This is a genomic window from Halanaerobium salsuginis (assembly GCF_900114545.1).
Taxonomy (GTDB): Bacteria; Bacillota; Halanaerobiia; order Halanaerobiales; family Halanaerobiaceae; genus Halanaerobium; species Halanaerobium salsuginis.
The window spans coordinates 115,344-166,833 of the sequence record NZ_FOTI01000001.1; the positions used below are offsets into that span (position 1 = coordinate 115,344).

74 protein-coding genes (1 of these 74 running past the window's edge) are annotated in these 51,490 nt (G+C 32.3%); 69 read left to right on the forward strand and 5 right to left on the reverse strand.

Going from position 1 to position 51,490, the window contains the following annotated elements:
• The 4 genes in view from BMZ74_RS00590 to BMZ74_RS00605 are tightly spaced (at most 31 nt apart) and all read left to right on the forward strand, a layout consistent with a single transcriptional unit that may run on beyond the window.
• Window positions 1–278 carry the 3' portion of a PilN domain-containing protein gene (locus tag BMZ74_RS00590; protein WP_089858052.1) on the forward strand. 247 nt of this gene lie to the left of the window's left edge, so only the last 278 of its 525 coding nucleotides appear in the window; its start codon lies off the left edge, out of view; its stop codon occupies window positions 276–278.
• Window positions 278–817, forward strand: coding sequence for a type II secretion system protein GspM (gspM, locus tag BMZ74_RS00595; protein WP_089858055.1), 540 nt, complete (start codon window positions 278–280; stop codon window positions 815–817). The genes BMZ74_RS00590 and gspM overlap by 1 nt, the downstream gene beginning before the upstream one ends.
• A gap of 4 nt (window positions 818–821) precedes the next feature.
• The gene (locus BMZ74_RS00600; RefSeq protein ID WP_089858057.1) at window positions 822–1,259 is read left to right on the forward strand and encodes a hypothetical protein; all 438 of its coding nucleotides are present in this window, start codon (window positions 822–824) and stop codon (window positions 1,257–1,259) included.
• Between the two features lie 31 nt (window positions 1,260–1,290).
• On the forward strand, window positions 1,291–3,228 hold the full coding sequence (locus tag BMZ74_RS00605) for a type II secretion system protein GspD (protein WP_089858059.1): 1,938 nt from the start codon (window positions 1,291–1,293) through the stop codon (window positions 3,226–3,228).
• A gap of 118 nt (window positions 3,229–3,346) precedes the next feature.
• Here BMZ74_RS00605 and BMZ74_RS14735 read toward each other — a convergent pair whose 3' ends face one another.
• Window positions 3,347–4,135: a helix-turn-helix domain-containing protein gene (locus BMZ74_RS14735; RefSeq protein ID WP_089858062.1), complete on the reverse strand. Its 789-nt coding sequence runs from the start codon at window positions 4,133–4,135 to the stop codon at window positions 3,347–3,349.
• Between the two features lie 164 nt (window positions 4,136–4,299).
• Here BMZ74_RS14735 and BMZ74_RS00615 point away from each other — a divergent pair, with 164 nt between their 5' ends.
• From BMZ74_RS00615 to BMZ74_RS00775, 33 genes are all read left to right on the forward strand, one after another.
• Window positions 4,300–4,896 (forward strand): hypothetical protein, encoded by a 597-nt coding sequence (locus BMZ74_RS00615; RefSeq protein WP_089858064.1) that lies wholly within the window; start codon window positions 4,300–4,302, stop codon window positions 4,894–4,896.
• A gap of 194 nt (window positions 4,897–5,090) precedes the next feature.
• Window positions 5,091–5,972 (forward strand): branched-chain-amino-acid transaminase, encoded by an 882-nt coding sequence (gene ilvE, locus BMZ74_RS00620; protein ID WP_089858067.1) that lies wholly within the window; start codon window positions 5,091–5,093, stop codon window positions 5,970–5,972.
• Window positions 5,973–6,053: 81 nt separating this feature from the next.
• Complete coding sequence (ilvD, locus tag BMZ74_RS00625) at window positions 6,054–7,709, forward strand: dihydroxy-acid dehydratase (protein WP_089858068.1); 1,656 nt, start codon at window positions 6,054–6,056, stop codon at window positions 7,707–7,709.
• A gap of 372 nt (window positions 7,710–8,081) precedes the next feature.
• Window positions 8,082–9,752, forward strand: coding sequence for a biosynthetic-type acetolactate synthase large subunit (ilvB, locus tag BMZ74_RS00630; protein WP_089858070.1), 1,671 nt, complete (start codon window positions 8,082–8,084; stop codon window positions 9,750–9,752).
• Between the two features lie 4 nt (window positions 9,753–9,756).
• Complete coding sequence (gene ilvN, locus BMZ74_RS00635; RefSeq protein ID WP_089858072.1) at window positions 9,757–10,248, forward strand: acetolactate synthase small subunit; 492 nt, start codon at window positions 9,757–9,759, stop codon at window positions 10,246–10,248.
• 51 nt (window positions 10,249–10,299) lie between these two features.
• Entirely contained in the window at window positions 10,300–11,286 is a 987-nt protein-coding gene (gene ilvC / locus BMZ74_RS00640) for a ketol-acid reductoisomerase (protein WP_089858073.1), read from the forward strand.
• Window positions 11,287–11,311: 25 nt separating this feature from the next.
• The gene (locus tag BMZ74_RS00645) at window positions 11,312–12,829 is read left to right on the forward strand and encodes a 2-isopropylmalate synthase (protein WP_177181323.1); all 1,518 of its coding nucleotides are present in this window, start codon (window positions 11,312–11,314) and stop codon (window positions 12,827–12,829) included.
• A 22-nt stretch (window positions 12,830–12,851) separates the two neighbouring features.
• Window positions 12,852–14,117 (forward strand): 3-isopropylmalate dehydratase large subunit, encoded by a 1,266-nt coding sequence (gene leuC / locus BMZ74_RS00650; protein WP_089858078.1) that lies wholly within the window; start codon window positions 12,852–12,854, stop codon window positions 14,115–14,117.
• Window positions 14,117–14,608: a 3-isopropylmalate dehydratase small subunit gene (gene leuD / locus BMZ74_RS00655; protein WP_089858080.1), complete on the forward strand. Its 492-nt coding sequence runs from the start codon at window positions 14,117–14,119 to the stop codon at window positions 14,606–14,608. The genes leuC and leuD overlap by 1 nt, the downstream gene beginning before the upstream one ends.
• Window positions 14,608–15,675, forward strand: coding sequence for a 3-isopropylmalate dehydrogenase (locus BMZ74_RS00660; RefSeq protein ID WP_089858083.1), 1,068 nt, complete (start codon window positions 14,608–14,610; stop codon window positions 15,673–15,675). The genes leuD and BMZ74_RS00660 overlap by 1 nt, the downstream gene beginning before the upstream one ends.
• Before the next feature lie 9 nt (window positions 15,676–15,684).
• Window positions 15,685–17,256: a citramalate synthase gene (gene cimA / locus BMZ74_RS00665; RefSeq protein ID WP_089858086.1), complete on the forward strand. Its 1,572-nt coding sequence runs from the start codon at window positions 15,685–15,687 to the stop codon at window positions 17,254–17,256.
• A 320-nt stretch (window positions 17,257–17,576) separates the two neighbouring features.
• Window positions 17,577–19,265 carry a GspE/PulE family protein gene (locus BMZ74_RS00670; protein ID WP_089858089.1) on the forward strand — a complete coding sequence of 563 codons (1,689 nt, stop codon included), beginning with the start codon at window positions 17,577–17,579 and terminating at the stop codon, window positions 19,263–19,265.
• A gap of 22 nt (window positions 19,266–19,287) precedes the next feature.
• A complete protein-coding gene (locus BMZ74_RS00675; RefSeq protein ID WP_089858092.1) occupies window positions 19,288–20,319 on the forward strand; it encodes a type II secretion system F family protein in 1,032 nt (343 codons plus the stop codon).
• Window positions 20,320–20,340: 21 nt separating this feature from the next.
• Window positions 20,341–20,772, forward strand: coding sequence for a type IV pilin protein (locus tag BMZ74_RS00680; RefSeq protein ID WP_089858095.1), 432 nt, complete (start codon window positions 20,341–20,343; stop codon window positions 20,770–20,772).
• Window positions 20,773–20,778: 6 nt separating this feature from the next.
• Window positions 20,779–21,273: a GspH/FimT family pseudopilin gene (locus BMZ74_RS00685; protein WP_089858098.1), complete on the forward strand. Its 495-nt coding sequence runs from the start codon at window positions 20,779–20,781 to the stop codon at window positions 21,271–21,273.
• Window positions 21,263–21,679 carry a pilus assembly FimT family protein gene (locus tag BMZ74_RS00690; RefSeq protein WP_089858100.1) on the forward strand — a complete coding sequence of 139 codons (417 nt, stop codon included), beginning with the start codon at window positions 21,263–21,265 and terminating at the stop codon, window positions 21,677–21,679. The genes BMZ74_RS00685 and BMZ74_RS00690 overlap by 11 nt, the downstream gene beginning before the upstream one ends.
• Window positions 21,648–22,166, forward strand: a complete 519-nt coding sequence (locus BMZ74_RS00695; RefSeq protein ID WP_089858104.1) for a PilW family protein — start codon at window positions 21,648–21,650, stop codon at window positions 22,164–22,166. The genes BMZ74_RS00690 and BMZ74_RS00695 overlap by 32 nt, the downstream gene beginning before the upstream one ends.
• 47 nt (window positions 22,167–22,213) lie before the next feature.
• Entirely contained in the window at window positions 22,214–22,591 is a 378-nt protein-coding gene (locus tag BMZ74_RS00700) for a hypothetical protein (RefSeq protein WP_089858107.1), read from the forward strand.
• Window positions 22,592–22,596: 5 nt separating this feature from the next.
• The gene (locus BMZ74_RS00705; protein ID WP_089858110.1) at window positions 22,597–23,340 is read left to right on the forward strand and encodes a hypothetical protein; all 744 of its coding nucleotides are present in this window, start codon (window positions 22,597–22,599) and stop codon (window positions 23,338–23,340) included.
• Complete coding sequence (locus BMZ74_RS00710; RefSeq protein ID WP_089858113.1) at window positions 23,334–23,786, forward strand: hypothetical protein; 453 nt, start codon at window positions 23,334–23,336, stop codon at window positions 23,784–23,786. The genes BMZ74_RS00705 and BMZ74_RS00710 overlap by 7 nt, the downstream gene beginning before the upstream one ends.
• Before the next feature lie 25 nt (window positions 23,787–23,811).
• Window positions 23,812–24,279 carry a hypothetical protein gene (locus BMZ74_RS00715; RefSeq protein WP_089858116.1) on the forward strand — a complete coding sequence of 156 codons (468 nt, stop codon included), beginning with the start codon at window positions 23,812–23,814 and terminating at the stop codon, window positions 24,277–24,279.
• Complete coding sequence (locus BMZ74_RS00720; RefSeq protein WP_089858118.1) at window positions 24,269–25,006, forward strand: hypothetical protein; 738 nt, start codon at window positions 24,269–24,271, stop codon at window positions 25,004–25,006. The genes BMZ74_RS00715 and BMZ74_RS00720 overlap by 11 nt, the downstream gene beginning before the upstream one ends.
• Window positions 24,993–26,345, forward strand: a complete 1,353-nt coding sequence (locus BMZ74_RS00725; protein WP_089858121.1) for a type II secretion system protein GspD — start codon at window positions 24,993–24,995, stop codon at window positions 26,343–26,345. The genes BMZ74_RS00720 and BMZ74_RS00725 overlap by 14 nt, the downstream gene beginning before the upstream one ends.
• A gap of 87 nt (window positions 26,346–26,432) precedes the next feature.
• Window positions 26,433–28,034, forward strand: coding sequence for a 3-dehydroquinate synthase (gene aroB, locus BMZ74_RS00730; RefSeq protein WP_089858124.1), 1,602 nt, complete (start codon window positions 26,433–26,435; stop codon window positions 28,032–28,034).
• Entirely contained in the window at window positions 28,016–28,462 is a 447-nt protein-coding gene (aroQ, locus tag BMZ74_RS00735; protein WP_089858126.1) for a type II 3-dehydroquinate dehydratase, read from the forward strand. Before aroB ends, aroQ begins: the two co-directional genes overlap by 19 nt.
• The gene (locus BMZ74_RS00740) at window positions 28,462–29,529 is read left to right on the forward strand and encodes a M24 family metallopeptidase (RefSeq protein ID WP_089858129.1); all 1,068 of its coding nucleotides are present in this window, start codon (window positions 28,462–28,464) and stop codon (window positions 29,527–29,529) included. The genes aroQ and BMZ74_RS00740 overlap by 1 nt, the downstream gene beginning before the upstream one ends.
• A 74-nt stretch (window positions 29,530–29,603) precedes the next feature.
• Window positions 29,604–30,167 carry an elongation factor P gene (gene efp / locus BMZ74_RS00745; protein ID WP_089858132.1) on the forward strand — a complete coding sequence of 188 codons (564 nt, stop codon included), beginning with the start codon at window positions 29,604–29,606 and terminating at the stop codon, window positions 30,165–30,167.
• A gap of 27 nt (window positions 30,168–30,194) precedes the next feature.
• Window positions 30,195–31,322, forward strand: a complete 1,128-nt coding sequence (locus BMZ74_RS00750; protein ID WP_089858137.1) for an NAD(P)/FAD-dependent oxidoreductase — start codon at window positions 30,195–30,197, stop codon at window positions 31,320–31,322.
• A 35-nt stretch (window positions 31,323–31,357) separates the two neighbouring features.
• Window positions 31,358–31,792 (forward strand): Asp23/Gls24 family envelope stress response protein, encoded by a 435-nt coding sequence (locus BMZ74_RS00755; protein ID WP_089858138.1) that lies wholly within the window; start codon window positions 31,358–31,360, stop codon window positions 31,790–31,792.
• 36 nt (window positions 31,793–31,828) lie between these two features.
• Window positions 31,829–32,368: an alkaline shock response membrane anchor protein AmaP gene (amaP, locus tag BMZ74_RS00760; protein WP_089858141.1), complete on the forward strand. Its 540-nt coding sequence runs from the start codon at window positions 31,829–31,831 to the stop codon at window positions 32,366–32,368.
• A 12-nt stretch (window positions 32,369–32,380) separates the two neighbouring features.
• The gene (locus BMZ74_RS00765; protein ID WP_089858145.1) at window positions 32,381–32,617 is read left to right on the forward strand and encodes a DUF2273 domain-containing protein; all 237 of its coding nucleotides are present in this window, start codon (window positions 32,381–32,383) and stop codon (window positions 32,615–32,617) included.
• A gap of 39 nt (window positions 32,618–32,656) precedes the next feature.
• Window positions 32,657–33,067, forward strand: coding sequence for a transcription antitermination factor NusB (nusB, locus tag BMZ74_RS00770; RefSeq protein ID WP_089858148.1), 411 nt, complete (start codon window positions 32,657–32,659; stop codon window positions 33,065–33,067).
• Window positions 33,068–33,185: 118 nt separating this feature from the next.
• Complete coding sequence (locus tag BMZ74_RS00775; protein ID WP_089858151.1) at window positions 33,186–34,388, forward strand: pyridoxal phosphate-dependent aminotransferase; 1,203 nt, start codon at window positions 33,186–33,188, stop codon at window positions 34,386–34,388.
• Window positions 34,389–35,081: 693 nt separating this feature from the next.
• Here BMZ74_RS00775 and BMZ74_RS00780 read toward each other — a convergent pair.
• The 4 genes from BMZ74_RS00780 to BMZ74_RS00795 form a co-directional block, all read right to left on the reverse strand.
• Window positions 35,082–36,215: a tyrosine-type recombinase/integrase gene (locus BMZ74_RS00780; protein WP_089858154.1), complete on the reverse strand. Its 1,134-nt coding sequence runs from the start codon at window positions 36,213–36,215 to the stop codon at window positions 35,082–35,084.
• A 112-nt stretch (window positions 36,216–36,327) separates the two neighbouring features.
• Complete coding sequence (locus BMZ74_RS00785; RefSeq protein WP_089858157.1) at window positions 36,328–36,660, reverse strand: M78 family metallopeptidase domain-containing protein; 333 nt, start codon at window positions 36,658–36,660, stop codon at window positions 36,328–36,330.
• A gap of 27 nt (window positions 36,661–36,687) precedes the next feature.
• The gene (locus tag BMZ74_RS00790; protein WP_089858161.1) at window positions 36,688–37,566 is read right to left on the reverse strand and encodes a hypothetical protein; all 879 of its coding nucleotides are present in this window, start codon (window positions 37,564–37,566) and stop codon (window positions 36,688–36,690) included.
• 27 nt (window positions 37,567–37,593) lie between these two features.
• Complete coding sequence (locus tag BMZ74_RS00795) at window positions 37,594–37,986, reverse strand: helix-turn-helix domain-containing protein (RefSeq protein ID WP_089858165.1); 393 nt, start codon at window positions 37,984–37,986, stop codon at window positions 37,594–37,596.
• 159 nt (window positions 37,987–38,145) lie between these two features.
• Here BMZ74_RS00795 and BMZ74_RS00800 point away from each other — a divergent pair, with 159 nt between their 5' ends.
• The 32 genes from BMZ74_RS00800 to BMZ74_RS00945 all read left to right on the forward strand — a co-directional run bounded on the left by BMZ74_RS00800 (window position 38,146) and on the right by BMZ74_RS00945 (window position 51,118).
• On the forward strand, window positions 38,146–38,349 hold the full coding sequence (locus BMZ74_RS00800) for a helix-turn-helix transcriptional regulator (RefSeq protein WP_089858168.1): 204 nt from the start codon (window positions 38,146–38,148) through the stop codon (window positions 38,347–38,349).
• A gap of 30 nt (window positions 38,350–38,379) precedes the next feature.
• The gene (locus BMZ74_RS00805; protein WP_089858171.1) at window positions 38,380–39,165 is read left to right on the forward strand and encodes an antA/AntB antirepressor family protein; all 786 of its coding nucleotides are present in this window, start codon (window positions 38,380–38,382) and stop codon (window positions 39,163–39,165) included.
• Window positions 39,166–39,486: a hypothetical protein gene (locus BMZ74_RS00810; RefSeq protein WP_089858174.1), complete on the forward strand. Its 321-nt coding sequence runs from the start codon at window positions 39,166–39,168 to the stop codon at window positions 39,484–39,486.
• A 15-nt stretch (window positions 39,487–39,501) separates the two neighbouring features.
• Window positions 39,502–39,816 carry a hypothetical protein gene (locus BMZ74_RS00815; protein WP_089858175.1) on the forward strand — a complete coding sequence of 105 codons (315 nt, stop codon included), beginning with the start codon at window positions 39,502–39,504 and terminating at the stop codon, window positions 39,814–39,816.
• A complete protein-coding gene (locus BMZ74_RS00820; protein WP_089858178.1) occupies window positions 39,817–40,038 on the forward strand; it encodes a hypothetical protein in 222 nt (73 codons plus the stop codon). It abuts the gene before it with no gap.
• Between the two features lie 12 nt (window positions 40,039–40,050).
• Window positions 40,051–40,380 carry a helix-turn-helix domain-containing protein gene (locus tag BMZ74_RS00825; protein WP_089858182.1) on the forward strand — a complete coding sequence of 110 codons (330 nt, stop codon included), beginning with the start codon at window positions 40,051–40,053 and terminating at the stop codon, window positions 40,378–40,380.
• 71 nt (window positions 40,381–40,451) lie between these two features.
• Window positions 40,452–41,054 carry a helix-turn-helix domain-containing protein gene (locus BMZ74_RS00830; RefSeq protein WP_089858184.1) on the forward strand — a complete coding sequence of 201 codons (603 nt, stop codon included), beginning with the start codon at window positions 40,452–40,454 and terminating at the stop codon, window positions 41,052–41,054.
• Entirely contained in the window at window positions 41,054–41,215 is a 162-nt protein-coding gene (locus tag BMZ74_RS14430; protein WP_177181324.1) for a hypothetical protein, read from the forward strand. The genes BMZ74_RS00830 and BMZ74_RS14430 overlap by 1 nt, the downstream gene beginning before the upstream one ends.
• 100 nt (window positions 41,216–41,315) lie before the next feature.
• Window positions 41,316–41,465, forward strand: a complete 150-nt coding sequence (locus BMZ74_RS14435; RefSeq protein WP_177181325.1) for a hypothetical protein — start codon at window positions 41,316–41,318, stop codon at window positions 41,463–41,465.
• Window positions 41,452–41,808: a hypothetical protein gene (locus tag BMZ74_RS00840; RefSeq protein ID WP_089858188.1), complete on the forward strand. Its 357-nt coding sequence runs from the start codon at window positions 41,452–41,454 to the stop codon at window positions 41,806–41,808. Before BMZ74_RS14435 ends, BMZ74_RS00840 begins: the two co-directional genes overlap by 14 nt.
• Complete coding sequence (locus BMZ74_RS00845) at window positions 41,809–41,988, forward strand: hypothetical protein (RefSeq protein WP_089858190.1); 180 nt, start codon at window positions 41,809–41,811, stop codon at window positions 41,986–41,988. It begins immediately after the preceding gene.
• Window positions 41,989–42,477, forward strand: coding sequence for a hypothetical protein (locus tag BMZ74_RS00850; RefSeq protein ID WP_089858192.1), 489 nt, complete (start codon window positions 41,989–41,991; stop codon window positions 42,475–42,477).
• Window positions 42,467–43,018, forward strand: a complete 552-nt coding sequence (locus tag BMZ74_RS00855) for a hypothetical protein (RefSeq protein ID WP_089858194.1) — start codon at window positions 42,467–42,469, stop codon at window positions 43,016–43,018. The genes BMZ74_RS00850 and BMZ74_RS00855 overlap by 11 nt, the downstream gene beginning before the upstream one ends.
• A 4-nt stretch (window positions 43,019–43,022) precedes the next feature.
• A complete protein-coding gene (locus BMZ74_RS00860) occupies window positions 43,023–43,772 on the forward strand; it encodes a DnaD domain protein (RefSeq protein WP_089858196.1) in 750 nt (249 codons plus the stop codon).
• Between the two features lie 4 nt (window positions 43,773–43,776).
• Window positions 43,777–43,917 (forward strand): hypothetical protein, encoded by a 141-nt coding sequence (locus tag BMZ74_RS14440; RefSeq protein ID WP_177181326.1) that lies wholly within the window; start codon window positions 43,777–43,779, stop codon window positions 43,915–43,917.
• 13 nt (window positions 43,918–43,930) lie between these two features.
• Window positions 43,931–44,143: a hypothetical protein gene (locus tag BMZ74_RS00865; protein WP_089858198.1), complete on the forward strand. Its 213-nt coding sequence runs from the start codon at window positions 43,931–43,933 to the stop codon at window positions 44,141–44,143.
• Window positions 44,144–44,153: 10 nt separating this feature from the next.
• The gene (locus BMZ74_RS00870) at window positions 44,154–44,480 is read left to right on the forward strand and encodes a hypothetical protein (RefSeq protein ID WP_089858200.1); all 327 of its coding nucleotides are present in this window, start codon (window positions 44,154–44,156) and stop codon (window positions 44,478–44,480) included.
• Between the two features lie 2 nt (window positions 44,481–44,482).
• A complete protein-coding gene (locus BMZ74_RS00875) occupies window positions 44,483–44,701 on the forward strand; it encodes a DUF7736 domain-containing protein (protein WP_089858202.1) in 219 nt (72 codons plus the stop codon).
• A gap of 64 nt (window positions 44,702–44,765) precedes the next feature.
• The gene (locus BMZ74_RS00880; protein WP_089858205.1) at window positions 44,766–45,014 is read left to right on the forward strand and encodes a hypothetical protein; all 249 of its coding nucleotides are present in this window, start codon (window positions 44,766–44,768) and stop codon (window positions 45,012–45,014) included.
• 2 nt (window positions 45,015–45,016) lie between these two features.
• Complete coding sequence (locus BMZ74_RS00885) at window positions 45,017–45,718, forward strand: hypothetical protein (protein ID WP_089858208.1); 702 nt, start codon at window positions 45,017–45,019, stop codon at window positions 45,716–45,718.
• Window positions 45,719–45,743: 25 nt separating this feature from the next.
• Window positions 45,744–46,028, forward strand: a complete 285-nt coding sequence (locus BMZ74_RS00890) for a hypothetical protein (RefSeq protein WP_089858211.1) — start codon at window positions 45,744–45,746, stop codon at window positions 46,026–46,028.
• 20 nt (window positions 46,029–46,048) lie between these two features.
• Window positions 46,049–46,522, forward strand: a complete 474-nt coding sequence (locus BMZ74_RS00895; RefSeq protein ID WP_089858247.1) for a single-stranded DNA-binding protein — start codon at window positions 46,049–46,051, stop codon at window positions 46,520–46,522.
• A 137-nt stretch (window positions 46,523–46,659) separates the two neighbouring features.
• Window positions 46,660–47,169 (forward strand): DUF5651 domain-containing protein, encoded by a 510-nt coding sequence (locus BMZ74_RS00900; RefSeq protein WP_089858214.1) that lies wholly within the window; start codon window positions 46,660–46,662, stop codon window positions 47,167–47,169.
• A 304-nt stretch (window positions 47,170–47,473) separates the two neighbouring features.
• Complete coding sequence (locus BMZ74_RS00910) at window positions 47,474–47,824, forward strand: hypothetical protein (protein WP_089858219.1); 351 nt, start codon at window positions 47,474–47,476, stop codon at window positions 47,822–47,824.
• Entirely contained in the window at window positions 47,821–47,976 is a 156-nt protein-coding gene (locus BMZ74_RS14445) for a hypothetical protein (RefSeq protein ID WP_177181327.1), read from the forward strand. The genes BMZ74_RS00910 and BMZ74_RS14445 overlap by 4 nt, the downstream gene beginning before the upstream one ends.
• Before the next feature lie 101 nt (window positions 47,977–48,077).
• A complete protein-coding gene (locus BMZ74_RS00915) occupies window positions 48,078–48,911 on the forward strand; it encodes a putative HNHc nuclease (protein WP_089858223.1) in 834 nt (277 codons plus the stop codon).
• A 27-nt stretch (window positions 48,912–48,938) separates the two neighbouring features.
• Complete coding sequence (locus BMZ74_RS00920) at window positions 48,939–49,178, forward strand: hypothetical protein (protein ID WP_089858225.1); 240 nt, start codon at window positions 48,939–48,941, stop codon at window positions 49,176–49,178.
• 5 nt (window positions 49,179–49,183) lie between these two features.
• Entirely contained in the window at window positions 49,184–49,537 is a 354-nt protein-coding gene (locus tag BMZ74_RS00925) for a RusA family crossover junction endodeoxyribonuclease (protein ID WP_177181328.1), read from the forward strand.
• Window positions 49,538–49,570: 33 nt separating this feature from the next.
• Window positions 49,571–49,891, forward strand: a complete 321-nt coding sequence (locus BMZ74_RS00930) for a hypothetical protein (protein WP_089858231.1) — start codon at window positions 49,571–49,573, stop codon at window positions 49,889–49,891.
• A gap of 38 nt (window positions 49,892–49,929) precedes the next feature.
• The gene (locus tag BMZ74_RS00935; RefSeq protein ID WP_089858234.1) at window positions 49,930–50,223 is read left to right on the forward strand and encodes a nucleoside triphosphate pyrophosphohydrolase family protein; all 294 of its coding nucleotides are present in this window, start codon (window positions 49,930–49,932) and stop codon (window positions 50,221–50,223) included.
• Window positions 50,224–50,439: 216 nt separating this feature from the next.
• A complete protein-coding gene (locus BMZ74_RS00940) occupies window positions 50,440–50,676 on the forward strand; it encodes a hypothetical protein (protein WP_089858237.1) in 237 nt (78 codons plus the stop codon).
• Window positions 50,677–50,680: 4 nt separating this feature from the next.
• A complete protein-coding gene (locus tag BMZ74_RS00945) occupies window positions 50,681–51,118 on the forward strand; it encodes an ArpU family phage packaging/lysis transcriptional regulator (protein ID WP_089858240.1) in 438 nt (145 codons plus the stop codon).
• The last annotated feature ends 372 nt before the right edge of the window (window positions 51,119–51,490 follow it).

Here is a 51,490-nt window from a genome sequence, read left to right on the forward strand (position 1 = left end):
TGGAAATGGAATCCTATCAGCTGTCGCCAGCGCTGCGAGAGTTTTCAAATTTAGTACCAGCAGCTATTTATTTTGATTCACTAAATTATCAGACAGGTAACTTAGTGATTACAGGTAATGCAACTACTGTAAGATCATTATTAGATTTTTTAGCTAATATTTATGATTCTACTATTTTTTCAGTAGTTTCACTAGAACGTTTTCAGCAAGAGTCAGAACTTAATTTTAAGCTAACAGTTAAAATAGATACTCCTAGCAAGAAAGGAGGCATTAATTGATGAGTAAACTTTCCCGGCGTGAAATAATATTACTTTTAGTTTTATTTGTAGTAGTAGTTTTTGCAGCTTATTATTATTTTATCTATCAGCCAATGCTGACCAGGCAGGCTGATCTAAGAAATGATCTAACTAATATTCAGACTGATTTTACTGAAGTTTTAACTAAAGTAAATCAAATAGATAGTCTGGAAAAGCAGCTGGCTGATTTAAAAAAGGAAAGACAGGAACGGCTTGATTTTGAAGTGCGTCAGCCAGAAGAAGTTTTAACCGCTCTTGATTTTTTTGCTAGACAGAACCAAATTATTATCAGTCAGTACGAAAAAGCTAAGATTGCAGATGGTTATAGTTTTAAATTAAATTTAAGTGGTGATTATTTTCAATTGTTAAACTTTTTTAGACTAATCGATAATTGGGATTATCGCCTGGTAGTAGAAAACTTTACTTTGCAAAATTATGACAGTCAATTAGAATTAGATTTAAACCTATTTTTTTATCAGCCAGATAGCCTGGTTAGATTTTCTCAGGAAATTAAGGGGTGAGAGTATGAAACATTTGAGTATGGTTATTTTAACTATCTGTTTAGTTCTTTTAGCACCAAAAGTAATGGCATTAAACCTTGCAGTGGATCAGGATTTAATGGATTTTACTTTACAAAATGAATTAGATGAGAATGAAATTAGTGATTTAAATAATCCTTTTCTTAATCAGCTGCAACCGCTTGTAGAAGATGAGCAGCAGGTAGATCAGCTATTAGTTGAGCAGAATAATAATTTTAACCCTGAAGCAGCTGCAGAGGAACTCGAAGTTAAAGGGATCCTGGTAACTGGAGGAGAAAAAATTATTTTAATTAAGGATTTAATTAATAATACAAGTGAATTACTTAGACCAGGTGAAATGATTGCTGGTTATACTTTATTGTCTTATAGAGATAGCCAGGTTTTTCTTACTAAAAATGGAAATGAATTTACAATTAACTATTAAACTATTTCAATAACTGATTGGAGGACGAGCAATGTTTTTAAAAAAGAAAACTTTATTATTAGTTTTATTTTTACTTTGTATTTTTTCACTAACTGTACTTGCCGGGCCAGCTCAGCAAATTGACCAGCTGGAATTTAAAAATGCTGATTTAGCAGATGTGCTGCGCACTGTAGCAACCGCAGCAGATGTTAACTTAATTACTGACAGCTCAGTCGATGGGAAAATTACTGTTACTTTAAAGGGAATTAGCTTTGCCAAGGCTCTAGACTTAATTACTCAAACTAAAGGTCTGGCCTATAAATGGGATGATAATACAGTTGTAGTGGCAGCTCCCGAAAAAATCAACAGTATTTATGCTAATATTACTACAGAATTTGTTAAAGCTAATCAGAATGAGTTGGAGAATATCGGAACAATTATTAGACAGCTTTTTCCAGAAACTCAAATTACTCTAGATCCAGTGCGCGGCCAGTTTATTCTAAAAGGAGAGGCTGAACAGTTAAATGAAATTAAAACTATGATAGCTGAGCTGAGTTCAGAGACACCTGTAAGCCAGCCTCAAACTGAGTCAAAGCAGCTTAATGAATCAAACATAGAATTATATTCAGCTAATTATCAAGTTTTAAATGCAGAATTGGAAGACTTACAGAGTAAATTATTAGTTGTCAATCCTGCTCTGCAAATTAAAATTAATCCTTTGACTAACCAGATTACAATTAGTGGTAGACAGCCAGAAGTTAATACTGCTTTAGCAATGGCTAAAACTTATGATGAGAGTCTGGAGCCGACAACAGAAAATATTAGGGTGGATTATGTTGATACAGAGCAGATTAATGAAATCTTAACTGCTTTTTATCCTGAAATAAAAGTTCATGTTAATCAAAAAAGAAAAGAAGTAATTATTAATGGTCCTCGTAATCAGCTAGCTAATGTTGAATCATTAATTAAGAGTATTAATAAGCCAAGGTATCAGGTTGTTATAGAAACAAGGGTTGAAGAAATATCAACAGATTTTTCACGCGAGATTGGAATGGATTATGCAAGTGATGGCGGCATTGGTACCATCAATATTGAACGTAACTCTGATGGTGATAAAATTAATAAGTTGTCTTATACCTGGGCAGAAATATTTAAGCTGCTTGATAATTCTTCTGATGCCAAAACACTGGCTAAACCAAGTTTAATGACTTTAAACGGAGAAGAAGCCAATATGGAAATCTTAAATAAAGAGCCCTATGAGGTTACAGAAGATGATGATGAAGGAGATACCACTACTTCCTGGGAATATGCAGAGGCCGGAGTTAAGCTTAAATTTACCCCCTGGATTACTGAAAACAATGAGATTGAAATGAAAATTGCACCTGAAGTAAGTAACTTTACTGAAAATAATGCAGAAACTGCTAGTTCTGATAAAACACCACCTCCAGCAACCCAGACTAGAAAAGTTGAAACATCACTGCGCCTAAAAAATAATGAGACATTTGCGATTAGTGGTTTAATCCAGACAGATAAAGAAGGTGGTATAGCCAAAATACCATTCTTTGGTGATATACCATTATTAGGTAAACTATTTACTCACCAGACAAAAGGTAATAAAACAAATGAGATCATTATTTTTGTGACTCCCAAAATAATTAAATATGGAGATGAAGTTAGTTCGAAGAATGTTATCAAGAGCAGTAATTTTAACCTTGAACTTGGTAATAGCTCAAATAGCTCAGAACCAAAGGCACAGGTAGAACAGGAAGTACAGCTAGATAATCCCTCTCAACCTAAAACAGCCGCCACTGAAACAGTTGAGTCTGTTGAACCACCAGCTCCACCAGTTAAAGAAGATATTATAGCTGATTATCTGGCTGAAAAGGCACAGAGTAGAGAAGAAATCCTGGCTCAATTGAGTCAAAATAAAGCAAAACAGCAATATCAGGATTTAACAGCTGCTGAATTAGAAGCTATTTTAAATAAATAAACTTATTGTTAACTGAAATTTTCTGCAGTTATAAAGCAGAGTTTGATTTTAACTCCTGTTAGTAGAAAGCTAGTTTTGTTCTACTAATAGGAGTTTTTATTTTGATTATTTGAATAAACTAGCTATTATTAATTTTACTTTTAAAAACAAGGGCAGTTAATTCTGTTCTGCTTTTAACTTTTGCTTTTTGATAAATATTTGATAAGTGTTTTTTGACGGTATTAATTGAAATAAAAAGTTCTTTAGCAATTTTCTGATTGCTCTGACCGGCTAATAATAAATTCAATACTTCCTTTTCACGTTCAGTTAATTCAAATTCTTGAGAGATTTTTTTCATTATTAATTTTGTTTTAAGTTCTTTTTTTTGCTTAATATTATTTAAGAGAAATAATTTATAGACCTGATTGGCTGCATGTTTAGCTATTAATTCTAAATAAATTAAATCTTTGAGACTAAAATCAGGCTCAGATCTTTCTCTGAATAAACTAATTGTTCCTAATAATCTATTTTGATAATGAATGTCTATGCCAGCTGAATAATAAAGATTATTTTTAGCTAAAAAGTCAGTAAAATATTCACTTTTGCTCCAGGTTGTATAATCTAGTAGATCAGTACTTTTAGTTGCACCAGGTTGATTAAAAACAAGCTGACGTATATTATCTAATTTATAATAATAATTACTATAAAGAGTTAATTGTTTTTGATTAATATTAAAGCAGATTGGTTCTCCCATGATTTTTTCCTGTTCATCAAAGAGAAAAAAATTAGCAGCAAAAAAGGGGATTAAATTATTTAACTTTTTTAGAAAATAATAGGAATAATTATTCAAACTGTTTATTTGACCCGTTTCACAGATAAAATTAAAGATTTTTTCCCATTCAATTAGAGTATTTTCCAGATTTTTCAATTTGCTGACCCCTAACTAAACATATTATTTTGCAAGCACTACTAAAAATACTACTTTCGGGTAATATTAAAAAATATTATGCAGTGATAGACTAAATATAGACAAGATTATTATTTAAATTCAGGATTTTAACTAAAAATCCTGCAAAACAAGGGGGAAAAACAATGAGAAAGAGTATTTTTGTAGTGGGAATAATTTTTTTAACAATATTTTTAGTTAGTGGTGGAGTTTCAGCTCAATCTTATTTAAATAGTATGTTGGGAAATGTTATCCTGGGAGATACTTTAATGTCAGATTGGCAGTTAGATTATCTTAGACCACTTAAACCAGGTGACTTACAGCCAGGTGAATTTAGAATTAGTCCTCTAGTTGGTAGAGTAAACTATGGTCGTGAAAGAGATCTGATCAACAGTCCTACAAATGACTATGATTATGATAATAGCACAATGATTTACATGCTGGTAATGGATACAGCAGTTAGCGAAAAGTTAACTCTACATGGCAAGTACCTTTATCAGCCCTGGGAAAAATATACCTATGATAACTATGATCCAGATGATGAAAATAGATCTAGTCTGGTAAATTTGTTTGCTAATTATAACTTTACTCCTGATAGAAAAATGTATTTTGGCTATAATAGAGTTATAGAAAAAGAGAAAAATTATGACAGTAGTGGTGATTTAGATAGAGAATATGAATATGCAAATGATATTTACTATTTAGGCTTTGAAATTAGAGGTTCATTTTTCGGTAAAAAATAATAATTAGTTTTGCTTAATCAGCTCCCTTTTTGGGAGCTTTTTTTATTGCTTAAATCCTTGACATTTTAAGTTATTAGCTATATAATTTATAACCAATAAATACTTAAGTGTAATAACATTTCCTTAGTAAAATGCTATTATTTAAGTTGAATTTATTCAATAAATTAGAGGGTTAATTTTAAGGAGGAAAAGCAGTGAGTAGAAATATTTATTTGAATGGAGAAATTGTGCCTGAAGACCAGGCAAAAGTGTCAGTTTTTGACCATGGCTATCTTTATGGCGATGGAATTTTTGAAGGAATTCGAGCTTACAGTGGGCGAGTATTTATGTTAGATGAACATATTAAAAGGTTATATGAGTCGGCTAAAACAATTATGCTGGAGATTCCTTTAACTAAAGCAGAGATGGAAGCAGCAATTATTGAAACTATTAAAGCAAATGATTTAAAAGATGCTTACATAAGAGTAGTTGTCTCTAGAGGAATTGGAGATTTAGGATTAGATCCTCGTAAATGTCCAGAAGCAACAGTTGTTATTATTGCAAGTGGGATTCAGCTTTATCCAGAAGAACTTTATCAAACAGGTTTAAAACTGGTTACTGTACCTACCAGAAGAAATGCAGCAGAAATGGTTAATCCCCGTATTAAGTCACTTAATTATTTAAATAACATTATGGCCAGAATTGAGGCTAATTTGCAGGATGCTCCTGAAGCTATTATTTTAAATAATGATGGTTATGTAGCTGAATGTACTGGTGATAACATATTTATTGTTGCTGATAATACTCTCTATACACCACCTATTTATGCTGGTATTTTAAAAGGAACTAAGCGTGAAGTAGTACTTAAAATTGCTGCAGAAATGGGTTTAGAAGTTAGGGAAGATCTCTTTACCAGACATGATTTATATAATGCAGAAGAATGTTTTTTAAGCGGTACTGCAGCTGAAGTTATTCCTGTTGTTGAAGTTGATGGTCGAACAATTGGTGATGGCAAAGTTGGCAGTAAAACCACTGATTTGATTAGTCGTTTTAGAGAAATAGCTAATTCAAGTGGACGCGAGATTTATTCAGAATAAGCAAGTAGCTAGATTTTTATCTAGCTACCTATTTAACTTTTCACTAAAAAGAAGCTAGTAGATGTTTAAAGGAGGAAAAGGATGAGAAGTGATAAGATAAAAAAGGGAGTTGAGCGGGCTCCACATAGATCTCTGCTTTACGCCCTGGGTCTTGATGATGATGACTTAAATAAACCTTTAATTGGAATTGCAAATTCGGCCAGTGATATTATCCCTGGACACAAGCATCTTGACCGGATTAAAGATGCAGTAGAGCTGGGAATTACTGCTGCTGGTGGTACAGCTCTATCTTTTTCTACAATTGGAGTTTGTGATGGAATTGCAATGGGTCATCAGGGAATGCATTACTCTTTAGCAAGTAGAGAAATAATTGCTGATTCTGTAGAAACAGTAGTTAATGGTCATCAGCTTGATGGTTTAGTTTTAATACCAAATTGTGATAAAATTGTACCAGGAATGATGATGGCTGCAGCTAGACTAGATATTCCGGCTATTGTAATTAGTGGTGGTCCTATGGAACCAGGCAGCTATTGCGGCCAGTCAATTGATTTGCATAATGTTTTTGAAGCAGTTGGTTCGGTTGTGTCAGGTAAAATGGAGGAAGCAGAATTAGAAAAAATTTCTCGCAGTGCCTGTCCTGGAGTTGGATCTTGTGCTGGTATGTTTACTGCTAACTCTATGAATTCGTTAGCTGAAGTTTTAGGATTTGCTTTACCAGGTAATGGTACTATACCTGCAGTAAAGGCTGATCGAATTAGATTGGCTAAAGCAGCTGGGAAAGCAATTATGAAATTAGTTGCAGCTGATATTAAACCTTCTGATATTTTAACAGAAGCAGCTTTTTTAAATGCAATTACTGTTGATATGTCACTTGGCTGTTCAACTAATACTGCTTTACACCTACCAGCTATTGCCCATGAAGCAGGGGTAGAACTTCCCTTAGCCAAGTTTAATGAAATTAGTGATCAGGTACCTCATATTTGCAGTTTAACACCTGCTGGTAAAAATCATATGCAGGATTTAAATGATGCTGGCGGAATTTATGCTGTAATTAATGAATTAGCTAAAGGTGATCTGATTGAAGAAGATGTAATGACAGTTACTGCGGCAACTCTCAAAGAAAATTTGGCTAAGAGTACTTTTGTTGATCATAATATAATTCGTTCCCTGGATAATCCTTATCACAAAAGAGGTGGTCTGGCTATTTTAAGTGGAAATATTGCTCCTGAAGGTTCGGTAGTTAAACGAGCAGCTGTAGCGCCTCAGATGATGGAACATAGAGGACCAGCTCGCATCTATTCGGGCGAAGAAGCTGCTATTAAGGCTATAAATGCTGGGCAGATTAAAGCTGGTGATGTTGTAGTTATTAAGGATGAAGGACCAAAAGGTGGTCCGGGTATGCGTGAAATGCTGGCTCCCACATCTGCTCTGGCTGGTATGGGGCTTGATGATCAGGTTGCTTTAATCACAGATGGACGTTTTTCGGGAGCAACTAGAGGTGCTGCTATAGGTCATGTTTCTCCAGAGGCTGCTGCAGGAGGTCCAATTGCTGCTCTGCAAGAAGGCGATATCATTCATATTGATATGGATAATTTTATTTTAGAAGTAGAGTTGTCACAAGCAGAACTTGCTGAACGAATGAATAAACTAGAACCGTATACTCCAGATGTAACTGGTTATTTAAAAAGGTATGCTGCTCTGGTTGGATCTGCTGCTAGAGGAGCTGTTTTAAGCTAAATTTATTTAAATCCAGAATTATTTTAGAGTATTTTAAAAAAAAGATTGATTATAGTGTGATTATCTAGTATAGTAAAAATATAAAACATAATAGAAATGAAGTTACAAGATTAGATAGTAGTAGAGAAGGGTTACTTCATTTAAGAATAAAAATTAATTAGCATATATTTGTTATTTATTGCTTCAAAATAGGCTATTTTTAATTAAGCTATTAAGAAAGATAATTTCTGTCGGCTGAAATTAAAAAGGGTAAATTTTCTGACAAATATTATGTTATAATTAAATATTCTTAGATTAATTTTTGCCCTGAATACAAGTATTCAGGGCTATTTTTTTACTTACTATCTTGCAATTCACAGCGGAGGTGAATCTATGCCAAAATTAAATGGTGGAGAAATAATAATTGAGTCATTAAAGAAAGAAAATGTGGAAGTGATATTTGGCTATCCTGGAGGTGCAGTTTTAAATCTTTATGATGCTTTGTATAATTCATCTTTAACACATTATTTGGGTAGACATGAGCAGGGAGTAGTACATGCAGCAGATGGTTATGCCAGAAGCACCGGGAAAGTAGGTGTTTGTATTGCCACTTCTGGCCCGGGAGGTACAAATTTGGTTACTGGTTTAGCTAATGCTCAGATGGACTCGATTCCTCTAGTTGCTTTTACAGGTCAGGTAGCAAGTTCTTTAATTGGTAAAGATGCTTTTCAGGAAGCTGATATTACTGGTATTTCATTACCAATCACTAAACATAATTTTTTAGTGACTGACATTAAAGAGCTGGCCCAGACGATTAAAGAAGCTTTTTATATTGCCAGAAGTGGCAGACCAGGGCCTGTATTAATTGACCTTGCCAAAGATGTTACTCAGGCTGTGGCAGAATTTAACTATCCAGATAAAGTTAATTTACCTGGTTATAAACCTACTTTTGAAGGCCATAAGCTTCAAATTAATAAAGCTGCTCAGGCAATTAATCAGGCTAGTCGTCCTCTTTTATATGTAGGTGGAGGTGCAATTATTTCTGGAGCACAAAAAGAGATTAAGCAATTAGTTAATAAAAGTAAAATTCCAATTACAACTACTTTAATGGCACTTGGTATTTATCCGGAAGATGAGGATTTAGCACTTGAAATGTTAGGGATGCATGGAACTAGATATGCAAATATGGCAACAATTGAAACTGATCTTTTAATTGCAGTTGGGGCTAGATTTGATGATCGAGTGACAGGTAAGCTGGATGAATTTGCTGCTCAGGCAAAAATTATTCAGATAGATATTGACCCGGCTGAAATAGGTAAAAATGTCGAAGTTGATATTCCAATAGTTGGTGATATTAAGCGAGTTTTGCAGGAATTAATTCCTCATCTTAATCCAAGAGAATTTGGCAGTTGGCAGCAGAGAATTGCAGAATTGAAGCAGAAGTATCCCCTGACTTATCAATCTGAGGAGCAAGAAATAATTAAGCCTCAGTTTATTATGGAGGAGATTGATAAATATACTACTGGTGATGCTACTATAGTTACTGAAGTAGGTCAGCACCAAATGTGGGCAGCTCAATTCCATAAATATCGAAAGCCGCGTCAATTTATCACTTCAGGTGGTCTAGGGACAATGGGTTATGGTTTACCAGCTGCAATTGGGGCTCAAATTGGTCAGCCAGATGAGAAAGTATTCTTAATTGCTGGAGATGGCAGTATTCAGATGAATATTCAGGAATTGGGTACTGCACAAACTTATAATATACCAATTAAAATTATTATTTTTAATAATAAATATCTGGGTATGGTGCGCCAGTGGCAGGAAATTTTTTATGAAAAAAGATATTCTGCAACTAAAATTCCTGCTCCTGACTTTGTTAAGTTGGGTGAAGCCTATGGAATTTGGTCGCGTAGTGTACAGAAAAAGTCTGAATTTGATACAGCTTTAAAAGAAGCAATAGAACACCAAGGGCCAGCAATTCTGGATATTCATATTCCAGAAGATGAAAATGTCTATCCGATGGTTCCAGCTGGAGCAGGACTAAAAGATATGATAGGAGGTTAAATTTATGACACATATTTTATCTGTCTCTGTTTTAAATAAACCTGGTGTCCTGACGAGAATTGCCGGATTGTTTAGCCGGAGAAATTTTAATATTGAAAGCTTAAATGTAGGCAAAACAGAAAACCCAGAGATTTCCCGGATGACTATTGTAGTTAATGGAGATGAAAAAACTTTAGAGCAGGTAACAAAACAGCTCCATAAGTTAATTAATGTGCTTAAAATTACTGAGCTTGATAAAAATTCAATTGTTGAACGTGATTTAATTTTGATCAGGGTAAAATGTAGTCGTAAACAGCGCTCAGAAATTATTCAGATTGCTGATACATTCAGAGCTCAAATAGTTGATGTAGCACCTGATAGTTTAATGATAGAGGCAACAGGAACTGAAGATAAATTAGAAGCTTTAACAGAATTACTGAGGGATTTTGGCATAGCAGAATTTGTTAGAACCGGGACTGTAGCTTTAAGCAGAGGCCAGGCCCAGAATCAAAAATAATTATTAAACTTAATCTAAAATTTAAAACGAACATAAAAGGAGTAGATAAGAATGGAAATTTATTATGATAAAGATGCAGACTTAAAATATTTAGAAGGAAAAAAAGTAGCGGTAATTGGTTATGGGAGTCAGGGACATGCTCAGGCTCAAAACCTTAAAGATAGTGGAGTAGATGTAATAGTTGGTCTGCGTAAGGAAAGTTCAAGTTGGCAGGTAGCAGAAGAAGATGGCCTTGATGTTTATACAACAGCAGAAGCAGCAGCTCAGGCAGATATAATTCAGATTTTAATTCCTGATATTAAACAAGGTTCCGTTTTTAAAAATGATATTGCCCCTAATTTAGAAGCAGGAAATTCTTTAATGTTTTCCCATGGATTTAACATCCATTATGATCAGATTGTACCACCTGAAAATGTTGATGTTTATATGGTTGCTCCTAAGTCACCAGGTCATCTGGTAAGACGGCTTTATCAGGATGGTAAAGGAGTTCCTGGTTTACTGGCAGTTTATCAGGACTATACAGGTAAGGCATATCAGCTGGGTTTAGCTTATGCAAAAGGTATTGGCTGCACTCACGCTGGAGTTATTGAAACTTCATTTCAGGAAGAAACCGAAACAGATCTCTTTGGAGAACAGGCTGTTTTATGTGGTGGCACTACTGCTTTAATCAAAGCAGGATTTGAAACTTTAGTTAATGCTGGCTATCAGCCTGAAATAGCTTTCTTTGAGTGTATGAATGAATTAAAATTAATTGTTGATTTATTATTTGAAGGTGGGCTATCTGCAATGCGCTACTCAATTAGTGATACAGCTCAGTATGGTGATCTGATGTCTGGCCCTAGAGTAATTGATGACCATGTAAAAGAAAATATGCAGGGAGTTCTAAAAGATATTCAGGATGGTAAATTTGCCCGCGAATGGATTTTAGAAAACCAGGCTCACAGACCAGTCTTTAATTCTCTAACTGAACAGGATGAAAAAAGCCAATTAGAAGAAGTAGGAGCAAAATTAAGAAAGATGATGTCCTGGATCGATTAAATGTAGTTAAAGGTGGTGAATTATAATGTCAGAAGTTAAGATATTTGATACAACCTTAAGAGATGGTGAACAATCTCCGGGAGTTACTTTAATCCCGGAGGAAAAACTGGCAATTGCGCGCCAGCTTGCCAAAATGAAAGTAAATGTAATTGAAGCAGGGTTCCCGATTTCTTCTCCTGGTGATTTTGAAGCTGTTAAATTAGTAGCTGAAAATGTAAGTGGAGTTGAAGTTGCCGCTCTAGCAAGATGCAGAAAAGCTGATATTGATCGAGCCTGGGAAGCAGTAAAGAATGCTGAGAATCCAAGACTGCATGTTTTTATAGCTTCTTCGCCAATTCATTTAAAATATAAATTAAAATTAACTCAGGCAGAGGTTTTAGAGAAAGCAGTTGCAGCTGTTGAATATGCAGCTAAATATACTGAGAATATAGAATTCTCAGCTGAAGATGCTTCGCGCAGTGAAATTGATTTTCTAGCTGAACTATTTAATGCAGTTATTGCAGCTGGAGCAAAAGTAATTAATATTCCAGATACAGTTGGCTATGCTGTGCCTGGTGAGTTTGGCAGCCTAATTAAAGAAATTAAAGCCAAAACTCCTCTAATTGAACAGGCAGAAATTAGTGTGCACTGTCATAATGATCTGGGGTTGGCTGTGGCTAATTCGCTGGCTGCTCTCGAAAATGGAGCAACTCAAGTTGAAGTATCAGTTAATGGAATCGGAGAAAGGGCTGGTAATGCAGCTTTAGAAGAAATAGTAATGGCACTTTATACTCGGCAAGACTATTATGATTTAACTATTACTCAGGATACAACTCAAATTGCCCGCCTTTCTAAATTAGTTGCCAGTTCAACTGGAATTAGTCTGCAGGCAAATAAGGCAATTGTAGGAGCAAATGCTTTTGCTCATGAAGCAGGAATCCATCAAGATGGAGTAATTAAAGAAAGAACAACCTATGAAATTATGGATGCCAAAACAATTGGACTTGATCATAATAAATTGGTCTTAGGTAAACATTCTGGAAGACATGCCTTAAAAGATTTTTTAGATAAATATGACTATCAACTGGATGAGGCCAGCTTTGCCAGTTTTTTCAGCAGATTTAAAGAACTAGCTGATAAAAAGAAAAATATTAGTCAGGCAGATATAATTGCTTTGCTTGATGACCAATTATATGAATATCAAAAAACATATGAATTAGAATATATTTCAGTTTTAACAGGTAAGATATTATTACCAACAGCGACTGTACGTTTAAAGAAAGAGGGAGAAATAATTCAGTCGGCAGCCTGTAATGGTGATGGCCCGATTGATGCAATTTTTCAGACTATTAATGAGCTGACAGGGATAGATGAAATAAAGCTAATTTCTTATAAAATTGATGCAGTAACAGAAGGTAGAGATGCATTAGGTGAGGCTTATGTTGCGGCAGAAATAGCAGGTAAAGTTTATACAGGTCATTCTTCGCAAACTGATATTACAGAAGCCAGCGCTGTGGCTTATTTAGAAGCTATTAATAAATATTTAGTTTATACTAGTAAATAATGTTAAGGAGTTGATTTAATAAATGGGTATGACAATGATTGAAAAAATTCTAGCAGCTCATACAGATCAGACCGAATTGCAAGCTGGTGATATAGTTAATGCCAGAGTTGATATGGTTTTAGGAAATGATATTACAACCCCAGTTGCGATTAAAGAATTCAATAAAATAGGGGTAGAAACAGTATTTGATAAGGATCGAGTAGTGATTGTTCCAGATCATTTTTCTCCGAGTAAGGATATTAAAGCGGCTGAGCAAATTAAATTTATTCGAGAGTTTGCCCGTCAACATGAATTAAGTAATTTTTTTGAAATTGGTCAAATGGGAATTGAACATGTTCTATTACCAGAAAAAGGGCTTGCTTTACCAGGAGAAATAATTATTGGAGCTGACTCACACACCTGTACATATGGAGCTTTAGGAGCTCTGGGAACTGGAGTAGGAAGTACTGATATGGCAGCTGCTATGGCAACTGGAAAAGCCTGGTTTAAAGTACCGCCAACCATTAAAATTGTCTATACAGGAGAATTGCAGCCCTGGGTAAGTGGGAAAGATTTAATCCTTTATACAATTGGTAAAATAGGAGTAGATGGTGCCCTTTATAAAGCGATGGAATTTACTGGAGAAGCGATCAGTAATCTATCTATGGATGGTAGAATGACAATGTCTAATATGGCAATTGAAGCAGGTGGTAAAGCAGGTTTGATTGCAGCTGACCAGAAAACAGAAGATTATCTTAAAGGGAGAGCTGTTCGGGATTATACTATTTATAATGCTGATTCTGATGCAGTTTACGAGGAAGTAATTGAAATTGATGTTAGCCAGATAGAACCTCAGGTGGCATTCCCTAGTTTACCAGAAAATACTAAGGGAATTAGTCAGGCAGGAGAAGTTAAACTTGATCAATCTGTAATTGGTTCTTGCACTAATGGTAGAATTGAAGATTTAAGAGTTGCGGCAAAGATTTTAGAAGGTAAAAAAGTTCATTCTGATTTGCGCTGCTTGATTTTCCCCGGTACACAGGCTATCTACAAGCAGGCGATGGCAGAAGGTTTGATGGATATCTTTATTGATGCTGGTGCAGCAGTTAGTACTCCAACCTGTGGCCCTTGTTTAGGTGGTCATATGGGAATTTTAGCTAAAGGGGAAAAAGCTGTTTCAACAACAAATCGTAATTTTGTTGGCCGAATGGGCTCTACCGAAAGTGAAGTTTATCTGGCAAGTCCAGCGGTTGCAGCAGCTTCAGCAATTAAAGGATATCTTGTTGCTCCTGAGGAGGTAGTTAAATAATGATTTTACAAGGAAAAGTGTTTAAATATGGAGATAATGTAGATACAGATGTAATAATACCTGCTCGTTATTTAAATTCATCAGAACCAGCTAATCTGGCAGCTCATTGCATGGAAGATCTTGATCAGGATTTTGCCAGTCAGGTTGAAAAAGGTGATATTATTGTAGGAGGGAAAAATTTTGGTTCGGGTAGTTCGCGTGAACATGCTCCGCTGGCCATTAAATATGCTGGAGTAGCATGTGTAGTTGCTGAAAGTTTTGCCAGAATTTTTTATCGAAATTCAATTAATATCGGTTTACCAATATTAGAGTGTCCTGCTGCTGTTCAGGCAACTCAAGCTGGCGATAAACTTGAAGTAAACTTAGATCAAGGTACAGTTAAAAACTTAAGAACTGGCGAAACTTTTGAAGCAGCTCCTTTTCCAGAATTTATGCAGGAAATAATTGCTGATGGTGGTTTAATTGAACATATTAAAAAGGAGCTGGTATAATGAGTAATATTGCTTATATACCAGGTGATGGAATTGGAGAAGAAGTAACCAGACAGGGCATTAAAGTTCTCAATTATTTTAATGATTTACATCAATTGGGACTTAAATTTGAAAAGTTTGATCTTGGTGCTGAACGTTATCTAAAAACAGGTGATATTTTGCCGGATGATGTTTTAAATAAATTGGAAACTTTTGATGCAATTTATTTAGGCGCTGTTGGTGATCCTAGAGTAGAGCCAGGTATATTGGAAAAAGGGATTTTACTTAAATTAAGATTTTATTTTGATCAGTATATTAATCTAAGACCAATAAAATTATATAAAGAAGAATTTTGTCCTTTAAAAGGTAAAAAACTGCAGGATATTGATTTTACTGTAGTTAGAGAAAATACTGAGGGGATTTACGCTGGTGTTGGAGGCTTTTTAAAGAAAGATACTCCAGATGAAATTGCAACTCAAGAAATGATTTCGACTCGTAAAGGTGTAGATAGAATTATTAAATATGCTTTTGAGTATGCTAGAGAATTTGGTAAAGAACCTAAACTTACTGTTTGTGATAAAAGTAATGTTTTGACCTATGCTCACAATCTCTGGCAGCGAGCTTTTAAAGAAATGGGACAGAATTATCAAGATGTAAAACAGGATCATTTTTTAGTTGATGCTATTACCATGAAAATGGTAAGAAACCCAGAAATATTTGATGTAGTTGTAACTTGTAATATTTTCGGAGATATTATTACTGATCTTGGTGCAGAAATCCAGGGTGGAATGGGTATGGCAGTTTCTGGTAATATTAATCCTGATAGTATTTCTATGTTTGAACCTGTTCATGGTAGTGCACCTGATATTGCTGGTCAGAACATAGCTAATCCTCTGGCAGCTGTACTAGCAGCTGCTATGATGTTAAGACAGCTTGGAGAGAGTAGACTGGCTGATCAGACCGAAAAAGCAGTAGTTACTGCTCTAGAAAATAATATGATAACTAGTGATATCGGTGGAGAATTGAGTACAGATCAAGTAGGGGATTATTTAGTTAAGACTTTGAAAAGTAACGAGGAAGGTGAGTAGTGATGCAGAGTGGGATTAGCACTTTATGATACAACTTTGCGTGATGGTTCTCAGGGAGAAGGAATTTCTTTATCATTAGATGATAAACTGCGTATAACAAAACAGCTTGATAAATTCGGGATTGATTTTATTGAAGGTGGTTGGCCGGGATCAAATCCTAAAGATGAGGCATATTTTGCTGCTGTAAAAAATCTGGAACTTAAGCAGGCTAATGTTACTGCTTTTAGTTCAACACGGCGGCCTAACTTAAAAGTTTCTGCAGATAATAATATTCTCAAATTAGTAGAAGCTGGAGTAGATTATGTAACTATTTTTGCTAAAAGCTGGGATTTACATGTTAGAGAAGCTCTTCAGATTTCACTGACTGAAAATTTGGCAATGATAGCCGATACAATTGAGTTTTTAACTGAAAAAGGATTGCATGTATTTTTTGATGCAGAACATTTTTTCGATGGCTATTTAGCTAATGCTGAGTATGCAATTAAGACTATTCAAACTGCAGCTGATGCTGGGGCTGAGGTATTAACTTTATGTGATACAAATGGAGGGATGCTTCCTTCGCGTTTGAGAAAAATAATAAAAACAGTAAAAAGTGAAGTGACAGCTCCATTGGGAATTCATGCACACAATGATGGTAATCTTGCTGTTGCTAATTCTTTAACTGCTTTTGAAGAAGGAGCAGTTCAAATCCAGGGTACAGTTGGCGGTCTGGGTGAACGATGTGGTAATGCTGATTTATGCAGTGTTATTCCAACAATTCAGCTTAAATATGAAACTAGACTGTTGAGTGATAAACAGTTGAAACAGCTGAAACCTCTTTATTTCTTTGTAACTGAAACAGCTAATTTAATTCCAGATAATAATAAACCTTATGTTGGTAAAAGTGCTTTTACTCATAAAGGTGGGATTCATGTTAGTGCAGTAAGGAAAAATCCGCATACTTATGAACATATTCAACCAGAATTAGTTGGCAATGAAAGACGAGTTTTGGTGTCTGAGCTAGCTGGAAAAAGTAATTTGCGTTATAAACTGCAAGAACTTGGCTTTAATCTAGCTGATTTTTCAGATGGGATGATTAAAAAATTAATTAAACGGGTGAAAAGCTTAGAAAGTAAAGGTTATCAATTTGAAGGTGCAGAAGCATCATTAATTTTACTTGCTTTTCGTGAATTTAAAGGTTATCAATCTTTTTTTGAGATTGAAGATTTTCGAACTAATAGTATTAATCGTAATAATCAGACCTATTCTGAAGCAGTTGTAAAAATGACTGTTAAGGGTAAGAAAGTTCATATTGCTGCTGAAGGTGATGGCCCGGTTAATGCTCTTGATAATTGTTTTAGAAAGGCCTTGATGAATTTTTATCCAGAAATAGCTAAGACAAAATTAATCGATTATAAAGTTAGAGTTCTCAATGGTAATGATGGTACCGCTGCTAAAGTAAGAGTTTTAATTGAAAGTTCAGATTTTGAAAAATCATGGACTACTGTAGGTGTTTCAACTAATATTATTCAAGCTTCCTGGGATGCTTTAATTGATAGTATAGAATATTGGCTGTTAATTGAAGAAAGTATAATTATTTAATGTTATCGAATAGAATTTTTTTAAGCTTGATTCTAAATTATTAAAAATAAAATAGTTAAATTATAACTGCGGGTTTTTTATACCTGCAGTTTTTTTATTTAAAAATAATTTGGGCAAATTGCCTAAAATATTGCGGATGTAATATATATTTATTGGCAATATTACAATTTTTCTATTTTTTTGAAAAAAATAGAAAAATAAGCAGGAAATATTTTTAGAGCCTAGAATATATAATTCATACTAGAAAAAAATTACAATTAAGCATTAAATTAAAAATAAACATTTAAACTAACTAAAAAAGCGAGGAGAGATATTTTTTTATGGATAATTTTTTCCAATTTATTACTAAAAAAGTTAAAATAGGAAATAAAGAGAAGCTAGAATTAGAAAAATGCTATCAAGAATATTCTCTAGGAAAATTTAGCAATATGCTTAAAAAAACTATTTCAATAACTGAGCAAGAATTACTTGAAATTATGGCAGATTATTTTTGTCTGGATTTATTTACTAAAGAAAATTTAAAGTTGGAATCTAATTTTGAACAGCTTTCCTTAGAAGAAGTTGAAAAAAATAAGTTAATTATTTTAAAGAAAACAGATCAATTTTTGACTTTAGGTAGTTTATATCCTATAGAACCTCTTATTATTGAAAAATATCGATATAAATTTAATAGAGAAATTAAAAATGTTTTGATGAGCCAAAAAGATTTTAAACAAATTAAAGCAATAGTTTATCACAATTATTTTAATGTTGACTCTAAAGATATTCTAAAAGATTATTCTTTTTTAGATAAGTATAATCAGCGTGATTTAAATAGCTTAAAAAAACTAGTTAAAGATGCGCCTGTTGTCAAATTGTTGGATAAGATATTACAGGAAGCAATTTCACTAACAGTAAGTGACATTCATCTAGAAAAGAAGGCAGATTATTTTAAAGTTAGATATAGAATAGATGGAATTTTAAAAACTTATTATAAGCTGCCTATAGTAATTGCAGATGCTGTTATTTCACGAGTTAAAATTATGTCTGGACTTGATATAACTAATCGTCACTTACCCCAGGATGGTAAGCTTGATTTTGAATTTCAGACAGTTAATTATGATATTAGAACTTCTACAATACCTACAATCTATGGGGAAAAAGCTGTTTTAAGATTGTTAAAACGAGGTCAGCAAATGCTTGATCTTAATAAATTGAAATTTTCTAGTCATAACCTGCAGCGGCTTAAAAAGATTATTAATCATAATTCAGGAATTATCCTGTTATCAGGTCCAACTGGAAGTGGAAAAACAACAACTTTATTTTCTATTTTAAATAAATTAGCCAGCCAGACAAATAATATTATTACAATTGAAAATCCAGTTGAATATAAGCTAGATTTATTAAACCAAATTGAAGTTAATCCTGCTCAGGGGCTTAATTTTGTTACAGCTTTAAGATCAATTTTGCGTCAGGATCCCGATATTATAATGATTGGTGAAATTAGAGATAAAGAAACTGCTAAAATTGCCGTAAGGGCTGCTGTAACAGGACATCTTGTCTTTAGTACAATTCATACAAATGATAGTGCATCAGCAGTAGCCAGGTTATTGGAAATGGAGATCCCAGCTTATTTAATTAGCAGCAGCTTAAAAGGGGTAGTTGCTCAACGTTTATTAAGAAGACTATGTCCTTATTGTAAAAAAGAACTCAGGCTTAGTCTAGAAGATCAGGAATTACTTAAGATTGATCAATCCAACCAAAAAAGTAATAAGTACAAATTTTATCAGGCAGTGGGATGTCAAAAGTGTGCTCAAACTGGCTATCATGGGAGAGTAGCTATCGGAGAAGTTTTATTGGTCAGTGATAAAATCAAAGAATTAATTAATCAGAAAAGTGATAGTAATCAGATAAAACAAGCTGCTTTAAAGCAGGGTATGCAAAGCCTGTATAGAGCTGCTATTAATAAAGTTAAAATTGGTGAAAGCAGTATTGCAGAACTAAAAAGAATTGTAGACTATTCATCATAAAGTAACTACTAGGAGGTAAATAATGGCTTTAAAGATTAAAGAATTAAAACTGTTTACCACTCAGTTAGCAGTTATGCTGGATTCTGGTTTGAATCTTAAACGCAGTTTTTTTATTTTAGCTAATCAAGAAGGAAAGCAGGAAAAAAATGAAATCTATAGTTTAATTTTGCAAGATTTAGAGTCAGGTTTAAGTTTAACTGAATCTCTTAAAAAAACAGAGCTTTTTCCAGATTTTTTTCTAGCAGTCATTAATGCAGGAGAGAAAAGCGGCAGTTTGGCCCAGGTTTTATTAAGTATGGAAAAACATTATCAAAATCAATTGGAACTTAATCATGAAATTAAAAAAAGTACTTTTTATCCTCTAACAGTACTTATAACTGTTTTTATAGCTGCTGTAGTCATTGTTAAATTTGTTTTACCAGTTTTAACTGATTTATTTAATCAATTTCAGGGTGAACTCCCTTTTTTAACTAGATTGTTTTTAGATTTAGCTGTTTTGATCAATCATTATTTAGTAGTAATTATTATTTTAGCTATCTTGCTTAGCTTTGTATTATTTTTTAGTTATAGATATTTTCAACAGCAGGGATTATTAAGCAAATTAATTTTAAAGATACCGCTGTTATCTGATTTATATCGCAGTTTTATCTTAAGTAAGATAGGTTCATATTTAGCAATTTTATTAAAAAGTGGTTTGAATTTAATAGCTGCACTCAATTTATTAGAGGGAATAATTGTTGATTCTCAATATAAAAAATTTATTAAACAGACAATTTTAGAAATTTCTAAGGGGAGCTCTTTAGTGAATTCTTTTGCTAAACAAGAATTTATTCCAGATTATTTTTATTATCTTCTTTTAACTGGTCAGGAGACTGCCCGAATGGAGAGTATGTTAGAAAGAGCAGGTGATTATTATTATACAAGACTAAAAGATAAAACAGAGTTATTGCTGCAGTATTTAGAGCCTCTATTAATTTTACTAACTGCTATTTTTGTCTCTCTACTTGCTGCAGCTGTAATAATGCCCATGTTTCAAATCTACTTATTAATTTGATTTAAAGAAGAGGAGGAAGATATGTCAAAATTAAAAGAATTATTAAATAATAATGCTGGTTTTACATTAATTGAACTGCTGATTGTAATTACTATCTTAGGAATTCTAATGTCAATAGCTATTCCTGCCCTGGGAGGTATAAAATCAAAAGCAAATGATACTGTAGCAAAAGCAGATCTACACAATATAATGCAGAGCTTAGAAATATATTATCTTGAAAATGGAGAATATCCTGCTTATAGTAGCGAAAATACTCTCGATAACGTAGCAGAACTAACTGATTTAAAAATAAAAAATGATGCTAGTTACTATTATTATCAAAGTGATCTAGGCAGTAACGCTCAGCAATATTTAATATATTTTCAAAATAAAGATGATGATTATTACTACATTTCAACAGCGGAATCAAGTCTGGCTGGGCCAATAAATAGTAAGCCAGCTCTTGATTCATAGAAATAAATGGAAAAATTAATTAAAAATAAGCAGGGTTTTACTCTCTTAGAATTATTATTTATTTTAATAATTATTTCAATTATGATGAGCTTTGCTTTGCCTGTAGTTCATAAAGATGATTTTACTATGAAACAGCTAGTTAGAAAATTGGCACTTGATTTTCGCTGGGCTAGAAATAAGGCTATTTTGGATAATCAGTGTTATATTTTTAAGATTTATAGTATTAATCCAGATTCCAATCAAGAACGAATTCCCTATTATTTTTATATTGAAAAAGACGGTAAGGAGATTATAAAAAGAAAAGGAAGTTATCCAGCTAATTTAATACTTTATAAGACTCAAAACTATCAACCTGTAACAGAAAATTATTATGACTGGATTAGATTTAATAGTACTGCAACTGCTCGTGCCAGTACAATAGCCTTTTCTCGCCCAGAAAATAATTCTAAAAAATATGCTATAACAATTAATCAATTAGGGAGGATAAAAATTGAAGAATGAATCAGGTTTTACTTTATTAGAAATAATTATAACAATTTCATTAGCTGGTATTGTGCTGGCAGTGATGAGCAAGACTATTAAGACTGGGCTTGACATGCAGAGCTTTTTAAATGATCGAAATGCAATTATCAGCTGGTCAGAGTCAGTTTTAGCTGCCTATAATAATAAAGATGATCTGGCAGAAGGAGTTGCAAATAGTAATAACAGTGAATTAATAAAAAAGCTAGAAATTCTTGAACAAAAATCTTTGCCAAAAAGTTATCAATTAACCACAGTTAAGATAGATAATTATCAAAAAGATAATATAACTTATGCTGGTTTATATAAACTTAAAATAGATGTTGATTATAAATTAAAGAATAAGGAGCAGAGATATGAGCTTATCTCACTTTTGCAAAAAAAATAGCCTTGACTCTAAGCAGGGGTTTTCTTTAATTGAAGTTTTAGTTGCACTTGTAATTTCAACTCTTATTTTTAGCGTATTTCTACAGCTTATTTTAGATATTTATCAGCAAAATGATATTTTTAATCTTAGTTCTAGCTGGCAGCTTGATAGTTATCTTGCTCTAGATTTTATTAGTCAGCAAATCGAAAATTCTAAACAGGTAAAGGTGGTTAATGAAAATGAAATTAATCTTTTTAGTTATTACAGAGGTCAATATTGCTGGTTGAAATTTTGTCCTTATACAGATCTAACTGGTCAGCTTAATCTTGGCAGAAAATTAGGTAGTGATAATTTGAATAAACAAGATTTTGGCAAAAATCTAGCTTTAATTGATGATATAAAAAGTTTTAAAATAACTTGTTTATCAAATAATCTTTTAAAAATAGAATTAATTTTAGGAAATAAAAAACATAATTTAGCAGTAGCTAAAATTATTAATTTAAATTAAAAAAGCAAACTGCTGCTATTTAATAGTTAAATAGAAAGGTGATTTAAATGTTTAAAAATAGTGGATATATTTTAATATTAAATTTAATATTACTTTCTTTAATTCTACTTTTCATTCCTATTTTAGTTCAGATAGAAAGAATAAATTTTAAAATAACAAATAATAGACAGTTTTGCAGCCAAAATAAAATTGCTGCTTTATCTGGGATTGAATATCAGTTATATCTTTTAAAAGATAAGCAGACTTTAAGTAAAAGGAAATTAATTTTAAATGATAAATTAACAATAGATATTGAAGGAGGTGAGAAGAATGACTATTATTTATTAGAATCAGCAGCTGGGAAAATAGGAAATGGATATCGAGTTATTGCTCAGATTGATAAAGAAAATTTGGAAGTAATTACAAAAACAATAATAAGGAGATAATAATTATGTTAAATAAATATTTTTCAATTACAATACCTGGCCTGGAGAAACTTAGAAATGTGGTTGTTAAAGTTAAAGGTGACCAAATTAATTTTATTAATGGAATAAATAGAGTAGATTCAATTGGAAAAATAAAGAAATTCAACTATAACTGTCATTATATAGTTTTATTACCAGCAGAATCTATTTTTTATAATTCAATAACTTTAGCAGAAAGAAACCCCTATAAAGTTAGTGAAAAGAGCTTTATGCCAAAAGTAGCACCACAATCAGAGGCAGATTTTGCTGAGAATTTTTATTATGATTATTTAGAAACTGTTTCTGAATCAGAAGGAACTAGAGAAATAAAACTATTTGCAGTAAAGAGAAAACTACTTGATTCATTGACAACTGAACTTGATAAACATAAAAATAATTATCTTGTTTCAGCATTGCCAGTAGTTATTTTTGCTGTTATAAATAAAATATTAAATAAAAAAAATTATCTGCTCTATTATAAAATAAATAAAAAGTATACCCTTTTGACTGTTAGAAACAATAAACTTGATTTATTACAATCAGGAATTAAATCAGAAAATTTACAGCCTGAAATAGATAAAACAGTTAAGTATTATTTAAATAGTTTTAAACTTGATTTAGATTTGATTGAAGGAAGTAGTAAACTGCTTAAATTAGGAAAATTTATTGATTTAAAAGCAGATGATTTTGCTTTTTTAACTGCTTTATTTTGGAGTGTAAATAAATGCTAATTGTTTTTAAAAAAAATGAGATTAGTTTTAAAAATAAACTGGTAAAATTAATATCTATACTGCTTATTTTTGCTGTAGGAGTTAGTTTTTGCTTTAATACATACTTAGATAAATGTATAAATAATGCAAAACAGGAATTAAATTTAAATAAATCAAAAGTAAATAAATATCTAACATTATTAAAAGTTAAGAATAAGTCTAAACTTCAAGAGCAGTTAAATAGTTCTATAATTAAGAAGATAGCTTATTATAATAATAAATTAATACTTGATTACATAGAACTTAAAAATAAAAAACTTCTTATTGTTGGTAAAACTGCTAATAAAAAATATATTTTTAACTTTTTAAATAAATTGACAGCAGATACGTCTTTTAATAATTGTGAATTGAGAAGTTTAAAACAGCTCAATATTTTTATTTTTAAAATATCTGCAGATCTAGGTTAGCTAATTAGAATGGGGGATAGAAGTAATGTCCATAAAGATAAAAAAAATAATAAGTTACTTTTTAGTAATTATCTTAATTTTACTTTTAGCGCAGCAATTATTAATTTTGAAAACTAATATTGAAAAAAACTTTCAATTAAAATCTACTAATCAGTCTGTTTTAAATGAGTTGCTATTATTAAAAATAAAGTACTCCAAAAAAGCGAAAAAAACTCATTCTTCTGATAGTCAAAATGATAAACAAGAATTCGATTATTTTTTAAATGAAATTCAATCCTATAATTTAAAATTAATTAACTATCAAAAAAACAAAAGTGAATTAGCTTTAAATTTAACTGGTGATTTTACTTCTATTCTTTATTTTTTAACTGATCTTGAAAAAAATTTTTCTTCCTTAAAGTTAAAAAGATTAAAATTACAAAAAAACTCTAATAAATTAGTTCTATTTTTGAAAATAAAGAGATTAAAACGAGTTGATTTAAATGAAAAATAAAGTACTTTATAAATTAAGTGGAATTTTAATAATACTTTTGTTTGTAGGAATAGTTATATTAAATTTATTTAGCCCATTTAATATAACTTCTGGTAAAACAAATAAAAAATCAGAAAAAGCAGGTGAAATTATCCAGAGCAGATCGTCAAATCAGTTAGACTATCAGGATCAGCAAGTTTTACCCCAGATAAAAAGCAAAAAAGAAATAAATTCAAATAATAAAAACGAAGAATTACAAAAAAGCAAGTTGTTAATTGAAACTTCAAAACTGCAAAATCCATTTTATGCTCCGCAATTATCAGAAGAAAAAAAAGATAAATCAAAGTATATAAATGTTTCTAAATCAGGAGGTTTATTAGTTCCTACTACAGAACTTATTAATAAAAATAATGACTCTTTTTTTGACTATAAAATGAAGTATTCTCCAGACAATAAGCTTAAAATAACAGCTAATTTAGCTAAAAAAAATATAACTAAACTTAAAAAATCTAAAGAAAAAATTAAATTAGTTAAACTACCCTTTAAGCTATTAGGAATAATCAGGAATAAAAGAAGGGCTCAAATTATAATAGCTTATCAGGGTAAAATATTAATTAAAGAATGTGGAGCTGAAATTGGTAAATTTAAAATAAAAGAAATAAAAAAACATGAAATAGTTAGCTGCTATAACAATAAAAAAGATTTTATAATTAAACTCTGGAAGGATGATAAGAATGAAAAAAAGTAGCAGATTATTTTTGATTATGATTTTGCTAATAATTATGTTATGTAGCTGTTTTGATTCAGTTCAAGCAGTTGCAGATAAGAATTTAAAAAATCCAAAAATAGATATTAATTTAAAGAAAGTGGATTTAGAAACTGCCTTAATTTCTCTAGCTAATTTGGCTGATAAAAATTTAATTTGTGATAAATCAGTTAAAGGGAAAATAACTGTTATTTTAAATAAAATTAAATTTTTAGCAGCACTTGATTTAATAACTGATAGCTTTGATCTTGGTTATTTTGAGAAAGACAATACTATTTTTGTTAGTTCAGCTAAACGGCTTAATGAGATTAATAAAACTATTATAACTAAGAACTTTGATTTAAAATATTTAAGTTCAGAGAGAGTAATTAAAATTTTACAGAAAAATTATCCAGATTTAAAATTAGTTAATTTAAATAGTGCAGGAATAGTTATAACCGCTGATCAGAAAAAGTTAAAGGAAATAGCTGAGTTTTTGACTAAAATTGATCAGCCTCAAAAACAGGTTTTAATAAAAGCAAAAGTTATCGAAATAAGTAGAACTAAGGTTAAGGAATTAGGCATAAATCCTGATCAAATAACTAGACTTGAATTAATAAAAGACGATCAGGATAATTTATCAAAACTTAAATTAAGTTGGCCTGAAACTTTAAAAGCACTGACTGAAAAAGGATTAACTAAAGTATTGGCCAATCCAAGTCTTATGACTTTAGATAGAAAGAAAGCTAAATTAATTATTGGAGATCAAATTCCAGTTAAATTAGAAAGCGTAGAGGATGATAAAACAGTTTCTACCCTAAAATATATTGAAGGCGGAATAGTTTTAGAGTTTTTGCCTAAAGTTTTAACAAATAATACTGTTTTGCTTGAAGTTAAACCGTCAATTAATAGTCTGGGTAAAGTATTAGCTGATGGATTACCCTCAGTTAATTCACGCAGTGCAAGTACTACAGTTTTATTAGAAAATGGACAGACACTTGCAATTGGCGGTTTAATGAAAAATGAAAATCTGGAAACTGTTTCTAAGTTACCTATACTTGCCGATTTACCTATTTTAGGCAGTGTCTTTTCTGAAAAAAGTAAAACAAAGTTAAAAACAGAATTAATCATTTTTATAACACCTAAAATTATTAATTCTACTTCAGAAAATTTGGTAAATCATAAAATAATTAAAAAATCACAGTCAGAAAATATTCGATTGGAAAAAAATAAATTAAAAAAGCAGGATTTAGATTCAGAAAAGGAGAATATTAATAATAAGCAAAAATATCCTTTTAAAAGTTTAACTGCAGCAGAACTTAGAGAAATTTTAGCTAGATAAAAGGATATTAGTTCTCTTTAGAGAACTTTAATTCAGGGGAAACCCTGAATTTTCTTTTAGAATTTGAGTATTAGAGGAGGCTGAGTAGTGAAAATAGTTTTAACGGGTTTTATGTTGGCTGGGAAAACAACAATTGGTAATTTATTATCTGAGGAATTAGGGATTAAATTTTATGATAGTGATCAGCTAATTAGTGAGCAAGAAGGGCTTACTATAAAAGAGATTTTCAAATTGAAGGGAGAAGCTTATTTTCGTAAGCTAGAAAAAGAAGTAATTACTAAATTACTATATTCTGACGGAAGTTTTGTGCTTTCACCTGGTGGTGGAGCAGTTTTAAATGAGCAGCTTAGAGAATTATTTAATTATAAAGCAGAAAGTTTTTGCCTGGATATTGATGCCAAAACTGTTCTAGAAAGATATAAAAATTCTAAAGTAATACGTCCTCTTCTAGAGGTTAAATCACCTTTATTAAAAGTAAAAGAATTGTTAGAAGAAAGAGCAGATTATTATCAACAAGTTAATTATCACATAGATAGTACTTGCTATTCTCCAGAAGAGATTGTAGAGATAGTAATTAATAAATTAGCTGAGGAAAGACTATCTATAGAAATTCAAAATAAGAATTTTTCTTATCCTGTTAGTATTAATAAAAACTTTAATGAATTTACTTTTGCTGATATTTTAACTAAAGTTAGAGGGCGAAAGGTATTTCTTTTAGCTGATAAACTTGTCCTTGATTTGCACGGCCATGATCTAATTAATTTATTAGAAGAAGAAGCTGAAGTTATTACATATGCTTTAACTGCTGGTGAAGAAATAAAAGATTTAAATTACCTTGCCCAGTGTTTTGCCAAACTTTATGAGCATAATTTTAGTCGTTCTGATTATTTAATAGCATTTGGTGGTGGAACAATAGGTGATCTAGGAGGCTTTGTTGCTTCAACTTTTTTGCGAGGAATAAAATTGATTCAGCTTCCAACTACCTTAATTTCTCAGTTAGATAGTAGTGTAGGTGGGAAAACAGGTGTTAATTATCAGGATACTAAAAATTTAATTGGAAGTTTTTATCAGCCAGAAATTGTTTATTATCAATTGGAATGGCTTAAGACATTAGCTATGACAGAAATAAAGTCTGGTCTGGGAGAAATTATTAAATATGCTATTTTAGATGGTGAATCTTTGTTTTCGATTTTAGAAAACAATAAGCAGCAGGTTTTAAATTTAAATGAAGATATTATGCTTAAAATTGCCCGGATGTCTCTTCAGCTAAAAGACTATCATGTCAGATCTGATGTTAGAGATCGTGGTTTAAGAAAGAAACTTAATCTTGGTCACAGCTTTGGTCATGCAGTAGAAGCAGCAGAAAAGTTCAAGTTTAAACATGGGGAAGCTGTAGTAATGGGGATTGCTTTCACTGCTTTTTTATCAAATAAAATTGGCAGTTTAAGTAAAAAATCATTTACTAGAATTATTAATTTAATCCAAAATTATGGCTACGAAATTTTCCCATCTGAAGAGATTGATGCAGCTCAATTAGCTTCTTATCTTGTTCATGACAAAAAGATAAGTGACAATAAGCTCTGGTGGGTATTGATTAATGATATTGGATCTACATATCTAAGTGATCGTTTTAATCAGCAGAATATCCAACAATACATGGAGGAATATTTATGCAGAGAGTGGCAGTAATTCATGGACCAAATTTAAATTTGCTTGGTTTAAGAGAGCCAGAGATATATGGAACAACTGATCTAGCAACTTTAAATAATGATCTTGCAGCTAAGGCTGCTGAGCTGAATTTAGAATTAGATATTATGCAAAGTAATCATGAAGGTGAAATAATAGATTATCTGCATAATAATTTTAAATCTCTGGCTGGAATAGTTATTAATCCAGCCGGATTGAGTTTGACAAGTGTTGTATTGCGAGATGCTCTAGCTGCTGTTCGGTTGCCAGCAATAGAGGTTCATATTGATAATATTTATAAAAAAGATGATTTTCGTCAAAAGTCTATTACAGCAGCTGCTACTGTTGGCCAAATAACGGGTTTAGGCGCTTTTGGTTATTTATTAGCTCTAGAAGCAGTTGCCGATATTTTACGGAGGGAAAAATACTAATGCAAACTAGAATAGAAAAATTAACTAAAATTATAAAAGAAAAAGAAATAGAAGCATTTTTAGTTACCAGAAGAGAAAATGTTAGATATTTGACTAATTTTACTGGAACAGCAGGTAAAGTTTTAATAACTGATCAAGAATGCATTTTTATTACTGATTTTCGTTATCTTGATCAAGCAGCTGAGCAGACTGATGGCTGTGTTATTGAAGAAATTAGTGGAGAATTTATGAGTGGCTTTAAAAAGCTTCTCGACAAAAAATCAATTAAAGAATTAGCTTTTGAAAGTGAAGATTTAAGCTATCAACTTTACCGTGCCTTTGAAAACAAATTAAATTTAGATAAATTAATTCCTACTAGTAATTTAGTAGAAAATTTGCGTCTTATTAAAGATGAAACTGAACTGGCAAAAATTAAAGAAGCTGTTAGAATTGCTGATCTTGGCTTTGATTTCTTACTTGAATTTATTCAGCCAGGGATAACTGAAAAAGAGATTTCACGGGAATTGGAGTTTTTTATGAAAAGAGAAGGTGGAGAAGCTAATGCCTTTGATTTTATAGTAGCTTCTGGTAAAAGAGGTGCGCTTCCTCATGGGGTAGCTAGTGATAAAAAAGTAGCAAAAGGTGATTTGATTACAATTGATTTTGGAACCGTTTATCAGGGCTATCATTCTGATATTACCAGGACTTTAGCAGTTGGTGAACCTGAGCCTAAATTAAAAGATATTTACAATTTAGTTTTAACTGTTCAGAAAAAAGTGATTGATGAGATAAAACCAGGGATGAGCTGTCTGAAAGCAGATAAGATTGCGCGTGATTTTATTACTGCAGAGGGTTATGGTAAAAACTTTGGTCATGGATTAGGGCATGGTATTGGCCTGGAGATCCATGAAGGCCCCAGATTATCCTATACGGCAGATAAAACTTTGCAGCCGGGAATGGTTGTTACTGATGAACCAGGAATTTATATTTCTAACTTAGGTGGAGTAAGAATTGAGGATGATCTATTAATTACTAAAGATGGCTGTGAAGTATTAAACAAAGCTCCCAAGGAATTAATCATCCTTTAGGCAAATAATTTGTTTAACAGGCTATTTTCTGCTATAATTAAGCTGCAGAATAAAATAGTGGAGGTGTTCTAATTTTGATATCAACAAATGATTTTAATACAGGTTTAACAATAGAACTAGAAGGTGATGTTTATCAAGTAATAGAGTTTCAACATTCTAAATCAGGTCGCGGAAGTGCATTTGTTAGAACAAAATTAAGAAATGTAGAAGAAGGTTATGTGATTAATAAAACTTTTAAGGCCGGTGAAAAGGTAGAAACTGCTCATGTTGAAAAAAAGAAAATGCAGTTTTTATATTGGGATGGTAATGATTATATATTTATGGATAATGATACCTATGAACAATTTCATTTAAGTGATGAACAATTAGGGAATAAGATTCAATATTTAAAAGAAAATATGGAGCTTGATATTTCTCTTTATCAAAATAGACCAATTGATATTGACTTACCAACTTTTGTTGAACTTACAGTAACTGATACACAGCCAGGAATTCGGGGTAATACAGTTTCTGGTGGCAGTAAACCTGCGACTATGGAAACCGGGCTTGTTGTACAGGTGCCTTTGTTTATTAATGAGGGAGATGTAATAAAGATTGACACTCGTAGTGATGAATATATTGAAAGAGCCAGTAAATAAAATTTAAATCTAGCAAGGGGGAAGATTATGAACTATGTAATCATTGGTGCATCAGCTGCTGGTGCATCAGCTGCTAAAGAAATTGCTAAGAATAGAGATGAATCTGATCAGATACTTATTTTTACAGATGAAACTTATCCGTTTTATTATCGCCCCCGTTTAATTGAATGTCTTTCTGGGGAAGTTGAAGTTGAGGATATAATTATTAATGATGCTGAATGGTTTGCTGAGCATGATATTGATCTGCATTTATCTGAAAAAATAACTGAAATTGATCTAGAAAATAGTTTGATTAAAAGTGCTAAAAATAGTTATCAATATGATAAACTTTTATTTGCAAATGGTTCTACCTGTTTTGTGCCTCCATTTTCTGGAGTTGAATTGGATAATATTTTCACTTTGAAAAAAGCTGCTGATTTAAAAGAAATTAATGCTGCCGCTCAACAGGCAAAAAAAGTTGTTGTTGTAGGGGGAGGATTATTAGGCCTTGAAATGGCATATAATTTTAATAAAGCTGGTCTGGAAACTACAGTTCTTGAAGTAGCAGATTATTTATTGCCAATGCAGCTCGATGAAAAAGCTGGTGATTTATTAGAAAGCAAATTGCAGAAAAACAACATTAAAGTAATTACTGGCGCCAAGACAAAGGGGTTTACCGGGAAAAAGAAAGTGGAAAAAGTTATTTTAGAAAATGAAGAAATTGCAGCTGATCTTGTTTTAATTTCTACAGGTATTAAGTGTGATACTTGCCTGGTAGAAGATCTTGATATTAAAACTAATAAAGGTATAGTTGTGAATGAGAAGCTGGAAACTTCTTTTCCTAATGTTTATGCAGCTGGTGATCTTGCAGAATACGATAATCAGATTTATGGTATCTGGCCTCCTGCTTTAGAACAGGGCAGGATTGCAGGTCAAGTTATGAGTGGTCTGGAAAGTGAATTCACTGGTTATGTACCTTCACATAGACTTAAAGTTGCAGGAATTAATGTTGTTTCAATTGGTAATTTAAATAAAGACGGTAATTATCAGGAAAAAGTATTGCTTGATGATGATAACTATGTTAAAGTTATTGCAGATAATGATCAAAAAATAGGAGCCATTATTGTTGGACAATACTCTGAACAGAATAAGCTTCTTGCTGAAATTAAAAAATGATTTATTAAAACAGCTAAAAAGGAGGTTTTAGGATAATGAGTGAAGAAAAAAAAGAAAATTTACCAGAACAAGAAATAGAAAAAGAAAATGAAGGTAGTATTAAAATTGCTGATGAGGTAGTTGGAATTATTACTGGATTAGCAGCAACAGAAATTGAAGGAGTTGCTGGAATGAGCGGCGGACTTGCTGGTGGAATTGCTGATATGTTGGGGCGTAAAAGTCTCAGCAAAGGTGTTAAAGTTGAAGTTAGTAATCGCACTGCAATGATAGATGTCTATGTTGTTATTGAATATGGTAATTCTATTCCAGATGTTGCCTGGAAGATTCAAGATAATGTAAAACAGGCGGTAGAAGGCATGACTGGTCTTGATGTAAAAGCAGTTAACGTTCATGTTCAGGGAGTTAGTTTTCCAGAAGATGAAGTAGAAGCTGAAGTAACTGTTAGTGAAAATGAAGATGAAGAAAAATAACTTTTTTCTTTTTATAAAAAGAATGGGGGTTAGGCCATGAAAATAATCCAAAATTTATTTTCTTTTCTAATTGCATTACTGCTAATAATTGTGACAATTACTCTTGCTCTATATAGTTTTGGAATTTTAACTATTGATTTATTACCAGAGATTGTTCGCTCTACTTATAATAGCTGGCAGTATGCAATAGTCTACCTGGTTATTTTTCTAATGTCAATTTTTATTATTTATCCTTATTTTAGTGATTCTAAATTGAGATCAGCTAAGCTGCTCAGTTCAGAATCAGGAGATATTAGTATTACCATTACAGCTTTAGCTAACCTAATCGAAGAAAGAGTAGAAAACAAAGAAAATTTTTCTGATATTAAAATAAAAATTGAAGAGGCTGCAGCTGGTTTAAATATTATTTTGAGTGGTAAATTGACTGTGCCAGGAAACATTGCTGAAATTAGTGAAAGTATTCAGCGTGATTTACAGACCTATATTAAAGAAACTACTGGAATTCAGGTTGAAAAAATCCAAATAAATATTTCGGCTGTTGAACAGACAAATAAACTACCCGAAAATGTTGAATGAGGTGGTAGATAAATGGAAAAAGATCAGTTGAAAGATAAACTAATCCAATTCTTATATCTAAACAGAAAGAAAATTTTTGGTACTCTATTAGGATTATTTGTAGGAATTTTAATTTTACTAATCGGTTTTTTTAAAACATTACTTTTAGTAATAACTACAGTAATTGGATATTATTGTGGCTTGCGCTGGAATTTAGAAGAAGATTTAAAAAATCTGATTTTTAAAGTCATCCCTGAAAAATTTAAATAATAAAATTGAAATAGTGTTAAGAAATGAGGTAATCTTTTTATGCAAAAAGTTTCACGACATAAACAGCGCATCTGGGCTCTACAAATTTTATATGGACTTGATATTCGTAAAAAACTTGATCAGGAAACTGCTCGTCAGAGCTATCAAAAATTTGTATTGGCAGAAGGTGTAATTGAAAAGACAGCAGCTGAGCTTTATGTTAAAGAGCTTTTATTTGGTATTATAATGGAACTTGAATTGCTTGATGCACAAATTGATCGTTATGCGATTAATTGGAATATTGAGCGAATGTCAGTTATTGATCGTAATATTTTAAGAATTGCTGTTTATGAGATTCAACATGAAATTCCAGTTGGAGTAGCTATTAATGAGGCAGTTAAGGTTGCTAAAGAATTTGCTGATGATAGTTCTCCTGCTTTTATCAATGGAATACTTGCTAAATTTGCTTAGATGAGAGCTGACTGCTCTCATTTTTGTTTTTTATAAATTTTTATGGTATATTTATTTAGTAACAAAAGTACTTGAACTCAATTACTCAACAAAAAGAAGATTTTAATGGGGTGTTAAAATGGAGTATTCAACTAAAATAGCAAAAATTGAAGAATCAAAAACTATAGCAGTTAGCGCTAAAGCTGCCAGTTTAAAAAAGTCTGGCAATAATGTAATTAGTTTTGGGGTGGGAGAGCCTGATTTTCCTACACCTGAACTTATTAAAAAAGCTGCTGGAGAAGCAATGCAAAAAAATATGACTGGTTATACTTCGGCAGCAGGATTACCTGAGCTGAAAGCAGCAGTTATCAATAAATTTGCTGCTGACTATAATTTTAAATACACAATGGATGAAGTAATTATTTCTAATGGTGGGAAACAGGTACTTTTTAATGGACTTGCTGCTATTTTAAACCCAGGTGATGAAGTAATTATTCCTAAACCATATTGGGTTTCTTATCCAGAAATTGTTAAACTGGCTGGTGGTAAACCAGTTTTTATTGAGACACAGAAAGCTAATAATTATAAAATGACAGCAGCAGATTTAACTGCACATATTAATAATAATACAAAAGCTATAATTTTAAATTCACCCTCAAATCCTGATGGTCATTTCTATTCTGAAGCGGAAATTGCTGCATTAATAGATGTCTTAAAAAATACCGAATTATTTATTATAAGTGATGAAATATATGATAAATTACTTTATGACAATCAGCAATTTGTTTCGCTAGTCCAGCAATATCCTGAACTAAAAGCAAGAATTTTAGTTGTTAATGGAATGTCAAAAACTTATGCTATGACTGGTTGGCGGGTAGGTTTTGGCTTTGCTAATGCTGATTGGATTAGTAATATGGCTAAAATTCAGAGCCACACAACTTCTAATGTAAATACAATTGCTCAATATGCGAGTAAAATAGCTCTAGAAACTGATCAGTTAACTAAAATAATTGCAGAGCGTAGACAGGTCTTTCAGCAGCGTAGAGATCTGGTAGCAGATTATTTAACTGAAATCCCTGGATTAGAATTTATTAAACCACAGGGAGCATTTTATTATTTTATAGATATTTCTGCTCTTCTGGGTAAGAAATTTGACGATAAAATCCTGAATTCTTCACTAGATTTTGCTGATGTATTACTAGAAGCTGTTAAAGTAGCTGTAGTGCCCGGTGTTGCTTTTGGAATGGATAATTTTATTAGAATATCATTTGCTTTAAATGAAGAAGACATAAAACAAGGTTTAACTAGATTAGCCGACTTTGTTGAGCAGCTATATAACTAAATAATTAGTTAAGATTAAAAGTCACTTTTATAAAGGTGACTTTTTTTATTTGCCAAATAAAGGTTTTGTTTTGTAGATGCTGAAATAATTATATAGTAAGGATGAGCTATTTTGAATTAATTACTTAAAATCTATGTTTAAATAAATAAAAAGGCACAACTCAGATAATGAGTAGTGCTCAAAGTAAGAAGTTGAGAGGTTCAAAAAAGAACAAGATGGATAGCTGCTTTTGGATTAAAATAAATCAACCAGACATAGAGCTGGTCTTTCTTTTGCAATAATATCAAATATATAGGAAAGTGCGCTATAATAATTAAGTTAAAATATCATTAAACATTTTTCTTTACAGGCAGCTTGTAGGTAAGTGCTGTTAGAGTCCATTTTATAGCAAATAAAAAAAAGAGCCTCAATGGCTCCAATTATAGCTGCAATATTTTGCTTTAATTTAGCTGGTGCGAAAGGAGGGATTCGAACCCTCACGGTCGTGAGACCACTAGACCCTGAATCTAAATTAGCGGGGTTTCATACAAAACTATAGATATTTCAAACCTCTGTTAGTTCCATTATAGCAGGGGTTTTATTTTTTATATATTCTTAAATTGTCAGCAAACATTTATTTTATGCAGGCAGCTCGCAGGCAGAGATTTTATCTAAATGCAAAAGTGGTGGCCAGGTGGGGACTCAAACCAAAAATTAAAAAATATCGTCTAATTTATTCACTGCTGAATTTTTACTTTTATCAGAAACATGGGTGTAAATATCAGCTGTAGTGGACCTTAAAGTGTGACCTAAAAGTTTTTGAATGGTTTGTATATCCTGTCCATTTTCTTTTAATATTGAAGCAAATGAGTGCCTTAGGCTGTGGAATGTATATTGATCCATATCTGCAGCCCTTGCATATCTTTTAAAAGCATGACTAATAGAGTCTGGATCTGGAGGAGTGCCATCTTTCCTGGCAAATACTAAGTTATTTTTATTATAATTCTTTAACATTAGCTCAGTTTTGATTTGAACCTGCTCTTTTTTTATGTTTCTTAAAAGATTATATACTTTTTTTGAGAAGGGAACACTTCTAACCAGGTTGTTTTTAGTAGTTTCTTGAATAAAAGTCTGGCCGCTGGTCCTAAGTAAAGATTGCTTTACAAGTATTGTTCTGCTATCAAACTCAATCAAATCCCATTGTAAACCTAATATTTCTCCTCTTCTTAAACCAGTTCTAGCTGCAAATTCAAATAATCTTCTATAATACTTATTATCCACTGTCTTTAAAAATCCTTCTAATTTTTTTGAATTCATATATTTAGCTTCTTTAGTTACTTTTTTAGGCGGATCTACAAGTTCGGCTGGATTTATCTTAATCATTTTCCATTTTAAAGCGTTACTAAAAGCTTTGTGCATGATTGAATGATGGTATCTAACAAATCTATTAGAAAGACTTTCTCCCGTTGTCAAATTCCCCTTTTTAAGTTTATGATCATAGTAATTTTCTAATAATATTGGTTTATCTATTAACTCTCCCAGAGTATATTCACCAAGAATAGGGAGTATATGTCTTTCAATTACATGTTTATAATTTTCATGAGTAGAAGGTTTTAATCTTTTTCTATGATTTTCTAACCAATCTAAAAGAAAATCTTCAAGCTTTATTTTTCTTCCTTCAAAAACACCGCTTTTTATTTCTCTTTCCATTTTATTCATAATTTCTTTAGCTTTATCTTTCTTAGCATTAACAGTCTTATAAATAAAATTTCGTTCACCATCCGGATCAGGTTCTAACTCAATTACAATTTGATATTTTTTCTTTCCTCTTTTTCTTAAATGTGACATCACAAATCCTCCTTATTTGTTGTTTGGAATTCACTATTTATATTAATTAAGTGAGTGATTATATACATTTGTTCGCACAATGTGTAAAAAAATAAGAATGTATGTTCGTATATTAAGTAAAAAAATTAGCTGCCATCAACCTGGCAAAACGATTAGCATTCTTTTCAATTGAACAATGCTGCATATCCAAACCTATAATGTATCCTAAATTAGGCATATCGCAAACAATATGCTCGACTTCGTGCAAGAAAACTTCTTTTTGTAGCTCAGAAGTTAAACTATCATTGATGATCACAAAGTATTTTTGAGTTGAAGAGAGGTACACGAAACCGTATACCTCTGGATTTAATGGCAAGAAAGTATGAAATATATTGTTTTCCCTGGCCCATTCCTGATAATTGATGTATGTACGCTGTAATGCAGTGCGAATTTTTTTATCTCTCATTCTTATGCACCCCTGATTCAGATTATTTTACCAAGTCTCTGCATCTCTAGCTGCTTGTTCTTGTTTATATTCCTCTAACCAATCTTTATATCTTGCCATCATTTTTCCACTTTCAAAAGTAATAGAGGCGGCGCTATCACCAAAACTAACTTCTCTATGCAATTTTATATTTGTTCTTTTATAAGTCCAGTCAACACTATTGGTCAAAAAACCCATGGAACCTTCTCCCTCACCATATCTTGTTTCTAGCATTCTTTCAGCATGATCATAATCATCAAAATCTAAAATCAACATAATTCTAGCTAAGTTATCTCCAAAAAAATAATATCTTATTTCCCACAGTTTAAGGCTGCCTAATTCTAAATTTTCATTTTCTCTTTGATAAACTTTCAATCCAAAATAATCTTCTTCCATTTCTTTTACTTCTTTATATTCTCTTCTAACTAATTCAAAACCCTTATTTTCCTCTAAGAATTCCAAACAATCTTCCCACGCAAATTCTCTAAATATCGTTTCTGTTTTTGATATACGAAGATTTTTTATAGGTATTAATCCCTCTAAATTTGAATAAAAGAATAACTCCTTTGTATTTGCATCAATAACAAAGTTTATCAAGTTCACAGAAGTCCTGACTTTGGGATCTCCATTTATGTTACTTACATTTATAAAATATTTGTCTTCGCCAACTTCGCTTACATCTCTAAAATTAAGCGAATAATCAAGATCATTGCCAGTCTTTCTATTCCATCTTAAATTTTCGGACTCAATATAAGCTTTAAATTTATCAGAAGAAGTCAAAGTTTGTTTTGCTTCTTCTTTAGAAAGCTGTTTAGCTTGAATTGGTGAAAATGCAATAAACATTACAATTATAAATATAACCGGGATTAAATATTTGTTTTTTAACATAATATACCACTCCTTAAGTAAAGTATATCACTGATTGCCCTGCTCTTCATCCTCAATCGCTTTAATTATTCTGATGATCTGCTTTATAGCATCATCATCTAAATCTTTTGTCTGCTTAAACAGCAATTGTAAGTTTTCCCTTTGGAAAATTTGCTCCCATGTTTCTTGCAGTTCTGGATCATCAGAGATTGCTTTTTTAATTTTGTCAGCGGGAGACCGCTCATCAGTACGCCCAAGCAAATAATCAACTGTTACATTAAAGTGATCGGCTATTTTTTCTAAAGTATCATTATCAGGCTTTCTTGCACCCGATTCATACTGAGTAATTGTAGGGCGGGAAACTCCCAGATACTCAGCTAATTCTTTTTGATATAAATTTTTTTCTTTTCTCAATTTTTTTAACCTATCTGAGAATTTCATTTATGTCACCTCAGTTAGAATATTATCATAATAAGTAACTTAAAGAAACAAATGTAACAAAAAGTATAAAAAAATTTCAAAAAAGACTTGACAAGTTTCTATTTGTAACCTATAATATTAATTAGAAAGTAACACATTGAAACTTAAGGAGGTGATTGTATGAACATTAAGAAACTAAAAAAATTAAGAAAAAACAATGATTTAACCCAAAAAGATGTTGCAGAATTAATTGGAATTTCAAGGCCTATGTATAACATGATAGAAAACGGCATACGCAATCCTTCTTTAGAGGTAATGCAAAAAATTGTAGATTTATTTGGTGAAGAGGCAAAAGATATTTTTTTTAATAATGGAGTTGCATAATGAAACTTAAGCACAGAAAGGAGATTTTAAATGAATGATCTAAAAGTTTTAGAAAATAAATTAATACCAGTTTATATTACAGATGAAGGTGAAAAAGTAGTTGATGCTAGAGAACTACATGATTATTTAAATGTTGATACTCCGTTTAGAAAATGGGTTAAAAGAAGAATAGAAAATTATTCTTTTGAAGAGGATTTAGACTTTTCGACATTTTTGTCCGAAAGTAATGGCGGCCGCCCAAGCAAAGAATATATTTTAAGTTTAGATATGGGGAAAGAATTGGGGATGGTGGAGAGGAATCTACAAGGAAAGAAAATAAGAAAGTATTTTATAGAAGTTGAAAAGCGAGCTAGAAATTTAGTCCAGAATACTCAATCAGTCGATGGCAAACATTTCGCTCTAGAATCTTCAAAATTATTAATGCCATTAATGGAAGAATTACAATTAAGCGCAGTATCTAAAATGACAGCTGTAAAAAAATTATATGAAGAAGCTGGGATTCAGCTTCCTTTTCATGTACAGCTTCCTGATAATCTTTTAACTTGCACTGAAATAGCTAAGAAAATAGGTGTTTACAGCAATTCTGGTAATCCTCACTCTCAAGCGGTAGGTGCAATTATTAACGAAATAAACATTCATCCTAATGAAGTTGAAACAACATTGGGGAGTAATGAAAAACACCAATACGCTCAACAACAGTATTATCCATCTGTTTTAGACAAGGTCAAAGGTTGGCTAACAATCAAGGGTAAGCCAAATAGGATTGAAACATCTTCAAGAAATTATAATGTTAAATATCTTAAAGGAGGGCACTAAATGCCAAAATTTATTAAATTGAATGAACAAATTGTAAATGTTGATCAGGTAGCAAAGGCAGAATTTATTTCAGACGATATTTATGAGGGATTGTTTCCGGATGAAATGGTTGACTGGGTTCCTTTTGAATTTGGGAAAATAACCTTGAAATCTGGCGAAGAAATCAGCTTGATACTGGACTTATATAAACCAGAGAAAGGCCAAACTAATGAAGAATGGGAAAGTCTTTATAGGTCTTTTATTAATAGAATGTGGCAAAAATTAATGGATTCTCTTGGAGAAATTGAACCAATATTAGGGCTTGAATATAAGGAGGCATAGAAAGGGGGTTAAATTTTGAATAAAGAGACTCATAACTTAAAAGTTTTAGAAATCACTGTTGAGAGATTAATCAATGTTTATAAAATAACCGAAGTTCCTGAGTTCAAAGATGATGTTGAAAAACAAATCAGAAAAGCAGCAATGACAACTGGCGAGCAGGTTTTATTTGATTATGCAAATGAGAGAAACGCTGAACTAATGAGCCTTGATTATAGGTTGAGCCATATAGAAGCTGCTAAAAATATTCTTAAGGAACTTGAAAGAGAGGTTAATGAACAGCGGAATGAATTAATTGAAAAGTTAAACTCGGGAAATGAGGAGGGAAATTAATTGGAAAACATCTTAATAGACATGTTCAAGCAATTCAATGACCAGGTGGATGGAATCTATTTTGTTGACAGAGTCAATAAGGAGCTTAAATTTGTCAAAGGTGATAAATGCGACAGTATTTGCCCGCTAGAAGAGATTGAAAGTGCTGAGTTTGCTAATGACATGATTGTTCTTGAAGGCAGCGGCAACTGGAATCTGACTGTAAATGGCCCACAATTTTAGGAGGTGAAATAGATGGGAATGCTCGAACAAATAGCAAAAGACTTAGAAGAACTGAAAGAGAAACTTGATAAGCTTCCGGCTTTAGGTTTGGGGCCATCACCGGAAATGGAGAGTAAGTTTAAAGATAAGGAGGGTTTAAAAGCGGAGGAGGCAGCAGAATATTTGGGAGTTGGGAGGTCTTCGATACTCAGACATAAAGAGCAGCTGCCACATGCTTATCTAGGAAGCAGATTAATATTTCCTAAATCAGTTTTGAGAGAGTGGTTGGAAGAAAAATCAATGGAAAATGTTGAGACAGATGTTATCGAAAAAGAAGATTATATTCTTAGGAAGTTATCTTAAGTTAATTATAGTCTTCAGATTATTCACAATCAATGGCTTAAGGTGCTAAAAATTACAAAGGAGGGAAAGTTATGAATATTATTGGTGAAGCAATTAGAGAAGAGTTGAAAAGAGAAGGTTTAACACAGGAAAAGGCTTCAAATGAATTAGGTGTTGATCGGACAGCATTGTCAAAGTATATTAATGGTCATTTAAATGTCCCGAGTGATATAAAAAATAAGTTGATTAATGATACTAATAGCGCTCGATTATTATTAGCTTTTAATGGCAGCACTTTTAGATGTGTTGACTTAGACGGGGTAAAAAAAGATTTTTACACTTCTTCAAATAAGCTCATTGAAGAATTAGAAGAGATTATTGAAAGTATTAAAAAAGTTCAAAAGTTTTTTCATAATGCAGAATCTATTGAGGATTTAAATGATAAGCAAGTAGAAAAATTTGAAAAAATGATGGAAGAAGTAGGAGATGGGTTCTTCGCTTGCATCACTATTGATAGTATTTGTAGCGATATGGGGGCCGATCTAAAAAAGAGAAACCTAAGATGCTTAATAAAATATCACGAAAGAGGGTATCTATCAGACTCGATATTTAAAGAGGCCCTCCAAAGGAATGGTTTAAGCCAGGATTTCATAGACAAATATGAGGATGCAAATGATTTGCGGGAGGCATTGTAATGAAATTCAAACTTAAGTTAAAACCGCACGAAGTTGGAAACTTAATGCACATTGTAGCTGTTCAGATTAATGACGATGGGAAAGTAATTAATGAGACTAATGTAGGATATATTGAAAGAAAATACTCAGATAGAATTGAATTTACAGAAAAGACTGATTGAGGAGGATAATCAATGACAGAGATAGAGAAGTTATTACTACAAACATTCATAATGGGAATGATCTGGATGTATTTACTACTGAAAGTCGTTCCTATTCTTTTTGCAGACATCAGAAAATTATGGAGAAAAAACAGAAAAAGCTCAACTGAGGGCAAATCAGCTGAGCAAGTCAAGAAAAAACAATCTAACTATAATATATCAGAATTTAGAAATATTAACAACCTGGAGAGATGGCGATGATGGTAATTAATAAGAAATTAGCAATAATATTGGTAGTTATGATTTTATCAATCGGAATTGCAACAGGAACCGTCTTAACAGCTGACGAACAGCTTGACAATTTAGCGGCGTCTGAACAGACAATTGATGAAAAGGTAGAAAAGGCCATTGAAGAAAAGTTTGCTAAGGAGCAGGCGAATATGCAGTTATATGAAGCGATTTATTACGATAAGAAATTGGACCAGACAATGTATTTCTTTTTCAGAAGTGACGACAATCCGTTCTGGCGGGCTAATGAAATTATGGAGATTAAAGGAAAAGAATTTAGCAATTTGAGAATAAGGGAATCAGACTTATTAGAGGAGGAAAAGTAAATGATGCAATTCAGTATAACTGACGAAGAATTGAGTGGTTTAGCCCGTTCTATCGCTAATAGAATTTGGAAGGTAACTCCCGAGATACCCAAAGTTTCAGAAACTAGGAATTGGCTACAATCGCAGGCTTTAGATGAATTGAATGGTTTGTTGAAAAAGAAAATAGAGGAGGAAAAGTAAATGAAAGCAATCGAGGAAGTTATTTTAAATACTTTTAAAGTCAGTGAAGATTATTTAAGGGAGGAAAATTCAATGCCAGCAAACAAAATAGAGGACCACGCTTTAAATTATGTCAATGAGATCCAAAAAGACTTAAGAGATATTCAATTTAACATTAATGTTATGAAAGCTGAATTAGGAAAGTCTGGCTTTGAGGTTGAGTTTGAGAAAGTAGATTATCAGTTTTTGTCTTGTAGCGAGGGTGAAAAAATATTAACTGGCGACGATCAACCAATAGGTGTTATTCCTTTTTATTCCGGAGGGACTTTGACTTCAAAATCGGAAAAACCAGTAACCATCTGCAAAGCAAGAAAGAAGCATAGTGATGAAGTAATTGTCAAAACTAAAGCTGAGGTAGCTGAAGGTGACTTGCCTATTGATTTACTCGGTGAGTATTTGGCGCTGGCCCGGGCGGCAAGAATTATTTTAGGTGATTATAATGAAAATTAAAAAAGCAATTAAGGAGTTAAAGAAAGGCAACCTTCACTGCTGGCGAGAGGGCAAAAAGACTTACTGGGTAACAGATAAATTTTTACTGGTGAAGATGAACCAAAAACAGTTCAACTTATTTAAAAGCAAATATTCATCGCTCAAAAGAAATGCATATATTCCTGATCTGGAAGTTGGAGAAAAATGTTCGACATATGGGATGATGCTTGATGATGGTGGCCCGGACTTTGAAAATCTTTTTGAAAGTTTAGACAAATTTAGACCGGCTAAAGTATCTGACTTTGTTTTTGATAATGATAAAAGGGTTTATTATTCCGAGGGTTTTGTCAGTGTAATTTCAGAAGATTATTATCAGGTCTTTGAAGAATATGAGTGTGAGGTAAATAATGATGATAAATTTTCACCAGTAGCGTTTTACAAAGGGAATGGAGAATTAGTCGGTATAGTCGCACCAATAGAATTAAAAACAAACGAAAAAGAAAGTTTATATTCTGGATTGGATGCACTTTTAAATTCACTGGAAGGTGACACAAGGGGTTGATTAGGTGGGAGCTCAAGGATGGATTTCTCTTCATAGAAAAATACAGGATAATATTCTCTGGCAGGACAAGCCTTTTGCAAAAGGTCAGGCGTGGATAGATATATTGATTTCAGTGAATCACAAAGAAAATGAAGTCCTGCTGGGGAATGAAGTTGTAAAGGTTGAACCAGGGAAAATGATAACGTCAATCAGAAAGCTTTGTGATCGCTGGGGATGGTCAAATACAAAAGTTAAGAATTTTTTAGAACTTTTGGTAAAACAAGAAATGATATCTTATAAAAGCGACACCAAAAAGACGGTTGTGAAGGTGCTAAACTATAGTGAATATCAAGGTTTAGATAATTGTAAAAACGACGCAAAAACACATCAAAAGCATAACGAAAGCATATCAAAAACACATCAAAAACACACAAACAATAATGATAATAATGATTTAATAATGAATAATAATGAAAATAAAGAAGAAAAGAGATTCGAATTTTTTTTCAAAGAAAATGTGGATAAGTTCGAGAACTACCTGCAGCAAATGTCAGAAGCAGTAATTTTAAAAGCCTGCAAGATTTCAATTAAAAAAAACAAACCCCTGGCATATTGTCGGGCGGTATTAAATGATTGGACACAGAAAGGCATCAAAAATATTGATGATCTTAAGGTGGCTGCTAAAAATGCAAAAAATAAGGATAGCCCCGAAAATAAATCTGATTACAAGTGGAAGGATTTTTTTATAGACGATTGGGATAGATTTAAGGAGTGATCATGTGAAAGAATCAAATGTCAAAATAGTTTGTGAGGATTGTGGAAAAGAAGCTCCAATAGATCATAAAAAATCAACAGAAAACTGGATTGCTTATAAAGACAAATGCGAATGCGGAGGAAAAACAGTTCCTAAAATGATTTGAGAGGATGAAGTAAATGAAACCAGTAATAGTTAATGGAAATGTTGATCAGGTAACCAAAGACGATTTAGCAGATTTAATTAAAAGCTTTAAGCGGGAAAATGCAGGAAAACGGATTAAGATTGCTGGCCCGGTCATTGAAAGAGCTTTGGAAAGTGCAGACTATGAAGACTTTGAGATAGATTTTAGCGAAAGTTTTAAAGAAATCAAATTAGAAGTCAAAGTGTGAGGTGTTTAAAATGGGCTTAACTGTAGAAGATGCAGTTAAAACTGCAAAAGCGGCGGTAGAATGGAGCGGAGAAAATAATTTATCTTATAGGACCTACGAGAAATATAGAAAAAAATTTGGTGGTCCGAGCATCGGGTTTATTCTCAAAAGGTTTAAATGGGCAGAATTTAAAAGCAAATATTTAGGCATTGAGAAAATAAGTGCTCGAGAAAGAATGATAAAGAAGCTGGAAGATAATTTCTGCGGGCACTGCAAAGAGAAGAAAGACTGCAACATTGAGCTTGAAAATTGTGATCACTGGGAATACTGGCAAAGTCGAAAAAGAGTTGGAGGTTAAAGATGCAAATTGATAAAGAAGATGCAATTAAAATTGCCAACAACATAAATTTTGATAATTGGACTTCTAAGGAGATATTTTTATTTCAAATGTCACAGGAAAGATTATTAATGGATTTTAATATATTTCATAAAGCTACTCAAGACGTTCTAGGCAGACCAGTTTTCACTCATGAATTTGTTGATGATAAGAGATTATTTAATGAATTCATTATGAAATAGTCGAGGAAAAGTATAAGAAGCTAAAAAAAGGAAGATGATGGATAGTCGGAAGGGGTTGATAAGTATGCCAGATACATTAATTAAATTACCCGAAAACAGATGCTATTTTTGCGGAAAGAGAGAAGCTACTTTGCTTTGCGACAAGGTAAAAGGTGAAATTAGAGCTATTGATGTGGGCGGTCCAGGAGTATTAAGCAGTGGTATAATTACATGCGATAAACCAATTTGCGAGAAGTGCGCAACTCATATAGATGGGGCTGATTACTGCCCGGATTGTGTCGAAAAGTTAAAAAACAATATAAGGAGAAGATAAAAATGGATATAAAGAAAATTGTTAATGAAAAAGTAGAAGAGGTAATTAAAAACGGCGAAATAGAAGAATTAATTCAAAATAAAGTTAAAGAGTCTTTATCTAAGGCAATTGAGAAATTTTTTAGAAGTTATGGCGATTTTCAAAAAGATCTAGAAAAGACCCTTGGAGAAAAAATGAAAGTTAATTTAGAGGAAATGGAAATACCAGATTATAACAAATTGATACTTCAATATATTGAAAAAGAAATTGATAATACTATGGCTGAGCAGGGAATTGAAAAAATAAAAGAAAATCTCAATGATTTATTGAAATCAGCTCCTAAAGAAATTGAATTGCAGGATATTGTAAATAAATATATAGAAAATAATGATGAGGAATTAAGAGAAGATTATATAGGCGTGATTTATTATGATTATGAATTTAGCAGTATTGAAGGGTATGTTGATATCAAACTTAATATTGATAAGCCAGATAGTTTTGACAAACCAGACTTAAGATTCACTTTAAAAGAGATAGAAGAAAACAAATATGAAATATTTAGAATTGATTTTGATGGGCTAGAAATCAAAGATGATTTTACTTTAGTAGGTAGGCTATATGGAATCGAAAAATTCATGTTTAAACTTTGGGCTGCCGGTACTGTGATTATAGGTGATCCAGAAGGTTTTGATTATATAGATCCCTCAACAGAATATGGATATTAAATTATAGAAGGAGAGGTCAATTACAATGGAAAAACTAATTCTTGAAAATGGAGAAGATAAAGAGCTAATTGCAATGGATATGGATATTAGAATTCGTGTTAAAGAAAAAGATATTGAAGATAAGGATCCTAAAAATCAGTATCTTGATACAAATATAGTTTATTTGCTAAGCCGGTTATCAACATATTTTGCTAACCATGGTTTTTATACTGATAACTTTAAAACTAAAGGGAGAATTGAAATTGAAGGCTTTGGAGTTGCAGAATATGAATTGGTGCCGGTGGCAAAGGAGATGAATAGCAATGAATAAGGCTAAAGGAGCTGATGATAATACTTAATCGAATAGTTTTAATTGGTCGTCTGACTAGGGACCCTGAACTAAGATACACAAGTAATGGAACGCCGGTCTGTAATTTTACGCTTGCCGTAGAGAGAAACTATACCAATAGTAATGGAGAAAAAGGTGTAGATTTCATTAACATAGTTACCTGGAGAGGTCTGGCTGAAAATTGCGCCAGGCATCTGGGGAAAGGGAGATTAGTCGGAGTCGATGGCAGCCTTCAGATTAGAAAAAGCGAAAAGAACAATAGAACTTATATAAACCCAGAAGTAAATGCAGATAATGTTCGATTCCTGGACTTTGCAAACAATAACAATCAGAGAAAAAATTCACAAGCTAAAAGAAATAAGCAGCAAAGTAACAACCAGGGACCGGGCCATCAATCTAAGAATAGTAATAGCAACCAAGTAAATGAAAAGTATAACGATAACTTTGAGGGTGATGATTTTGAAGTCCCATTCTAAGCAAAAATCAAAATTAATCAGAAGAGTTGGAGGAATATTAATAATTGATGGAATTAAAATGAGGTCACCGGCAACTATTGAATCAGATTGACCGGGCCAGCTCAAAATAATTTACGAACCAAAAAGGAGGAAACAAAATGGGGTATATAAGCAGAGAAGATCAAAAAATAGCAGAGACACTAAGTCACTTCGTAATGTATCTCAATGACAAAATAAGTAAGTATGAAAATATTGATGCTATAGAAAAGTCAACTAAATTTATGAGGTCTATCAAGATGGCCCGGACCTATACAGGGAAAGTAAAAGATATGCTTATCGAAGATGCAGCTAAAGAGCAAAAAGAAAATATTAAGCAGTTAGTGACAGAAACCAAATTATCACTTGATTATACCAGGGTAGCAAAAAAGAAAAAGATGAAGATGAAAAAAGAGGATAATATCACAGTAGTAGATACAGATGATTTTTATGACATTATTGATAATACAGTCAAATCAAATTGTTTAGGTTGTGAAAATAATGAAAAAGAGATTGATGAATGCACTTTAAGGCAGCAGTTGCTTAAATATGATATTCCAGTAATACATCGAGACCCAGAACATAGCAAATGCCCTTATAAAGTGCTTCCGGATATGGTCCAAAGTGAATGATTATTATATCTGCGAGATAGATGTTTGTGATGAACAAATCAGAAAAGGGAGCCTTTGCCATTATCACAAGTCAATAACTAATCGGCCGTGCGCCTGGTATTATCATAAAGAACTGGGTACAGCTGCAGTTGAGTGGTGCGACAAGAAAGTAGAAAGATTTGATGATGTTAACTGCGAAGGATGCAACGACCATATAGATCCGAAAAATGGAATAGAAATAATTGAAAAACTAACTGGCCTTAATCAAGGGTGATGGCCCGGGCCAGCAGATTAAAAAATAATGATTAGAATATAGGAGGCAATCATGAAAATTAAAAATTGTAAAGTTGGAATGAAAATTAAATGCACAACAACAAGAAGGGAAAAGTCAAGTTACAAAGGTGATATTGAAACTATAAGTGGAATAACTGATAATGGTAAATATATTTGGCTTCAAGGTAGAAGTGGGATTTTTAATCCAAAATTTTTTGAGCCTTATAATAAAGTAAAAGCAAAAATATTACTAGAAATTGAAACCGATTTTAATGACAAAATTTCCGACGAAACAACAGTTAAGTATTGTCTAGAAGAAGATTTAAAAGAACTCGGTTGGCAAATTAATAAATCAAAATTAATTTATGATCAAGCGGGCCAGCAGAAAGGAGCAAGAAAATGAAGAAATGTCCTGAATGCGGAACAATGTATGCAGAAGAAGATGGCAGAGGTGGTGTTTGCCGCAGGTGTTACGAAAGACAGCAAACCGGAAGTATGGAGAAAGATTCAGCCTGGTTTGCCCATCGAGCGGGCCAGCCTAAAAAGAAGTATTAAATAACTCAAAGCTAAGACCTAAAGAACTTCAAGATCTTCCCCCGGCCGGTCTTGAACTGAGGGTTAACGAACTAAGAGTAAGATATTAGAGGGAGGCAGAAATGATATTTAGATGTAGCTTAAAGAAATGGAAGACTAGAAAACAATCAGGAGTAGTAAACCTGATCATAAAAGATATACCAGATGGATTTGATAAATTTGAAAATAAACCATTAATTGTGAACTTTAATCAGATGGCCCAGGCCTCAGCTAAAATCAAAAATATAGAACAGTTGGCTAATGGAGATCATGAAGTTATATTGATAACTGGGAAAGACAGCAAAAGAATTTTGATTAATGTTGGCCCAAAACTCAAAAAAATGGAAGAAATCAGAGTAAAGTTTGAAATAAATAAAAAAGAGCAGCAAAGGTTAATGAATATGATAACCAATAGCCAGAGAAATAAAGCATTTGCTGTTATTGAGGATATGGGTAACTCAATAGGGTATGAAAAGGAAGAGATGAAAGAGGCCCTGGTTATGAGGTTTTCTGAGGTATCTGAACATGGAAGAATAAGTTTATCTGATTGTTCTAAGAAGGCAGCAATTGATTTTATAGACTTTGCTATAAGATTAGGTTATGAGCTGGGGGTGCAGTGGGAAGAAAACCCCCGAAAGAGATTAGACAGTTTAGATAGGTGGCTCAGAATGTGCCTAGATAAGAAAATATGCGCTGTTAGTACCAAACCAGGCAAAAATTATTATATAGACAACTCAGGCGAAATAGTACATGTCCATCATGCAGATGCAATAGGAATGGGGCAAAACAGACAAAAGTTAGATGATAGCAATCTAAAGAAAATATGTTTATCAGCTGAGTATCACAATATAGCTCACAAGATGGGCTGGAAATCATTTAAGAAAAAATATCATGTCGAGGCTATTGTTTATCCGTGATGGCCCGGGTAATGAAAGGAGATAATAATGCCTGATTTAAAAGTTTATTGTACTAAAGATTGGTATTTAAGTTATATGATCACTGGCAGAGTTATAGCATGTAGTCCAGGCACCAGAAATGAATTATTGCTTGAAGATAGAAAAACACATGATGATTTGAATGTTAGACTTTCTATCAATAAGAAGAACCATAAAATAAGCAAAATTGATAAAGAGTGGTTAGGCTGTGAACCTGAGGGAAATTGGTATGACATTATAAGGAGATGAATATTATGGAGAAGTTTGGATTTGTAGTTGCAGGTAGACCAGTACCTGCTCAAAGAATGACACAGAAATCTAAGTGGACAAAAAGAGCTAGAAAAAGCTTACAGTATCAAAGAGATATAGCTTGGCTGTGGAAAAAGGCTTCTAAAGGGAAAAAGCTAAAAGGTGATTTAAAATTAAGTTGTGAATTTTATTTCAATGACAAGCGGCACGGAGATTTAAGTAACCTGGTTAAAGCAGTTGAGGATGGACTGCAGTATGCGAATGCTTTTGATAATGATAAGCAGATTAAGAGATATGGGAAAACTGGAATATTTTTTGATGATGAACCACGAGTTGTAATTAGAATAGAAGAAATTTAGGGCGCTGGCCCTGGTAAAAGGAGGAATTTAATTATGAATAAAGTAGAAATCGATAAGAAACTAAAAGAATTAGTAAGAAATTCAATAGGTATGGAGGATTCACCTAAATCTGATTATTTAAGAAATGGCATCAAAGAAATTTCTAAGGAAATAGAGGCAGACATCGAAAGCACAAATGATAAAATTGTTGGGAATTTAGCATTAAATATAAATGTAGATAGTAGTGAGGCTCAGGAAGGCATAAGACTTCTAAACAACCGGTTAGATTTTATAAACCAGCAAATTGATAGAGCTGTTGAAGAATTGGAAGGCATGAAAAATAATATTAAGATAGGAGTTGAAGTTGATGAGTGATAGAAATGAAGGTGCTGGCCCGGGGATCGGTGTAAAAAATGGATAAAGGTAAAGTATATAAAAAAGCAATAGACAATTGGGGTTTTAAATCTCAATCGATTATGTTAATGGAAGAATGTGCAGAATTAATTCAAGCTGTATCAAAGCTGCATAGGACCGGAAATCCAAATAAAATGTATGAAGAAATAGCAGATGTTGAAATCATGATAGAACAAATAAAAACCTTTTACGGGGATGTTGCAGAAAAAGAAATTGACAAGCATTATAAAAATAAACTTGATAGATTGGAAGGGTTGATTCAAAATGCTGGAGGAAGCAAAAAAGATATGTGAATATCAAGGAATTAAAACTCATATTCAAGTGCCGGTTATTTGCCCTCACTGCAACCGGAGGACAATGATATTAGATAGTGTCAAGGATAAAGGCACTTGCATTAGATGCGGAAGAGAGAAACCAATTAATGAGCTTCTGAGGGAAGAGGAAGCTGATTGGCTGGAAAGACACAAAGGGACAGATATAAAAATGAGGACCAACAGGGGTGATTGCGGGTGAATATTAAAATCATCAAAATATCAGCCAATACTACTGGGTTTATGGTCGGCAGAAAAGAATGCATAACTATTGACTCCTGGAATGTAACTTTTTATTTTGAAAAACATTCTAATAAATTAATTACAAAGATTGAGCCAATAACAATTAAAATTAAAGAAATCCCGGATAGTACTGAAGAATTAAAAAAAATAATATTTAATGAGTTCGCTAAACTATTTCAACAAAAAGGGTGATTGGATGCAGGATTATTATTCAAGAGTAATTAAGGAGCTGCTTAACTATAAAGAATATAAACAGCGATGTGCTGTAATCAGAATAGAATTAGACGAATTAATAGAATCAAACCGAGGAGTAAGTTATGAAGGAGTAAATGTTAAAGGCAGCAATGATTTTAGATCGGCTACAGAAAATGCGGTAATTAATCGAGATGAAAGTGAACTCAAAGAAGAATTAAGAAGTAAAGAGTGCATGATAGCAAAAATTGAAGAAGCTCTTAAGGCTCTAGACACGATAGAAAGATTTGTAGTGGAAAAAAAGTATATGACAGGAAGATTTGAGAAAGATGTGAACATATATACTCACCCAAAATTTGAGTGGGGAAGAAACAAATATTATGATTTTAAAGACCAGGCAATAGAGAAAATAGCAAGAATTCTTGGATATGCAAAAAAATAAACAGTTAGTAAACAATTAGTAAACATTTAAGGCTTTAAAAGATGATATATTAATATCATGGAAAGTATAAGTTTTTTCAATAACTTTCCTCCTCGTATAATATACTTAGTGATATTGAAATTTATCACCATTTAAATATAAATTTGCTTGTTTCTATTAAGTTTAGATTTAGTCCCTGATATAATGATATCAAAAGATATCCAGGGAAGATTTAGACCCTCCTTGTAGCATGTATTTACATGACTACTTTTTAAGTTTGATCCCCTGAGGCTGATATGAACTCCTAACCCGTATGTTGTGTCCCATTTGTTTTCTGCTGCTTTAGCAGGCAGCTGCCTCTGTACTCAAAACTTACTGGTGAACACTAATGGC

Excerpts from the sequence above, each read along its gene's own strand:
- gspM (WP_089858055.1), top strand. The coding sequence starts at position 278 with ATGAGTAAACTTTCCCGGCGTGAAATAATATTACTTTTAGTTTTATTT.
- BMZ74_RS00600 (WP_089858057.1), top strand. The coding sequence starts at position 822 with ATGAAACATTTGAGTATGGTTATTTTAACTATCTGTTTAGTTCTTTTA.
- BMZ74_RS00605 (WP_089858059.1), top strand. The coding sequence starts at position 1,291 with ATGTTTTTAAAAAAGAAAACTTTATTATTAGTTTTATTTTTACTTTGT.
- BMZ74_RS00615 (WP_089858064.1), top strand. The coding sequence starts at position 4,300 with ATGAGAAAGAGTATTTTTGTAGTGGGAATAATTTTTTTAACAATATTT.
- ilvD (WP_089858068.1), top strand. The coding sequence starts at position 6,054 with ATGAGAAGTGATAAGATAAAAAAGGGAGTTGAGCGGGCTCCACATAGA.
- ilvB (WP_089858070.1), top strand. The coding sequence starts at position 8,082 with ATGCCAAAATTAAATGGTGGAGAAATAATAATTGAGTCATTAAAGAAA.
- ilvN (WP_089858072.1), top strand. The coding sequence starts at position 9,757 with ATGACACATATTTTATCTGTCTCTGTTTTAAATAAACCTGGTGTCCTG.
- ilvC (WP_089858073.1), top strand. The coding sequence starts at position 10,300 with ATGGAAATTTATTATGATAAAGATGCAGACTTAAAATATTTAGAAGGA.
- BMZ74_RS00645 (WP_177181323.1), top strand. The coding sequence starts at position 11,312 with ATGTCAGAAGTTAAGATATTTGATACAACCTTAAGAGATGGTGAACAA.
- leuC (WP_089858078.1), top strand. The coding sequence starts at position 12,852 with ATGGGTATGACAATGATTGAAAAAATTCTAGCAGCTCATACAGATCAG.
- leuD (WP_089858080.1), top strand. The coding sequence starts at position 14,117 with ATGATTTTACAAGGAAAAGTGTTTAAATATGGAGATAATGTAGATACA.
- BMZ74_RS00660 (WP_089858083.1), top strand. The coding sequence starts at position 14,608 with ATGAGTAATATTGCTTATATACCAGGTGATGGAATTGGAGAAGAAGTA.
- BMZ74_RS00670 (WP_089858089.1), top strand. The coding sequence starts at position 17,577 with ATGGATAATTTTTTCCAATTTATTACTAAAAAAGTTAAAATAGGAAAT.
- BMZ74_RS00675 (WP_089858092.1), top strand. The coding sequence starts at position 19,288 with ATGGCTTTAAAGATTAAAGAATTAAAACTGTTTACCACTCAGTTAGCA.
- BMZ74_RS00680 (WP_089858095.1), top strand. The coding sequence starts at position 20,341 with ATGTCAAAATTAAAAGAATTATTAAATAATAATGCTGGTTTTACATTA.
- BMZ74_RS00685 (WP_089858098.1), top strand. The coding sequence starts at position 20,779 with ATGGAAAAATTAATTAAAAATAAGCAGGGTTTTACTCTCTTAGAATTA.
- BMZ74_RS00695 (WP_089858104.1), top strand. The coding sequence starts at position 21,648 with ATGAGCTTATCTCACTTTTGCAAAAAAAATAGCCTTGACTCTAAGCAG.
- BMZ74_RS00700 (WP_089858107.1), top strand. The coding sequence starts at position 22,214 with ATGTTTAAAAATAGTGGATATATTTTAATATTAAATTTAATATTACTT.
- BMZ74_RS00705 (WP_089858110.1), top strand. The coding sequence starts at position 22,597 with ATGTTAAATAAATATTTTTCAATTACAATACCTGGCCTGGAGAAACTT.
- BMZ74_RS00710 (WP_089858113.1), top strand. The coding sequence starts at position 23,334 with ATGCTAATTGTTTTTAAAAAAAATGAGATTAGTTTTAAAAATAAACTG.
- BMZ74_RS00715 (WP_089858116.1), top strand. The coding sequence starts at position 23,812 with ATGTCCATAAAGATAAAAAAAATAATAAGTTACTTTTTAGTAATTATC.
- BMZ74_RS00720 (WP_089858118.1), top strand. The coding sequence starts at position 24,269 with ATGAAAAATAAAGTACTTTATAAATTAAGTGGAATTTTAATAATACTT.
- BMZ74_RS00725 (WP_089858121.1), top strand. The coding sequence starts at position 24,993 with ATGAAAAAAAGTAGCAGATTATTTTTGATTATGATTTTGCTAATAATT.
- aroQ (WP_089858126.1), top strand. The coding sequence starts at position 28,016 with ATGCAGAGAGTGGCAGTAATTCATGGACCAAATTTAAATTTGCTTGGT.
- BMZ74_RS00740 (WP_089858129.1), top strand. The coding sequence starts at position 28,462 with ATGCAAACTAGAATAGAAAAATTAACTAAAATTATAAAAGAAAAAGAA.
- BMZ74_RS00750 (WP_089858137.1), top strand. The coding sequence starts at position 30,195 with ATGAACTATGTAATCATTGGTGCATCAGCTGCTGGTGCATCAGCTGCT.
- BMZ74_RS00755 (WP_089858138.1), top strand. The coding sequence starts at position 31,358 with ATGAGTGAAGAAAAAAAAGAAAATTTACCAGAACAAGAAATAGAAAAA.
- amaP (WP_089858141.1), top strand. The coding sequence starts at position 31,829 with ATGAAAATAATCCAAAATTTATTTTCTTTTCTAATTGCATTACTGCTA.
- BMZ74_RS00765 (WP_089858145.1), top strand. The coding sequence starts at position 32,381 with ATGGAAAAAGATCAGTTGAAAGATAAACTAATCCAATTCTTATATCTA.
- nusB (WP_089858148.1), top strand. The coding sequence starts at position 32,657 with ATGCAAAAAGTTTCACGACATAAACAGCGCATCTGGGCTCTACAAATT.
- BMZ74_RS00775 (WP_089858151.1), top strand. The coding sequence starts at position 33,186 with ATGGAGTATTCAACTAAAATAGCAAAAATTGAAGAATCAAAAACTATA.
- BMZ74_RS00780 (WP_089858154.1), bottom strand. The coding sequence starts at position 36,215 with ATGTCACATTTAAGAAAAAGAGGAAAGAAAAAATATCAAATTGTAATT.
- BMZ74_RS00785 (WP_089858157.1), bottom strand. The coding sequence starts at position 36,660 with ATGAGAGATAAAAAAATTCGCACTGCATTACAGCGTACATACATCAAT.
- BMZ74_RS00790 (WP_089858161.1), bottom strand. The coding sequence starts at position 37,566 with ATGTTAAAAAACAAATATTTAATCCCGGTTATATTTATAATTGTAATG.
- BMZ74_RS00795 (WP_089858165.1), bottom strand. The coding sequence starts at position 37,986 with ATGAAATTCTCAGATAGGTTAAAAAAATTGAGAAAAGAAAAAAATTTA.
- BMZ74_RS00800 (WP_089858168.1), top strand. The coding sequence starts at position 38,146 with ATGAACATTAAGAAACTAAAAAAATTAAGAAAAAACAATGATTTAACC.
- BMZ74_RS00805 (WP_089858171.1), top strand. The coding sequence starts at position 38,380 with ATGAATGATCTAAAAGTTTTAGAAAATAAATTAATACCAGTTTATATT.
- BMZ74_RS00810 (WP_089858174.1), top strand. The coding sequence starts at position 39,166 with ATGCCAAAATTTATTAAATTGAATGAACAAATTGTAAATGTTGATCAG.
- BMZ74_RS00825 (WP_089858182.1), top strand. The coding sequence starts at position 40,051 with ATGGGAATGCTCGAACAAATAGCAAAAGACTTAGAAGAACTGAAAGAG.
- BMZ74_RS00830 (WP_089858184.1), top strand. The coding sequence starts at position 40,452 with ATGAATATTATTGGTGAAGCAATTAGAGAAGAGTTGAAAAGAGAAGGT.
- BMZ74_RS14430 (WP_177181324.1), top strand. The coding sequence starts at position 41,054 with ATGAAATTCAAACTTAAGTTAAAACCGCACGAAGTTGGAAACTTAATG.
- BMZ74_RS00840 (WP_089858188.1), top strand. The coding sequence starts at position 41,452 with ATGATGGTAATTAATAAGAAATTAGCAATAATATTGGTAGTTATGATT.
- BMZ74_RS00845 (WP_089858190.1), top strand. The coding sequence starts at position 41,809 with ATGATGCAATTCAGTATAACTGACGAAGAATTGAGTGGTTTAGCCCGT.
- BMZ74_RS00850 (WP_089858192.1), top strand. The coding sequence starts at position 41,989 with ATGAAAGCAATCGAGGAAGTTATTTTAAATACTTTTAAAGTCAGTGAA.
- BMZ74_RS00855 (WP_089858194.1), top strand. The coding sequence starts at position 42,467 with ATGAAAATTAAAAAAGCAATTAAGGAGTTAAAGAAAGGCAACCTTCAC.
- BMZ74_RS00865 (WP_089858198.1), top strand. The coding sequence starts at position 43,931 with ATGAAACCAGTAATAGTTAATGGAAATGTTGATCAGGTAACCAAAGAC.
- BMZ74_RS00870 (WP_089858200.1), top strand. The coding sequence starts at position 44,154 with ATGGGCTTAACTGTAGAAGATGCAGTTAAAACTGCAAAAGCGGCGGTA.
- BMZ74_RS00875 (WP_089858202.1), top strand. The coding sequence starts at position 44,483 with ATGCAAATTGATAAAGAAGATGCAATTAAAATTGCCAACAACATAAAT.
- BMZ74_RS00880 (WP_089858205.1), top strand. The coding sequence starts at position 44,766 with ATGCCAGATACATTAATTAAATTACCCGAAAACAGATGCTATTTTTGC.
- BMZ74_RS00885 (WP_089858208.1), top strand. The coding sequence starts at position 45,017 with ATGGATATAAAGAAAATTGTTAATGAAAAAGTAGAAGAGGTAATTAAA.
- BMZ74_RS00890 (WP_089858211.1), top strand. The coding sequence starts at position 45,744 with ATGGAAAAACTAATTCTTGAAAATGGAGAAGATAAAGAGCTAATTGCA.
- BMZ74_RS00900 (WP_089858214.1), top strand. The coding sequence starts at position 46,660 with ATGGGGTATATAAGCAGAGAAGATCAAAAAATAGCAGAGACACTAAGT.
- BMZ74_RS00910 (WP_089858219.1), top strand. The coding sequence starts at position 47,474 with ATGAAAATTAAAAATTGTAAAGTTGGAATGAAAATTAAATGCACAACA.
- BMZ74_RS14445 (WP_177181327.1), top strand. The coding sequence starts at position 47,821 with ATGAAGAAATGTCCTGAATGCGGAACAATGTATGCAGAAGAAGATGGC.
- BMZ74_RS00915 (WP_089858223.1), top strand. The coding sequence starts at position 48,078 with ATGATATTTAGATGTAGCTTAAAGAAATGGAAGACTAGAAAACAATCA.
- BMZ74_RS00920 (WP_089858225.1), top strand. The coding sequence starts at position 48,939 with ATGCCTGATTTAAAAGTTTATTGTACTAAAGATTGGTATTTAAGTTAT.
- BMZ74_RS00925 (WP_177181328.1), top strand. The coding sequence starts at position 49,184 with ATGGAGAAGTTTGGATTTGTAGTTGCAGGTAGACCAGTACCTGCTCAA.
- BMZ74_RS00930 (WP_089858231.1), top strand. The coding sequence starts at position 49,571 with ATGAATAAAGTAGAAATCGATAAGAAACTAAAAGAATTAGTAAGAAAT.
- BMZ74_RS00935 (WP_089858234.1), top strand. The coding sequence starts at position 49,930 with ATGGATAAAGGTAAAGTATATAAAAAAGCAATAGACAATTGGGGTTTT.
- BMZ74_RS00945 (WP_089858240.1), top strand. The coding sequence starts at position 50,681 with ATGCAGGATTATTATTCAAGAGTAATTAAGGAGCTGCTTAACTATAAA.